Here is a 46457-nt window from a genome sequence, read left to right as displayed (position 1 = left end):
GCTTGATCGTCTAACAGTTCAGTTAGGGGAAACTTGATCATGTTTATGTCTGTTGTTGCGTCAAAACTTTTTTCCTATTTTACCATTTCACCTATTTACCCACATGAGCGAATTGATTATGTTGAAATCCCTCAAAATAGAAAATTTTCGCTGCTTCCCATCCTTTGAGATGAGACAACTAGGAAGGTTAAATCTCATTGTTGGTACTAATAACAGTGGTAAAACTTCCATTTTAGAAGCACTTTAATTACTTCTTGATGCACCTTTTACTTTTGACTTTGAAGTACTAGGAGAAATAATCACTGGTAGAAGTGAGTATGTTATGAATGAAGAATACCAAGACAAAAATTTGGTGATTCGTCATCTTTTTTATAACCATCAAATTCAAATTGATAGTAAATTTACAATCAGTGGTAAAAGTTTTAGTGATAATCAAACAGAATTAATTATTGATATCAAGAATAGAAAGGCACAACATACAGATCAAGAATTGATATTGCTATGTGTTAAACGTCTGATAGATTTTATGGAAATTGAAACCTCAGTCAAACTTTCCTCAGAAGGAATGCTATCTCTCAAGACATTGCAAGACACGGTTAATAGTCTAGTAAATCATAGCAAGTCAAATCTTCAGTTTGTAAACTCATCATCACTAACTACTGAACAAGCGCTTAATTTATTTGAAGATAAGGTACTTACGCCAGAAGAAGATCTTGTTATTCAGGCTTTACAGATTATTGAACCTCAAATAAAACGAATTGCGCCTCTTATTGGCAAGAATTCATATAAAGGTACACGCGGTAGTTTTATTGTCCAAACACCCGAAAATCAACGTATACCAATTGGTAGCATGGGCGATGGAATGTGGCGAATGCTAGGACTTGCTTTAGCGATCGTCAATGCAAAAGATGGAGTTTTGTTAGTTGATGAAATTGATACAGGACTGCATTTTACCGTGATGTCTGATATGTGGAAAATGCTCTGGGAAACAGCAAAGCGTCTTAATGTACAGATTTTTGCAACTACCCATAGCAATGATTGCTGGCAGAGTTTGGCGGATATTGCCAATGCAGAAAATCCTAGCGAAGATGGAATTACGATTCATCGAGTAGAAAAAGGAAAACCGCACAGCATTGTCTTTACTGAGCGACAAATTGCGATCGCGGCGGAACGTCATATTGAGGTTCGGTAAATCATGAACGATAAAGTATTGCTTGTTGAAGGTAAGGACGATAAGTTTGTAATTGCAGAACTGATGAAATCGCATGGGTTAAATTTCATTGTTGCAAAAGATATTGACTGGATTAAACCTTCAAATGGTTACGAAAATTTGGCAAAAGAAGAAGTAATTGCGACAGAATTATTAGCTTCTGGACTAACTACACTGGGTATCATTATTGATGCCGATGAACATCCTAATAATCGTTGGACGAGCATCAGAAATGTTTGCTTACCAAGCATTCCTGATTTGCCAAAAGATCTGCCAGAGAATGGATTAATTTGGAATGCACCTAATGATATTCAATTTGGGATTTGGATGATGCCTGACAACAAGATGCGTGGGATGTTAGAGACTTTTTTAGCTGACATTATTCCTGAAGAAAATCAAGTTTTATGGGAGTTTGCGAAAGAGTCGGTGCAGGAAGCAAAGATTAGAGGGGCAAAAGTTACACCAAATCACATTGACAAAGCAAATATTTACACTTGGTTAGCTTGGCAAGAACCATCAGGACTACAAATCTCAACAGCAGTCAAGAAGAGAACTATTTTTGATAGAACACATCCTAATGCTCAGAAATTTGTGACTTGGTTTAAGGAATTGTATGAGTTGTGAGTCAAAGTAACCGCAGGTTCTATTTTTGACCAACTTTGTCTGTAATAAGTAGATCAGCATATTAAATCCTAAAACCAGAGATTGTTCCGCCCGCGTAGCGGGCGGAACAATCTCTTCGGTTTTGAGTTTATTTATGCCTAGCTACTTACAATCTGCTCGATCTAATAGATGCTAAGCGGGTTGGGCTAGAAATGGATGCAAGACATTGGCAAACTGACCGTAAAGGTTGTGCCTTGACCAACCTTGCTATCGGCTTTGATTTTACCCTGATGGCTCTCGGCGATCGCTTGAGCAATGGCAAGACCCAACCCTGAGCCACTGGTAGCAGGATTAGCAGATTTCGATTTGGAACTTGGTTTGGAATTTTTTGATGATTGATAGCGATAGAAACGCTCAAAAATTTGCGATAGTTCTGTTTCAGGAATGCCAATGCCTGTATCATGCACTTGGATCTGGACTTGATTTTGACTGGTTAGGGGCTGTGTAGCGACTTGTACCTTGCCACCTGTGGGGGTATAGGCGATCGCATTGCTGACGAGATTAGTAAATAAACGACCGAGACGATCACGATCGCCCACTACCGATAAGTCTGATGAAGGGAGCATCAATTCCAAATCTATCTGTTTTTGTTGGGCGATCGCCGCCTGTTCTTCCATCACCTCACTCAGGATCTGCGATAGATTGCAAATGTCTTGGCGATGATTATTACTGCCGCCATCATGTCTTGCTAAAAATAATAAATCTTCAATCAATCTTCCCAAGCGGCGCGTAATCCGTTCAATGGTTTCCAATTGCGATCGCGGAATTGCTGGATCTGGATCGGCAAGGGCAACCTGCACATTAGTTTGAATTACGGCAATGGGATTGCGTAACTCGTGGGAAGCATCGGCGGTAAACTGCTTGAGCCGTTGATAGGATTCGCGTACAGGCTCCATCGCAATCCCTGCTAACCACCAACCACACAGCAGCACCACAAACACCATTAGCGTTGTGCCGATCGCCAAGTCCAAAAACAACTGCTTAATGGGCTTAGTGACCTCAAACCAAGGATGGCGAATGCGTAAATAGCCCAATAACTTGCCATTGATCACTATGGGTTCTGTCATCTGACGCAATGGTTCTATTTCTGCTAGATGCACTGTCCGATAAACGGGTTGCAAAATCCCCTTTTCCCTTGGTTGCAATGATTCCACATTACTATTGGTTGTCCAGAGAATTTCGCCACTAGGTGCAAACCAATCAATGTCAATGTGATCGGCATCAATTGCTTGGGCATTTGCGGAGAAATTATGGCTAAAGTCAGATTCTAAATCGATCAAATTAGAACGAATTAGCGATCGCTCGATTACTTCTGCCACATGGTCGATGGTGTCATCAATGCGATCGATTAAAGTGGTCTGCACATAAAGATAGAATCCTGTGGCAAACACGATCAACAAAATCGCTGTCACGATCGCATACCACAAAGCCAGACGGCGGCGCATGGATTGAAATACAGAATTAGCGGCAGTATTCATATAGGAAGGCTCAATCAATCGGCAAATTCTTCCAAAATTGTCAATAGGCGATGCTGGCAACTATTGGGAATCAAATCACTTAAGGAAATCTCACGCTTGCCGCCGCCAATGGCGATTTTAGTTTCTGTGAGAACTTTGCTAACATCCCTTTCCGTGATGCCATCGATGAGCATAGGATAAAACTTTTCCGCAAGGGGGCGGTGTAAATGGGCATCATTGAGATATAAATGCCATTTGGCAATATCTATATACACATCCTCAGCGATCGCGGCGGCTAATTGTTCAATATGTTCTGATGTACTCATCTCAGTCTCACCTAATCTCCAATCAACTTTTACTAACTTTATGGACATCATGGCACAAATAGAAACCCATTACCAATGGATGGATCGGGCGATCGCCTTGGCAAAGATGGCAGGTGAGGCGGGCGAAATTCCTGTTGGGGCGTTGATTGTCAAAAATGGTGAAGCGATCGCCACCGCCACAAACCGCAAAGAGAGCGATCGTGACCCCACTGCCCATGCCGAAATACTGGCGATCCGATGGGCAGCCCTTACTCTGCAAGATTGGCATCTCACAGGTTGCACGCTATATGTCACCCTAGAGCCTTGCCCGATGTGTGCAGGGGCGATTGTGCAGGCGCGTTTGAGTACCCTTGTCTATGGCGCTGACGATCCCAAAACAGGCTCCATTCGCACAGTGGCAAATCTGCCCGACAGCCCCGTTTCCTTTCACAAACTAGAGGCGATCGCAGGGATTAGAGAACAGGAATGTCAGGAATTATTACAAGCATGGTTCCAAAAAATACGCTAGAAGTGAGTGGCGGCGCTTTGCATCACCACTCGTTTCCTGGGGTTTACAGTCAGCACCAAGCGCTGTAACTATGGATAGAACGTGAGCCTAGGCAATGCCAAAGACTCTTGCCAACCCATCATGATATTCATACATTGCACCGCCTGTGATGCTTGCCCCTTCATCAAATTGTCGATCGCTGACACCACAATTACTCTGCCTGTCCGACTATCGACCTCCACCCCCAGATAGCAAAGATTTGTCCCCAAAGCCCATTTGGTCTGAGGGAATGTGTTTTTCGGTAATACCTGTACCCATTCAGAATTGCGATAAAAGGATTTATAAATAGTGAGGAGATCCTCTTTAACCAAGCCGGGATCGCGTAACTTGGCATAGACCGTTGAGAGAATGCCGCGAATCATCGGAATTAGGTGCGGCGTGAACTGGACTAAAACCTCCTGTCCTGCCAAGTCGCTGCAAATCTGCTCAATTTCAGGCGTGTGTCGATGGCTAGCAATGCCATAGGCTGCTAAGGAGCCATCGGCCTCCGCTAATAGCAAATTGGTTTTGGGTTGACGACCGCCGCCCGATGTGCCAGATTTGGCATCAATAATGATCGTGCTGGGTTCGATCAATCCTTGCTTGAGCAATGGTTGCAGTGCTAACAAACTGGCGGTGGGGTAACAGCCTGCACAGCCGACTAAATCCGCACCTGCAATGCGATCGCGATAAATTTCGGGTAGACCATATACTGCCTTGCTATTCACCTCGGCATCGGCACGGGATTCTTTGTACCAAGATTCGTAAGTTTGCAAATCAGTAAAGCGGTAGTCGGCAGATAGATCAAGAACTTTGCAGCCTTTGGCAAGTAGCTTTGGTGCGATTTTGCTGGCAAGTCCGTTGGGCAAGGAGAGAAATACAATCTTGGCGCGATCGGCGATCGCTTCGGGTTCAAGGTTTTCGATGGGAAGATTGACGGCATGGGCAACATGGGGATAGAGATCGGCAAAATTTTGTCCTACGGAACCACTGCCGCCCATATAGGTAATATTCACCATCGGATGCTCTAGCAATAGTCGGACTAGTTGGATGCCACCATAACCTGATGCTCCAACAATACCAACGGGGACGCGCTCCTGTGGACTCATAGACTTACTCCAGCAAAAAAATCGGGTTCTTGATACATCGCGTATTACGCAAACAAAAGGCGATGTTTGGCAAATAAACTTAGCATAAGCTGACCATTTAAAATCAACTGCAATAGTTTTAACAATATGTCCATGCCCGACCTCGAAGAATTAATAGCCACAGCTAGGTTAGAAACTAACAAGGGCAATTTGCCTAGCTATATTCCTTTGCTTGCTAATGTCGATCCGCAGGCGATCGCGATCGCCATTAGTTCTCCCAGTCACGCCATGCAAATAGCTGGAGCGCATCACCTCACCTTCCCGTTGATGAGCGCGGTTAAACCATTTTTATTGTTATATCTATTAGAACTATTAGGCAGCGATCGCCTATTGCAATTGGTTGACCGCCAAGCCTCACCCTTACCCTTTAATACAATTCCCATCGGCAAGCCCCCTAATCCGATGCTCAACTGTGGGGCGATCGCCCTTTGTTCGCTTTTAGATCGCGCTCAAGATCTGCAAGCTTGGCTCAATCAACAATCAGGGGCAAATTTGAGCATTGATCAAGCAATGCTGGATTCAGTGCGATCGGTATCCCATCGCCGCAATTTAGAAATTACGGCTCAATTACACAAATCTGGAATCATCGATCATCCCGATCATGCCCTTGCTGTCTATGAAGAAATTTGCTGTCTGCGCGGCGATGTCAAGGATTTAGCAAAAATTGGTAGTTTGCTGATTGCGTCTCAAGTTCCGAATATTGCTACAGTTCTAGAAATTATGATCGATTGCGGAATGTATGAAACTTCGGCAGCATTTGCTCAAGAAATGGGATTACCTGCCAAGTCTAGTATCAGTGGCGCAATATTAGCGATCGCGCCTCAACGCATGGCGATCGCCTGTTATAGTCCAGCCCTTGATCCTGTTGGTCATTCTGTGGCGGGAATGTATTTGTTGAGACAGGTTCTCAAGGTTTGAGGTTTGTTACTGCGGCAGGTGATATGGATAAAATGCTCAAAGGAATCTGATTTATTATGCTTGTTCTTCTAATTTGCCGCGATCGCCATTGCCCCGATCGCCATTGTCTGGTAGCCCTCAAAAGTCATAGAAAATCATAGCAAGCAAGTACGTTATAGCAAGTATGAGCAGAGCATAGCGCCACCCATACTTGCCTATTTAATTGCGTAAACGCAACCTTGGCACTTGTCTAGTGGCGAGATCACTTTCTTCGATGATCGTCTTTACCTTTGGATGTGCCAAAATCACTTTGACATCGTTAATCAATTGATCACCCCAAAGATTTTCTACTAGGTGAGGAATTTTGCCATAACGGGGATCGATCTTCATCGCCTCCACACCTAGTTGGATCGCTTTAGCCTGATCCCCTTTACGGTAAAAGGCGGTAGCAAGGGCAAGGGTTGGCTCGGCTGCCAGAAATTCAATTTTCTCGGCCTGTTTGAGCGATTCCTGCCACTTAGCGATCGCCTGCTCAATATTGCCACGCTCATACTCCACCAGTCCGATGTTATTGGTAGCAGCCCAAAACTTATTGTCTAGGGTCAGCACATCCTTATAAATGGTGACAGCCTCGTTGTAGCGCTTGGTCAGAAAATAGGCATTACCCAAATCAAACATCGCTGTCGCGGCTTTTGGTTCTAGTACCAATCCCTGCTTGAGCGTACTAATTGCTTCAGGATAGCTTTTGTTACGCAGATAGGCTGCCCCAAGACTAAACAAAATTGTTGGCTCATCTTTTTTGAGCTTGTGGGCTAGGCTTAATGAGGCGATCGCCTCACTGTACTGCTCCTTGCGAAGATAGATACTGCCAAGGATGCCCTGAGTTTGAAAAGCTTTAGGTGCTAGCTGCGCCGCTAGGCGAGCGCGGGGCAGTGCCAGATCGTATTGTTCAAATTGAGCTAGTTGGGCGGCTTCCCTTGCCAATCCAAGAGCTTGTTCTTCGAGATTGCCAAAGTTAATCTTGGTAGTTTGGTGCAGCAGGGCTTGGGCGTTTAGTGGAGATGCCCCAACGCCAACAGCAGCCAGAACAGTTAGCAACCAAACTCGATAACGCATTTGATAACGCACGGGTATAACTCTTACCAATCATTTTTATATTTCCAATCATAGCGTTATTTTTTGGCAATGCTCACTGTCCTAATCGGCTTTTCGCGAAAATCAGTTTTTTGCGTCTCAATGGTTGCTAAAATGTCTTTACAATTTTGTCTAACTCTTTTGATTCTTCAACCTCATTTAAGAAAACCACTATGGACTTTTTAACCAACACGCTCTCTGGCATCAACTTTCAGCTAATTTTCCAATTAACTTGCCTAGCATTGATCGTCATTTCTGGCCCTGTAATTATCTTTTTGCTATCTGCTAATAACGGCGATTTGTAGATTTAATAAAAAAGGGGTAGTGCAAAGTACTGCCCCTTTAAATTGACACATTTGTGTCAATTTTTAGTTTTCGCAGCTAGGACGTGCGATTAAACTTGCGTATGGGTCTAGGGCAAAGGGTTGATCGGCATGAGTCAGTAAATAGCGATCGCATAGATCAAATAATTCTTGCTTAGTTTGCACCAGCCGCATTGCTGCTAAAAATTTGCCTTCGGGATCAACACCAGTACCGATAAAATTTAAGAATTTCTTTAAACTCTGCACATGGGATTTTTCGCGAAAGTCATCGTGATCGGTCATGGTGAATAGGTGATGAATATAGCCATAGACATCACTCAGGGCGATCTCCTTAACGGGGTTGCCTGCAAAATGATCGCGGATCTGTTGAAAGATCCAAGGATTGCGAATTGCCGATCGCCCAATCATCACCCCTGCCGCCCCTGTCATTTGGATTACGCTTGCCGCCTTGACATAGGAAGTGACATTGCCATTAGCCAACACAGGGCATTTAACCGTCTGCACCGCTTGGCGAATCAGGTCATAATGCACATCGCCGCGATAGAGCTCTTTGACAGTGCGCCCATGCAGACTCAATAGATCGATTTGGTAATCATTAATCAGGTCTAATAATTTCTCAAAATTTGCCGTTGAGTCAAATCCCACCCGCATTTTCACCGTGAATAGTCCTGAAATTTGCGATCGCAATGCATCAAAAATACGCGCCACCGTCTCAGGTTCGCGCAATAGTCCGCCACCAACATTTTTACGATAGACGCGGGGCGCAGGACAACCAAGGTTAAGATCAATCCCAGCGATCGGATATTGACTAAGCTGGCTGGCAATTCGCAACAAATCGGGAATGCTCTCACCAATTAATTGAGCAAATACAGGTCTGTCCGTGGTGTTATGGGTGATCGATTTGAGAATCTGGCGATCAATATTGGAATTTGCATAAACTCGAAAATATTCCGTTACATAGTAATCTGGACAGCCATATTTACTCAGCATTTGCATAAATGCTAAATCAGTGACATCTTGCATGGGCGCTAGCGCCGTGAGGGGCTGCTCCAATAAAATGGGTGATGGTAAAGGTCTTAGCAATATATGAACTAATGATAAAAATGATAAAAAGGTTTAGATAGTAATCTGAAAGTAGTGAAAAGGCTCAAACAGTTGCAATACGGAAATTATAATCATGTATGAAGTACCAGATAGCGTCAATATGATTTTCTAAATTTTCAGAGAATGACAGACCTGTTTGACTGACAAATCTTAACCATAAACGAGCATCTTGCTCGTTCATAGAGATTATGCCTTTGGGGGGCAGACATCTTGTCTGACAAGGCTTGCAAACACTTTTGTCAGTCAATCTAGGTTAATTCAGAGCATTAGGGACTTGATGCAGCAATACAAGATATTGGAGTTTGGAAAAGACTGAATAAAAGAAGATAGAATTTTAGCAAAAGGGGATAATAAGAGATTACGATTTTAGCAAGCTCCAAATCCTGATAAAACCTTAGGAACTGTCATTAATAAAATTTTTAAATCATTCCAAATGCTCCATTGACGCAGATATTGTAAATCGCAGTCAGTGACAGCATCTAGATCCAGCATGGTTGATCGCGCACTTACTTGCCAAGCCCCAGTGACACCAGGCAAGCAATTTAAGCGGCGCTTACGATAGCCATTGATGCGTAATGCGTCATATAGCGCCCAAGGACGAGGACCAACCAAACTCATCTCGCCTCGTAAAACATTGAATAATTGCGGCAATTCATCGAGACTATATTTCCGCATCCAACGTCCAACAGAAGTGATTCGTGGGTCATGTTTGCACTTATGCAATCCGTTTTGACCTGTCATGACGAGGTGGTGCAGTTTGTCAGCATCAGTGATCATTGTGCGAAATTTAACAATCCGAAACAATCGACCACGCTCACCTACTCGCCACTGATAGAAGAATATGGAACCTTTGGAAGTGGATTTAATAATTGCCGCTAGCCCCAGCATGACAGGGCTTAAAACTAGCAAAATAGCTAAGGCTGCCAACCAGTCAAGCGCTCGCTTAATTTTCCAAGCTAAAAAATGATGCTTTTGAGGTGACTCGCAAATGCGTGGCAGTTGCAAGAGTATCTGTACGTCTTTGTCATGGCAAGTATCCGCCAGTTGCATCAGGCGAGATTCGCCTAGATCGGGTGAAACTTGAACGAGCTTGACGCGGCGATCGCCAATAAATTTATGGAACCAATTATCGGCTTTGGTGGATAAATCAGACAGCACATTAGCATAGCTTCTATGACTGCTGCCAAGTAAGTTACTGATAAAAAGCTTACCTTGCTTGAGGCGAAACTTAAGGTTGGATATTAGATTGGCGTTTAAGGTCGGATCAGCCTTGACCTGCCCTGAATGCTGTCTATCTACAATTATTCCTGTCATTGCTGTCTCTTCAATTGGTTGGCATTTCCATCAAGAACGATTTAGGAATGTTTTTAAATAATTAACTCGCAGCTAAAATTTGAGCTAGTCATCAACTTTTTATCACTTTCCTTATATCTTTATTTATGCCTTAATCTCTGAACTACCGCAAGCACTACAAGTTACTCAAAGGTAATAACAAAGTTATATGAAGTTATATAAAAGTTATATTTTGTCAGTTATACCTCTTGGCTAAATATATCTGGAATAATTGCAAACAAAAAAGACTTGCTACAGCCTATTAAGGCTTTGAGAGATATAGAGGCAATAGGGCAAGCTATTCTTCCTCTTCTTCGTCCTCATCTTCTTCAACGACAATTGACTTGTAGTTGTAGTTGTGAGGCAACTCCTTGACCGCGTTAGCAATGACCCCGATCAGGTTTAATTTCTGTAAGACTGAAATTGACTGCGAAAACTCACCGCGTGTAATGCGATCAATGCGGGCTACCGCCACAACCCCGTCAGCATAGGATGCTAGCTGAATTGTGTCGACTGTACCTAAGACAGGTGGCGAGTCAATAATCACAAGATCATAGTTCTGTTCAAATTTGGAGATGAGCGTCTGCATCCACTCAGAACTCAGCAAGGTTACTGAGTCACTAGGAATTGGACCTGCCGTCAAAATGTCGATTGTGGAGTTTGATGACTGGATCACCTCATCGCTAGTAATTGCTCCTTTACTCGTCAATAAGGTTGACAGACCGCGATCGTTGGGCAGGTTTAGATTTTTGTGCAGGCTCGGCGATCGCATATCACCATCAATGAGCAACACACGCTTATGTAGTCTGGCGGCACTGGTTGCTAGTCCAAGGGCGATCGTGGACTTGCCCTCATGGGGGAGGGCTGAGGTGACAACTAGCGATCGCACTTCAGTTTCGAGATCGTAACTATTAAGTTGAATATTTTTGTAAATGAGATCTAAGGACTCACGAAAAGGAGCCCACTGAATAATTTCTACAGCGAGAGGTTCAGATGACTGTCCCTTCAGAAATTGTGGCAAAAAGTTAGCGTTACTTTCATCGGCGAATAAATACTTAGGGGTCATCCCCAACAATGCAAGGGATGATATTTGCTGCTCTAACTCGTTGTATGTACGCACTGTATCATCCTGCATATCCCGCAGAAAAGCAGCCAACCCACCAATAAACAGACCCGCCACAACTCCCAATAACAGGTTGCGCTTTAGGGTATCCCCAGAATCATTAAACCCATTGCTTGGCTCTTCTACCACCTGCCAATCAAAGCCACCACGGGCAATTTCCAAGCTCAAATCTTGGCGATTTTTAAGTAAAATTTGCAATGTGTCTTGCTGGATCTTTAATTTTGGCAGCAAAGCCTCATATTCACTTAATATTTTAGGTAGTCGCTCAATTTCAGCACGTAAGCTAGTCTCCTGACTAACAATTGCCTCCAGACGAGTTTGCAACAAAGAAATCTGTGTTTGGGTTTCCACAATTTGTGTTGCTAGGTTGGTATCAACTCCACTTAACTGATCCCCATTCCATGCTGAAGACCTTGCCAAATCTGCATCACCGAGAATACTTCTTCTTTCTTCTTCTAAACTCGCTTGCTGTTGGCGAAATCTTAGTTCTAGGACCTCAACAATTGGAGAGTTCTTTTGGAATCTTGCCCTCTCACGATTGAGAGCCACTTCTATACCTTGCATTTCACTAATCAGAGCTTGATAGCGCTGCGACTGGTTGAGCCTTGTTAATAGCACTGCATTTTGGGGTGAAAGATTAAGCTTTTCCTGCAAGGTGGCTAACTTAGTAGTTGCTTGGTTGAGTTCCGACTGAGTGGCGATTTTTTGTTGAGCCACACTATTGAGTAAACTCGTAACATCTACAACCCGTTGATTGGCATCGAATAGGTTGTTTCTGCGGCGAAAATCTTCGATCGCTCCCGTTACTTCGGCAATACTTTTACGGACATTTATAATCTGTTCATCGATACCTGCTAGTCCTTGCTGTAAGCGTTTTTCCTGTTGTTCGCGGTTATAGTCAGTATAGACTTTTTGGAAAGCGCGTAAAACTTGACGGGTTTTAATGGGATCAAAGTCGGTGTACTGTACTTCTACAATTTTGGTGGGATTCTCTTTACCTCCCAACATCCCAATTTTGAGAGAGCGTAACTCGTTGCCTGTAATGCCTGGATATTGCTGAGCTAGTAAGGTTGCTGCTTGCTGATACATTGAAGAGCTTTGCAATAAACTTAGCTGTGTTGTGTAATCGATCTGTACTCCAGAATCAAGGAAGGAAGTGGAGCGAGATTTGTAAGTTGACTCCACCAACAACCGCATCGAACTAGTATATTTGGGCTTGGAGTTGATGTTCATAAAAACAGCTATGACTAGCCCTAGGGTTAGCCCACCAAACACCCAGAATTTTCTTCTTGAAAAGATCGCTAAGATTTTGCCGTAGCCCGGATCTTGCTCAGCCATTGGTGATGATGTCGGATTAACAGCACTTTTGTACATGGTTGTGTCCTTAAGTCATTAAGTTAAAACTTGGGCTTTGCAGCATAGATGGTTTGATAGTCCAATGGGCATCTATTTTACAGTACTTGACAAGTTGGCGAGCTATTGCAAGCCTTATAGCATAAAACCCATTGTGGGGCTTTGCCCTGCGACCCTTTTTGTAGCAGGTGTGATCGAGTATTGCTGTAATTTGGATTTGAGGGCTAAGTATTGTACTTGATGCCTTGAGATTGGCAAATGTGAGCAATCATTTGATCTACTTTTTGAAAGAAAACAGCCTCCGAGAAATTGGTAATGGCATGGTCACGAATTTTGGCATAGTCCCATGACATTGTTTGTGCTTTGATTATGGCACTTTCCAAAGATGATGCGGTTTGTTCTGCAAAAAATAACCCCGTAAATCCTGATATTTGTGTGTCCAATACGCCGCCTGCACCATAGGCGATTACGGGTGTGCCACTGGCGTTGGCTTCGATTGGTACGAGTCCATAGTCTTCTAGAGCCGCGACAATTACAAATTTTGCCTTTGCCATTAATTGGCAGCGATCGCGATCGCTAACATGACCCAAAAATTGAATATTCGGTTTAGCACGACTCTGTAAATTTGTGGTTTCAGGGCCTTCTCCTGTAATTAGCAATGGCAAGCCCAAGGCATTAAAAGCCTCAACGATCACATCAAGGCGTTTGTAGCTAAGATGGCGCGATGACACGAGGCAATAGTCCTCCTTTTGATCGCAAAATGTGAATCGGCGATCGTCAATGGGATAGTTGATGCTGATCGCGTCTTTGCGGTAAATATTCTCGATGCGCTTGGCAACGGTTGTGGAGTTAGCGATGTAATAGTCTGGACATTGGGCATAGCGTAAGTCCTGTTGCCGCATCCATTGAAAGACAATCTCGATTAGGGGTTTGAATAGGCTAAAGCTGCCATATTCTCGCAAATAAGTATCGGTGTCCCAGAGGAATCGGGTGATGTTGTGGCAAAAACAAATATGTATGGCATCATTACGTTTTTTGATCCCCTTGGCAAAGCTGGAACTGCTAGACAAAATCAGATCGTAATCTTGTAGGTTGAGGGTGCGAAAGGCTTGATAGTAGAAGGGGGCGAAGAGGCGAAAATTTTTGTGGACGGCTGGAATTTTCTGGAGAAAGGTGGTATTGATGGGGCGATCGCCTAGGTTGATTGTATTTGGGCGATCGTAAACAGAGGTGTAGATGTCAGCTTTAGGAAAATGATTGCACAATAGCTCAAACACCCTTTCGCCACCGCCGCGCTGGGTCAGGAAATCATGCACTAGGGCTACTTTCATGGGTTTTATATTAGTTGAGAGGGGCTTGCAGTTTTTATCGGAAAATTGGGCTTAAAAAACCATGCTTCCAGCAAGGCTCTATCTTATACCAAATAAAGAAATGGCGTAGCCATTTCCTTATTTAAAAACCCATTCCTACGGTAGCCATTTTGGTGATGTGCCGAACATGGGTAGCACATTGGGCTGAGGCAAATCGTTATTAGCTTGATTGATTGGTAAAATCACCAGTTTTGTTGGTGTTGCTGGGCTGCGAGGCAATCTGGAAGCTGTTGCTGTATCCGCAGGGTTACTATTGCTATCCATATTTTCACTGCTAGGCACTGCCGAATTTAGTAAAATCGCTTGACCATCGGGCGCAATATTAAACTGGACTTCTCTTTGGGGCGGTAATTCTAGAATTCTTTTGAGTTCCGCAGATTCTAGATTAATGACAGCTAGATAGGGCTTTTCTCGGAAAAGGTTGCGCGTATTATCCTGTTCCACATCGGTGAGCAAGCAGTAAAGGTTCTTTTCTTGGGGGTCAAATTGAGCGCCGAGAATGGAACCTTTAATTTTAGTGAGTTCTTTTTGCAAGCCTTGATTATTTACCAAATAGAGCGATCGCGTATAGTCTTGATTGAACTTAATTGTTGCTGCTTGAATGCCACTACGCCCGAAGCCTAAGACTGTACCAAACCTTGGCAAGAAGTCTAGGGGAGGTGACTGCGGCTCCAATGGCAAAATTGCTACGCCTTCACCCTGAGCGATCGCCACCGAAGCACTGTCGGGGGTAAACATAAAGTCGCCCCCTGGCTGATTGTCCAGCGATCGCGGTGTTTCGCCATCCTTGATTAGCCATAGCCCATAGCGTCCAACCTGCTGCCGATCTAGACGCTGCACCAAAATATTTTTGCCATCGGGCGAAAGATCAAATTTAAAATTCTGATATTGATCACTCCCTAATATTAATTTCACTTCGGGAGCTAATTCGCTATCCTTGAGGCGATCGCTTGCATCAATACCTGTGGCAACTTCGTAAATTTTTTGATCTAATAAACCCTCTCCCGCCGCGATCGCCCCGAAAATAATCTTTTGGCGATCGGGATAAACTCGAAAATCTGTCACTGCCAAGCTTTCGGGCGTGAGTATCCGTTTCTGCTTTTGTAAAACATCATATAATACAATTCTGCCCTGCTCCTCTGCCTGTGAGCCAATGTATGCAAAGCGAGGACTCGGTGTAGTGAAGTTGCCTGTAAAGGGTTCGATCGCTGTCTTTTGTTGCCGGGACTCATTGCCAAAGCGATCATAAGCATTTTCTAGGCTAAGGCTATAGTTCTGCCCATAGGTCGCAGGGGACAAGGGCGTATAGGACATTCGCCGTGAAGACCAACTGATTTTACCCTCAAGGGCTGGTTCAATCTTCAGATTTCGCTCCACGCTGTCGCGATCCATCGGACGATTAAAAGTCAGCACAAAGGAGATATTGGTGGCATCAATTTTACGATTTTGCCAACTAAAGTCTTTTACCTCTGGCAAGGTGCGATCGCCAATGCCAATCAGAATGGCGATCGCGATCATGAGGACAGTTGCTAACCCAATAGCATAGCGATCAATTGGTTGATTAAACCCTTTAAAGAGATTACTCGATTGCATACTAGGTTAAGAACTTCAAAATAACTGCTTTGGTTGGAAATTATACAGCGCTTTGCCCTGACTTACAGCAATTACCGAGCAAACGAATTACCGAGATTTTTTGAAATGTTGATTAGCAAAGCTTTCTAAGATTTTCTGGTGTGGGTTTGAGCTGTCAGTCAATCAGTTCGACCTCTGACAAGACGGATAGTTTTTGCTTTTTTTGATTTTTGATTTTTGATTTTTGATTTTTTGGTTTATAGGATTAGCGATCGCATTGTAAAATGGAAATATTATCAATAGACATCCAATGGACTGGCATCGGGGTTGCCTGTTTATTGGCAAAGGGCTTGGCAAAGGGCTTGGCAATAGCCTTAAAGACTTCTACGTTATTAAAACCCAAAATCAAAAGTTGTCCCGCCTGCGATTGCGGACAGGACAGCTTTCTAGGTTTTTGGTTTACTTGTGCTTACTTACTTCCCACTCAAAAAGCAGCTACTTGATATTTAAAACTGTATGTTCATTTAGTATGCTCATCCATCACATATAACTAATTATCGGTAATAAATCATGGTCGCAGTATCAGTAATTGTCCCAGTCTATAATGTTGAACGTTTTGTTCACGAAACCATTACATCAGTCTTAGCACAGACATTTCAGGATTTTGAGTTAATCATTGTTGACGATCAATCTCCCGATCGCAGTATTGAGATATGTGAGCAGTTTCATGATCCGCGCATACGGATTGTCCGTCAAAAAAATCGGGGTTTAGCAGGAGCAAGAAATACAGGAATTCGCCATGCCCAAGGTGAATATATTGCCCTATTAGACAGCGATGATCTCTGGATGCCTGAAAAACTGGAGAAGCATATCCGTCATTTAGAAACCCGTCCCAAGGTTGGCATTAGCTTCAGCCGTTCTGCGTTTATTGATGAAGATAGTAATTCCCTCGGCACATACCAAATGCCTAAACTGACAGATATTGACGCACCACATTTACTCTGTCGCAACCCCATAGGCAACGGCTCTGCCCCTGTAATTCGCCGTGAAGCCCTTGAAGGCATTAAGTTTCAACACAATCTCTATGGCGAAGTGGAAGACTTCTATTTTGATGATCAATTCCGTCAGTCAGAAGATATTGAATGTTGGATTAGAATCGCCATTCAAACCAATTGGCAAATTGAAGGTATTCCCGAACCGCTTACTCTGTATCGCGTTAATTCTGGCAGTCTTTCCGCCAATATGAACAAACAATTGGAATCATGGGAGAAAGTGATTGCCAAAACCCGCACCTATGCCCCTGCCCTCTTAGCAAAATGGGAGTCCCTCGCCCGTGCTTATCAGTTCCGTTATCTTGCCCGCCGCGCCATTCGCAACAAAGACGGTAAGGCATCTGTACAACTTGTAAATCGCGCCTTAGCAAGTAATTGGAAGATTTTAATTTATGAACCGATGCGATCGCTGCTGACAATTTTGGCTGCTTATTTAATGTGGCTACTACCGCGCAGTTGGTACAACAACATCGAAAATTTTGCCCTCAAGCTGACAGGTGACAGCCAACGCAAAGCGATCGCTAAGTCCTATAATAAATTGCGGGCTGAAAGCTAAAATCCGTTGAAACGGGTTAAAAATCAGGAATTAGTCAGTTTTAACTACTACGGCAATTTTTTAATCCCATATTCAAGGCATTTGTCACATCAATAATTGTAGGGGCAGAGCATTCCCGCCACAATTCATTAATTTACCGACAATCTTAATTTGGGAATGCTCTGCCCTAAACCTTCAACATTCACCCAAAAACCAAACCGCAGGGATAATTGGTTGGTGAATAGCAAAGAGGGTAGAGCATTTGTGGATAGAGATTGTGGTGATGCGTTTCGAGATGGGGGCGCAAATGCTCTACCCCTACATCAAGATTCGCTCTGTTCTATCAAATTCCATTCCTTTTCAATAAACTCTAGGTCTTTGATTGCGCCGAGTTGTTGATAGATGGTTTTGGCTTTGTTGTAGTATTGTTTGGCAAGGGTGAGATTGCCGCGTTGTTTTTCAAGTAACGCAAAATCAAAGTTCCCTTCAGCAATGAGATCTAAACCGCCTAATTCAGTACTCAATTGCAAAGATTGTCTGTAGAGAGATTCCGCCGCATCCCAGTTGCCGCGATTGCGCTCGATGTCTCCCAATACTCCCCAAATAAATGCAATTCTTTCTTTGTTATATGGTTCTTCTCTCAATTCATCTAGAGATTCTTTGTAAAGTGATTCAGCTTTATCCCAATAGCCAAGGAACTTATACATATAAGCCAAACTATTTAGCGAATGTATAAGATCAGATCTACGTTTATATGTTTTTTGTATATCAATAGCTCGCTTCAAATATGTTTCTGCTAAAACAGTTTCCCTTTCTCGATCATCCGTTTTACCGTCTAAAACCCTATCTGCATAAAGCTTACCCAATTGAGCATAAATTGGTTCAATATTGGCGCTATCCTCACCCCAAGTTGTTAAAGCTTCTGCAAGGGAATCTTCTAATTGTCTTACCGAAAGAACCGAACTCGATCTTTGAGAAGTATCGCTTTGGGCTAACATAAAATCTCTATTATAACTAATTTGCACCTTTGAGAAATCAAACTTCGCAAAGCCAAAGTTAAACACACCACCGCGCCAACTCCAAAAATCGGGCGCTCTTTTGACGATCTCCACTAATAATGCCGAAGGCAACCATAACACCATTGGCAAAGGATAACCCCGCAAAGCCTCCCGCGTCCATTGTAAATAACCCAAAAAACTATCTAACTTTTCGCGATTACTCGCACCTAAATTACTTAACTTCTCCGCCCCCAACGCCGTCGCGATCGCCTGTTGATTAAACTCAATCTTGCCATCGATCAAAGCCTGCAACAAACTCGGCTCCTCAAGGTTTAGTGCCAACCGATAGACCCGCACCCCCTGCGCCTCTAACTCCGCCTCATAGCGACTAATCACCTCTTTTTTTAATGCAGAGTTATCGCACACCGCGATCAAGATCTGTAACGTTCCTAATCCAGCCTCAAGGGATACGACAAGGCGATCGTATGTATTGGCATTTTCTTCATTGAGAACGATTAGGTTTGACATGATTTTTGCTACGTTTCAGAGTGTATATCCCCAGTCAAAAGTGGCTGTAACCGCAAGTTACGGGAAGCAGCCTGAAATTTTTCGATGCGATCGCTGGTCATAGCTTTTGGTCTCATGCACTCACAAAATTCTGATATTGCCTAAAGTTTAACCCTATATAGCAAATTTATCCTAGCAGCGATCGCCGTTTGCAAGTTGTCTATGAGATCGTAAAAACCGACATTGCGATTTATTGCAGGCAGTAACTACACAAAGCGACCTTACGTCAACGCATCTAGCCTCTATTCCCCACTCAATTCCCCACAAAGCCATGCAACCAGAAACTAACCTCCCCAAATCAACTGCGCCATTTCCCCAACTATTTAGCGGAATGCTTGCCCTATCGATCGCCCTTGTTGGTAGCGCCTATCTGGCGGGTAATGCCCTGCGATCGCTGAGATCAAATGATGTTTTGACCGTAATTGGTTCATCAACCCGACCCATCCGCGCTGATTTTGTGATTTGGCGTAGCTCCATTTCCAGCCAACAGACGACCCTACCCCTCGCCTACCAAGAACTCAAACGCTATAACGCAAGGGTGCGTACTTACCTCAAGAGCAAAAATATTCCCGATGACGCGATCACCGTCAGCGCGATCGAAACCCAGCCTATCCCTGAAACCAATAGTAACGGGATGCAAACGGGCAGAAACATCGCCTATCGCCTCGTGCAACGTTTTGAGATCCGTTCTAAGGATGTGGATGGCACTAGCGCGATCGCCCAATCAAGTACTGATTTGATTAATGAGGGCATCCCTTTCACCTCCGACCCTGCGGAATATCTCTATACACAGCTTAGCCAGTTGCGGGTGGAAATGATTTCCGAAGCGACTAAGGATGCAAAGGCTAGAGGTGAGGCGATCGTCAATGTTTCTGGTAGTCGTCTTGGCACAATTCGCAAGGCGGAAACCGATGTCTTTCAAATTACAGCGCGATATTCTACCGAAGTGAGCAACAGTGGCTCCTATAACACCTCTTCCATTGATAAAGATATTAGGGCAGTGGTTGCGATTACCTTTGCGGTGGAATAATTTCATTTCATAATCGATTCATTTTTTAAATTATCTATGCTATATTCATAAATAATGAATTGATTATGAAACGCGATCATGGGTTTGCCAAATAGTCAAAACCTTAATAGCCAAACTGCAACCACAATGATTGTTGCCTTCCTTTCAGGGGTATTGATCGCTGTGAGTGGCTGTGTTGCGCCCGATGCTCGCCAAAATTCAAATAATAATTCAAATAATGCAGATATCTCCAAAAACTCCACGATCAGCGATCGTCAAGGTAAAAAATTAATCCTCACTACCTTCACGGTCTTAGCGGACATGGCGCAAAATGTGGCAGGCGATCGGGCAGTTGTGGAATCAATTGTGAAAGCAGGCGCAGAGGTACATGGCTATGAACCGACTCCTAGCGATTTTCGGCGGGGGCAAGGAGCCGATTTGATTCTGGATAATGGTTTAAATTTGGAGCGTTGGGCAGAACGCTTTTATGGGAACTTTCCCAAGGTGACAAGGGTGACGATCAGTGAAGGCATCCAGCCCATTAGCATTGCTGAAGATGCCTATCAGGGCAAGCCTAACCCCCATGCTTGGATGTCTCCGCGCAATGCCTTGATCTATGTGGAAAATATTCGCAAGGCATTAGGAGCGATCGATCCTGCCAATGCCGCGATATATGACGCAAATGCGAAAGCATATAGCCAACAAATTCGGGAGATCGATCAAAAATTACGACAGGCGATCGCGGCTATTCCCCCTGAAAAACGCTACATCGTCAGTTGTGAAGGGGCTTTTAGCTATCTCGCTCAAGACTATGGACTCAAGGAAGCCTATATATGGGCGGTCAATGCCGAGCGTCAAGCCACCCCAAAGCAAGTTCAGAAAGTAATTGATGTGGTGAGGGCAAATAAAATTCCCACGGTATTTTGCGAAAGTACGGTCAGCAATGAGGCGCAAATGCAGGTGGTGCGGGAGACGGGCGCAAAGTTTGGTGGTGTGTTTTATGTGGATTCTTTATCACCTCCTGATGGTGCAACCCCGACCTATCTCAAGCTCTTGGAATACAACGTGAATAATTTGGTCAAGGGCTTATCGGATTCGAGTTAAGAAACTAAATGCCAAGATCTCTGACTTTTTCAATGATGTAGATCCCCCTCAATCCCCCTTGTAAAGGGGGAAGAAGAAGATTCTCCCCCCTTTACAAGTACCGTGTACACATAAGTTATCAGATATATCGAGAGTTACTAAAGATCCCCCTCAATCCCCCTTGTAAAGGGGGAAGAAGAAGATTCTCCCCCCTTGTAAAGGGGGAAGAAGAAGATTCTCCCCCCTTGTAAAGGGGGGCTGGGGGGGATCAAACCTTTTAAAACAACTTCTTAAAATATGTATTGAGATATGAATAACTCCATTAATAATATCAACCCAAATATCAGCCAAAATATTATTCCCAATATCAGCATTGACATTGAAAATGTCACCGTTGCCTATCATGGCAAGGTTGCCCTGCATAGCGCCACCTTGCAATTAAAATCTGGCTCCATTTGTGGCTTAGTGGGTATGAATGGCGCAGGTAAATCGACATTATTTAAAGCGGTAATGGGATTTGTCAAGCCTGACACTGGGCGCGTGCTAATTAATGGCTTACCGATGCGCCTCGTGCAGAAACAAAGTCTAGTTGCCTATGTACCGCAATCGGAAGAAGTGGATTGGAACTTCCCTGTGACTGTCCATGATGTGGTGATGATGGGGCGTTATGGTCACATGAACTTTTTGCGGATGCCGCGATCGCTGGATCGGCAAATAGTGCGTGAAAGTCTAGAACGGGTGGAAATGTGGGACTTGCGCGATCGCCAGATTGGTGAATTGTCGGGTGGTCAAAAGAAACGCGCTTTCTTTGCAAGAGCCTTGGCACAGCAGGGGCAGGTTTTGCTATTGGATGAGCCCTTTACGGGGGTTGATGTTAAGACCGAAAAGATGATGATCAATTTATTAATGGATTTGCGCGATGCGGGTTACACGATTTTGATCTCAACCCATGACCTCGACTCGATTACCACTTTCTGCGATCAGGTTGTATTGATTAATCGCACAATTCTTGCCTATGGCGAGACTTCGGAGGTATTTACCGAAGAGAATTTGAGCCGCACTTTTGGTGGTTATGTTGCACACAGAGGTTAAGATCCCCGACTTTTTCTCAGCAATTATTGATTGCTTCTGCTAAGCACACAAAAAGTCGGGGATCTGTTCATTTACCTTTAATTTATAGAAAAATCATGGATTTAATGAATTGGTTGATTGCGCCTTTGCAATATGGGTTTATGGTAAAAGCCCTTTGGGTAAGCGCCTTAGTGGGGCTAGTCTGTGCCGCTCTATCCTGTTTTATGATCCTGAAGGGATGGGCGCTAATGGGTGATGCGGTATCCCATGCGGTGCTGCCAGGAGTGGTACTTGCCTATGTGATGAATATTCCCTTAGCGATCGGTGCTTTTGTGTTTGGGGTTGGCTCAGTCGTGGCGATCGGCTTCATTCAGTCCCATACCCGCGTTAAGGAAGATACGGTGATCGGTTTAGTATTTACTGGTCTATTTGCCTTGGGCATTGTCTTAGTTTCTAAGGTCAAAAGCAGCGTTGATTTAGGACATATTTTATTTGGCAATGTTTTGGGAATTGCCGATGGCGATATTATCCAGACCGTAATCATTGCAGCAATTACTTTAGTGACTTTAGCCCTTTTACGCAAAGACTTAATTCTGTTTTGCTTTGACCCCACCCATGCCCGCTCCATCGGTTTGCATACTAATTTTTTATATTATGTATTGCTATCTTTGTTGTCCTTAACCGCAGTCGCAGGTTTGCAAACCGTTGGCATTATTTTAGTGGTGGCAATGTTGATTACCCCAGGGGCAACTGCCTATTTGTTATGCGATCGCTTTGATCGGATGGCGCTAGTTGCCATGACTTCGGGGGTAGTTTCAAGCCTGTTAGGAACTTATATTAGCTATCACCTCGACGCTTCGACAGGCGGTTGTATTGTCGTAGTCCAAACTTTAGTTTTCCTAATCGCGATGATATTTGCGCCTAAGCATGGAATTTTATCGCGCACCTGATTGACGATATTTGCCTAGATTAGCCCCAAGGCTGCTAACTGCGCCTGCGCTTTTTGCATCGACTCGCGCCACTCGCGATCGCTGACACTATCAGCGACAATGCCCGCGCCCACCTGACCCCAAATGTGATCCCCTGTTTTTAATAAAGTGCGAATCAAAATATTGAGATCCATATTGCCTCGTCGATCGATATAGCCACAGGAGCCATAGAACAGACTACGGCGTTGCGGCTCTAGCCGTTCCACAATTTCCATACAGCGCACCTTGGGGCAGCCCGTAATTGTACCACCTGGAAAAGTGGCACGAATCAGATCGACTAAGTTGCGATCGCGGCGTAAGGTTCCCACCACATTACTCACGAGGTGCATCACATGGCTATACCGCTCAATGGTCAATAATTCATCAACCTTGACCGTACCCCATTCACATACCCGCCCCAAATCATTACGCTCTAGATCCACCAGCATGATATGTTCCGCTTGCTCCTTATGGCAGGCAAGCAATTCTTGCTCTAGTTGTTGATCTTGCTCAGGATTTTTGCCCCTTGGGCGCGTGCCAGCGATCGGGCGCGTCTCGGCATGGCGATCGCGCAAACTCACTAAGCGCTCAGGGGACACACTAATCACCTCGCCCCAAGTTGTGCGCCAATAGCTGGCAAAAGGTGACGGGTTAATATTTTGCAACTGCTTGTATAACAACCAACCATCAAAATCTCCTGCACAACCATAGCGCAGTGATAAATTAGCCTGAAAAATGTCCCCCTCATAGATATGTTTTTGGGCTTGTTTGACGATTGTTTCGTAGCCTTGTTGGATTGGGGAATAGGTGATTGGGGATTGGTGATTGGTAATTGGTAATTCGTAATTGGTAATTCGTAATTCGTAATTCGTAATTGGTAATTGCTTTTCTTTTTGTAGGCGATCGATTTTGGTGTTGAGTATTACTAATTCTTCTGGCTTGGTGGCAGCTAGCCAAAGTTGATGGCTATGGTGGTCGAGAATGGCAAAGCTGGTGGGTTCATACCAGAAGGCAACGGGGAAGGGCAGATTGTCGGGCTTGGTGTAGGGCAGGCGCTCGATCTCCCAAGCAAGGTCATAGCCTAACCATCCCAAATAGCCGCCTGTAAAGGGGAGATGATCGGGCAAATCTGTGAATTGGGAATGGGTTTGCATCAGCGATCGCAGTTGTTCTAGGCATGGCAGGATCTCGCCCACCGCAGGAGTCCAAATCTGGCGAGGCTTGCCTGCGGCAATCGAGTACCGCGCTAGTTTGGATGGGACTGTGGCAGGGCTTTCTAATAGGACGGCGATCGGCTCATCAATATATAGGGCTTCCCAAAGATCGGCTCCAGAAATATTGTCCAGCGTTGATAAATTTTGAGGATCTTCCGAAGCTAGCGATCGCTGCAACCATAGCCAATCTTTCATAGTTTAGTGATTTTAGATTGAGTAGAATTGCAGTACTTCATGCTGCGATTCTATGTAAGTTCTGTTGACTACAAGTATTGTATAAAAATAACTAGGACTTACGCAAAGGGATCTGAAACCCTCTTTACATTGTAATAGCGATTCATGAATTGCCTCGACAATGCCTACCTTGGCATAAATCCTAATAATCTCAGTTAAATTATTTGCTTTTCTCTGGTGTCAAGCACCGCTCAAAAATTATGAATCGTAATCTATATATTGCCATTCTCGCGATCATTGGCTTGATGGTGTTGGCTAGTTCTTTGCCTAATAAGTTTTATGGAGCCAGCGATCGCAAATTTATTATCATCACGATCGCCACTTGCATTGTCTCAGCGATCGGTCTAGCGATATTTTTTGCAGTGCCTTACTTTGCCCAGTGAGCTAATTGCCGCAGTTGATTACAGCACAATAACAAATGATTAAGCCGAGCTTTTTAATATTTTGCCATTGTGGGATCAACTAAATGGGCGTAGGCATCGATGCCGCCAATAATATTTTTGACGTTGGTAAATCCTTGATTTTCTAACCATTGGCACATTTGCATCGATCGCATTCCGTGATGACATAAAACTAGAGTCTCGCGCTGTGGATCAAACCTCTCGCCAAAAGTAGCTGCCCACTCCGAATATTCACTGAGAGGCAGTACTTGAAAAGCTGCGATCGCCGCGATCTCAACCTCATCCCATTCCCGCACATCGATCAGTTGTAAATCTTGTAACTTTTGGGGATCGCCCGATAGCAGTTGTGCCAATTCGTGTACATTAATTTGGGTGATAGACATAGGTATAATATTTTGCAAAGCTTTGTATAAATTATGAGCCAGCCCATCGAAGAATTGTTAAGAGATCTCAAGAGTGAGGACGAAGAAATTCGTGATCGTGCCACCCAAGGGCTGTGGGAGATGTGGTTTATGCAGAAGGGGATGCAGGGTTTACAGGTTTTGCGCCAGAGTCAAATGATGGCGGACAGTGGCAATATCCGTCAAGCAGAATTAATGTTGACGCAATTAATCCATGCTCAGCCTGATTTTGTCGAAGCATGGAACCGCAGGGCAGTTTTATTTTATATGCAAGGAGATTATCGGCGCTCAATTAAGGACTGCCAAAAGGCGATCGCCCTAAATCCTTATCACTTTGGCGCGGTGCATGGGTTAGGGCTATCCCATGCCGCCCTTGGCAATTACCATGAAGCGATCGCTGCTTTTCGCCGCGCCTTAGAAATTCAACCCTATTCCCTTACCAATCAAAAACTAATTCTTGAATGTACCGCTATGTTGAATTAGTTCTAACCTGTCAATAAGCTTATAAAGATTTATAGCTGAATAAAAATCAAAAAACTTTCGTTGTTTATCACAAATTAAGTTGTCCGACCAACATAATTCCTGATAGAGCTAGTTTACGTTCTTGAACGCTTCCTTTCAAGATCTGGGTTCTGCCCGAAGCAATCCAATAAAATCGCTTGTTTTCTTTATTTAACTCAGATGCTTCTGCGACTAAAAAATCCTTTAACCAGACAAACTTTTTTAAAACTGGTGTAACTTGAGATGTCTCTGCGCTATGAATTTCAATAAAATATGTCTTTCCGTCATATCCGATCGCATAATCCCATCGCGATTCTTCGGGATAGACAGCCTTAACCGCAACATCAATATCGACACTACCTTCACACTTTTTGGTGTCAGTTGGTTTAACTTTAACGCTATAACTTCCTAATGCTTGTAGCCCTTCTTTGTAAGCATTTTTTAGTAAAGGAGTAGCGGCGATCGCAGCTTTGAAACCCATTTTTAAACTCATAATGTATCTTGAACCGCATGAGAAACAACTTCAGAAGCTTTACTACTAAAACTAGTCAATCCGCCCCAATCAGCCGTTGACAAGTCTTCATCAAAGGGATCTAATGATGAAATATCCCGCACCTCAACACCATCTTCCTCTTGATCGAAGTAATAGGTAGAAAATTTCTTGTTTTTGAGGATATTTTCAAAAAGTTCGGTAATAGGTGGTGATGGTTTTAAATCAAAAAGTTGATAGAGATACTTAACATCAGAATTGTTATTTTGCAAGTTACGAATTGCCCAAACTGCTTCTAAAAGAACAGGTGAATGGGTGGAAATAATTAGACGGTAGCCTCTGTGTAAGAGTTCTAAACACACTAAAATAAATGACAGAATTGCACGGGGATGTAAACCCATTTCTGGCTCTTCAATTACTACAACATCGATATCTGCTTTCTTTGAATCTTCTGACACAGGCATTAGCCAATAAAGTCCTAAAAGTAAAGGCATAAATTCTCTTTGCCCAGCCGACCAAGCCATAAATGGCAACAAATTACCATTAACATTAATTTGAATGCGTTTACGCATCCCAACTGTATTTAATTCAACTTTAGCATTATGAAAAATACTTGCATTAATGGCATCACTTATATCTTGTCGGAGTCGTCCTGTTTGAGGAAAAACAGTGTTATCTTTGTTGCTAAACCCTTGTTGCATTAGTAGGCGAAGATGTTCACTAAAATTACGGACAACATAGGGATCTCCAATTTCAAAACTAGTAAATGAACGCGGCCATCCATTCTCAAGAGTTAGTACACGTTGGGCAGGCACAAAAAAAATTTGTTCAGACTCATTGGGTAATTCATCTACTAATAGCTCCTGAAGATCTATTTCTTCATCGTAAAGAATTACTTTTGTACTTTCACCCCATAGATTATGCATCCCCTCGCCGAAGTAAAGCTCATTAAAGTTGGATATATCTGCTTCCCATTGATATCCATATTTCATGAGAGTATCTCTAATATTCTCGAAATCAAATAGCAACTTTATGAGTTGTAATAAAATGCTCTTCCCTGTGGCTTGAGAACCAACAAACAGAGTTAGATCGCCAAAATCTATATTTGCACTCTTAATTTGACCAAGATTCTTAATATTAAGCTGTGTCATAGGAATTAGCTCATAAGTCAATTAGAAAATACTAAAGAGTCGATAGAAAATCGATTAGAGCCTGATTTTGCTCGTCAGTACCAACAGTGATGCGGAGCTTGTCAGACAATCCTGCTTGATTGAAATAGCGCACTAAAATCCCAGATTCTTTGAGTTTTAAATAGATTTCTTCAGCATTGCCTTTTGGTGGCGTGGTAAGTACAAAATTACCGTGGGATTCCAGCACCGTGTAATCAAGATTCTTGAGATCTGAAGTAAGCTTAGTCCGCGAGGTTTTTACCTTTGCAGCACAAGCATTTTTATAGTCTTGATCGCGCATGGCAGCCGTACCAACCGCGATCGCCACCGTGTCAATGTTGTAACTGTCTTTGACCTTAAATAAACCTGACAATAGTTTAGGATTGGCAATCCCAAACCCTAAACGTAAACCTGCCAAAGAGTAACCCTTTGATAGGGTGCGTAACACAATCACATTCTCAAATTCTTGCACGAGGGGCAAAGCTGAATATTCGGCAAAATCTACATATGCCTCATCGATCGCCAAAATACCAGTCACCTGTCGCGCCAACTCCCGCAAATCAGCCAGAGGTACTATATGACCCGAAGGACTATTGGGCGAAGCAATAAAAGTAACTGCCCCATTTGCTGCCACCAGTTCAGCGATCGGCAACCGAAAATCATCGCCATAGGGGATTTCGGCAACCTGTGCGGGTTGCATGGCGGCAAGTGTACGATATAGCACATAGGTGGGCATCGGATAAACCACTTGGCGATCGCTGCCTTCCGCTACTGCCCTAATCAAAATATTCAAAACATCATCGCTACCATTGCCCACAATCACCCAATCCTTGGGAATACCCAACGACTCACTCACCGCCAGACAAAACTCATAGGCGAAGGGATCAGGGTAACGCCGCAGCGTATCAGGATCGATACTTGCTAAAGCCGCGATCGCTTTCGGTGATGGCAGATAGGGATTTTCGTTCGTGTTGAGTTTAATAACTTTGATGCCAGACTTAGGTTGTTCGCCTGGAACGTAACCAGTCATTGCATCAATGGCAGGGCGGAAGTAGCTCATGGGGGCAAGGTAAAAGTAAAAAGGTAAAAGTAAAAAGTAGAAATCGCGGTTCAGTCTATGATTGTAACAGCCTTACAGTCATCTGATTTATTTGCGAATTGTCATAATTCCTTCAATATCGCATTAACTGAGTTTTTCATTCATAAATTCGATCAATGTGGAAAGAGGAGAAATAAAGTTGGTAGCTTGAGGATCAATCGGTTTACCAATAAATGCACGATCAAAAAATTTAAACATTCCCCTATGTTGAGGATTATTAATCTCGTTGTAAAAGTTAACTGTCACAAAGCACACTAAAGGCACTGTTGGCGGATCATAGGAAATTTCATATTTATCGCGTACCTCACAATCTGACATGGCAATTTCCATCAAAAGCTTCCATTTATATGCTTTTTTGAATTGATTACCATCAGATTGTAAAGGAAAAAAAGCAATGCACTTGTTTAAATCCAAATTTTCTCCGAGAGAATAAATCACCAAATTTGTATTTAGCTTTTCAGGCTGTTCTCCAACGTTTATGGTGAATACTTTTTCAAAATTAGGAATCACAGATTTATTATTAATAAAAATTCCTTCGGAAATATTACCAACAAGCTTATTTTGAATAAAAATATAGATAATTATATTTCCCAACAAATTGCCAAAAATACTGCGGATGGCTTGTTTTTTGTCGGAAATTTCGCCAGAAGATAATCTAATATCTAAAATTTCGTCAAGATCATTTTGAAAGGAATTTAAAATTTCATCAAGATGATCTAAAACTGTTTTCCATCCATATTGAGGATTTCCTGATTTTTCAACCCAGCAATCTATTCTTTTTTGAATAGTCTCCATATATTGATTGCTCAATACTTTTCCTAAGAAACTGGATTCGTCTTTACTAAGAGTTTGTTGTGACATAAAAGATATTTAACACCCTAAATTGACAGCTTATTTAATATACTAATACTTTGTTCATGATAATCTTATAACCTTAATATGTCTGAACGCAAGCGATGGTCGCGAGAAGAACTTGTAATCGCAATGAATTTATATTGTAAACTTTCCTTTGGGCAGATTCATTATCGTACACCCATAATTATTGAGGTTTCAGAAAAATTAGGTAGAACGCCAAGTAGTTTAGCAATGAAGCTTGCTAACTTTGCATCACTTGATCCTGAATTGCAAGCAAGAGGTATCAAAGCACTTCAGGGGGCAAGTCGGGCAGATAGAGAAATATGGCGAGAATTTTATGAAAACTGGGATGATCTTGGATGCGAAAGCGAAGAAAAATTACAACTGTTATTTGATGATTCTCCGATAGAAATACAGTCTACGCGGTCTAAATCATCTTCGGTAACAAAAAAGCCCAAACATCCACCAGCCACAACTGAGTCTGAGGCTAATGTGAAAGTTCGCATCGGTCAAAGCTTCTTTCGAGAAACTGTTTTAGGTAATTATTATGGACGCTGCTGCATTACAGGCAACCCAATTCCTGAACTTTTGGTAGCAAGTCATATTTTGCCTTGGAGTAAATATCCAGAGCATAGATTAGATCCCCGTAATGGACTTTGCCTCAGTAAGACACAAGATGCTGCATTTGATAGGGGATTAATCACAATTAGCTCAGACTATAAAATCATCTTGAGTTCTTACATCAGAGACTTTTTGCCTGAAAGAACATTAGATGAAAACTTTGGTTTTTACAGTAATCAACAAATAAATCTCCCAGAAAAATTCATGCCGCATCCTGACTTTCTTGCTTACCATATGGAGGAGATATTTATTGGTTAATGTATTGGTTAGTGCCTCGTCACAATCGATAAGACACTAATTAGCTCAAGGTGCTTTATCGCGAAAGGCTGGTAATACTTCATTGCAAAAAGCCTCGGTTGCCTTAGAGCGATAGCGATTGGGGTTGCGAATTTGTAATAACATTCGTTTAATAATCACGCCATCGATGCGTACCTGCTGTAATGCCCCCATCTGTAATTCTTTTTTGATCGCCGTCACTGACAGAAAAGCCGCCCCCAATCCCGCTTGTACCGCATTTTTGATCGCCTCGATCGAATTTAGCTCCATGGCGATCGCCAACTGCCGCGCATCCACCCCGCTATCTAACAACACCCGATCAATTGCCTTACGAATCGTGGACTGTGAGTCAAGGGTAATAAACTGCAATTTATAAAGATCCTCAATCGACAAGCTTGTCCCCTGAGAAATTTCATGGGAAGTTGGTAGAATTAGCGCTAGTTCATCCTCTGCATATGGGGTAATCTCAAGGGACTCTAGCAAATCCGTAGGAACTTCGCCGCCAATAATTGCTAAATCTAACTGCCCATTGGCAACACTCCAAGCCGTTCGCCTTGTAGAATGGACATGGAGCTGTACCGAGACTTCTGGATATTTCTGACGAAATAAGCCAATCATTTGAGGCATTAGATAGGTTCCAGTCGTTTGGCTTGCACCTATAATTAAAGTCCCACCATTTAGGTTTTGTAAATCATCAATGGCGCGGCAAGTCTCTTGGCAAAGGCTCAAAATGCGATCGCCATAGGAAAGTAGCAACTGTCCTGCCTCCGTTAACTGCGCCCTTCTACCACCGCGATCAAACAAAGGCACATCTAGCTGTCGCTCTAGATGCTGAACTTGCAAGCTAACGGCGGGTTGGGATACATACAGACTATCGGCAGCACGTTTAAAGCTACCTTCAGCCGCGATCGCTTTGAGAATGCGTAATTGGTCTAGGGTGAACGGTATATCGATCATAGAAGCAGCGTGAGAAAAAATGAGTCGGGAGGTTATTCAAGATTTTTTGAATTTAGCAGGAGTTGTGGGGATAGCCCTCACAAACCGTCGCATGCGTCCTTATTTCTATGGGCTGGACTCCATATTAGACAGGACAAAGCAGGCATTAGGTCAAGGCGTACTACAGGTTGTCGAAAACATACCAGAGGGTTTCGAGTCATTTGAGTTTCACTTTGTTGGGCATACTGTTTTTATTTACAAACTGACCCACGGTCTAGTGCTGCTAGTACTCACCGATCGCGAACTTGATCTCAACAACTACGCACATGGCATTACTAAGATCAAGTTTTTAATCGAAACAGATACATACAACACAGTCGCATACTTTAAGCTCCTATTGGGATCAGTTACACAGCATTCTTTGCCTAGTAACAAATGGAGTACCCCAAGTGCTGCCATCAAAGACATAGAACCCAAAATTGCCACATCGCAACAGTCATATGCTGCACCCAATGCAGCAGGTAACAGCAGAATTTCTGCTAGTACAGCCAGTGTAAGCACAAACAATGTCAATGTGACAGCCCCTACAATTGCGGCAAATACATCTAGTCGCAATTCATCGGTCGGCGCTAAAGCCTCTCCTGTGAGTTCAGACAAGCCGCCTCTTAGCAGTCAATCTCCCAACCAGACTAACATTCAAGCCAGTAATCAGATTGACAGTCAGACGGGCAGTCAGAAATCTGTCAGTCGCGGCGATCATGACAATAATGTTGCAACTGCCACGACACCTAATAAGCAAGTATCATCGAAAACCGTTGCAAGTGAGTACAAATTAGATGAACTCTTAACCGCGCTTAATAAACTTAGTATTTTTACTACTCAATATCTAGGTAAAGTCGTAGTTACCAATTATTGGAAATCAACACGCCCAGAGTCATCATGGCTGTCGGAGTTTGAAATTGATCGCAGTGGGAATATCTCTCACCCCAAGCAATCTGCCATTGTCTGCACAACTGAGCAGCACGCTCAAATTAAATTGTGGGTATCTGTCTATATCAAGCGCTGTAAACAAGTCATCCGCAATTTTGATCAAATGCTCGACCAAGACTGTCTTGATGCGCGTCAAAAAAGTCTATTGACGTAAATCACAGTAAATTCCAGTCTATTGAGGCTATCTGATTGACTGACAAATCTCCCCAAAAAAGCGGGCAGGATGCCCCAAAAAGCTTTGAGGCGTTGTAAAGCATCGCTTTTAAGCTTTTTTTTAGCTTGAGGTTTGATTGCAAAGCATTGTAAATGTTAAGAGCTTCATGGGGAATCGGGTATTACTTACCAGAACATCGATAATTTCCTATAATTTAGTTCTATGAAATCAACTGCATTTATTCCTATCGCTGTATTTATACTTACCCTCGCGTTGCTTGCTTGGGGATATCTCCGTTCCCGCAAGTTTGGCAAGCTAGGATTACTTTCATGGCTGCAATTTGTGGCGCTAATGTCACCTTGGCTGATTTATTTTGGGTTATTTGTATCAGGACTATTTATTAATTTCACAACTTTACTCTTTTTGTTGCTAGGTTCAACCATCGCTTATGTGGCGATCGGCAATCAATTACGCAAGGTTAGTGTTGCTGAACGCGCCAAAATTGAAGCCAAAATTAAAGAAGGGCTTGGCAATTTGAGCGAAAGACTCAATAGCCCAGATGCCAATACAAATGCCAATATAGATATCAATGCTGACAACTTAAAGAAAACACCGATCGCTTTGGCAATGTCTCAAGGCAAATTGCAACAGGCTAAACAATTTTCGAGTTTGCCATTAGAAGACCTCAAGCTAATCCAAGGGATTTTTGGCATTGAGACTTACTACGTGACAGAAACAATTCCCTACCAAGAGGGTGTGATTTTTAAGGGGAATTTGCGTGGTGAGCCTGATGTTGCCCATGAGCGACTGTCTAAAGAAATGCAAAGTCGTGTTGGCGATAAATACAATCTATTTTTAGTGGAAGGTCAGGATCGCCGCCCTGTGGTGATTGTGCTGCCTAGTCGAATCAGCAATTTTGATAATGGCACTATCCCTCAACAAATCCTGATCGCAGTATTAGTTCTTGCAAACACCTATACAGCGCTAAATTTAGGGGCTTTGGTGTCTGGTATCCCTGTGGTGCAGTCTTGGCAGGACTATCGCCAAGGTCTCCCCTTTGCGTTGGGAATCATGGCAATTTTGCTGCTACGTGAGCTGGTGATGCGAAGAGTTGCCAATAAATTTAAGATAAAAATGAGTTTGCCATTTCTATTGCCATCATCGCAATTAGGCTCCTTTGGGGCATTTAGCCGTATCTACTCACCATTACCCAATCGGTCAGCACTATTTGACATTGCAATTGCCCCTGCTATCACCAGTGGTATTTTTTCCCTTGTCATCCTGATTATTGGCTTGCGTCTATCCGCGATTGGCATGGGAACGATTGATATTCCTAGCCAAATTTTCCAAGCTTCAGTATTGGCAGGAACCCTCGCTAAATTATTCTTGGGCAAGGCGATCGCTGCTAGTTTTGTGTCAATTCATCCCCTCGTGATTTTAGGTTGGCTCGGCTCAGTGATCACCGCCTTGAACTTGATGCCTGCGGGACAATTAGATGGCGGTCGCATCGTGCAGGCGATCTATGGCAGACGTACTGCGGGTTGGACAACGGTACTAACATTAATCTTCTTGGTAATTGCCACTGTAATTAACCCCCTTGCCCTCTATTGGGCGGGGATTATCCTAATTTTATTGCGTGACTTAGAGCGCCCCATGCTCAATGAGTTGTCAGACCTAGACGGCGATCGCGAAGCCTTAGGAGTTGTGGCATTATTCTGGATGTTGATCGTGCTGCTGCCCCTCACATCAGGCGTAGCCGAACGCATGGGCATTGGGGTGGGTGGACTATTGCCGTAAGGAAGTAGTCCATTTTCGCTTAGTAAATGTTTGATTAGTTGGCGGCGCTTTGCGTCGTCAATTCATGGCTGCTAGTTCTTACTAGGATCGGTATTGTCAATACTATTAGGTGGTTTGCTTTGTATTTCAGGAAAATTATTGAAAATAGGGGGCATATTTCCTGCTGCACCAAAAGGCTGTGTGAAATTGCTGTTGCTGCCATTAAATGAGTCTGACATGGATAAGAGGGACTGAATCGCCGCAGGAATAGATTTGGGGTCCATAAATAAAACTTTACTGCTGGGGCTTTGCCCGATCGCCTGCCCCATTTCCAGATATTTCTGCGCTAACAGGTAATGCACTGCATCCATACCATGAGGATTGTCAGCGATCGCTTTGGCTATGCGCTCAATGGATAGGGCGATCGCCTCGGTCTGTTGCAATTTCACCTCCCGTTCTGAATTAGCGATCATTTTCTTAGAAGAAGCCTCAGCCTCGGCCTTGGTAATTTCCGAAGTTTTTTCCCCTTCAGACAGGGAAATCATGGCTTTTTTCTCAATTTCCGCCGCTTTTTGCTTTTCCATCGATTGCAATACCGAAGGCGGGATCGTAATTTCCCCAAGCCTTACCCGCAATACATCAATGCCCCAAGCCTTAGTATCACTCTGAATCCCTTCAACAATATCCTTATTAATGCTCTCTTGACCACCGATAATATAGTCCAGCTTATAGCGCCCAATTTGGGTTTGAATTTGGGTTGACAGGGATACCTGCAAAGATTGGTCAACATCTTCAATTTTGTAACGGGCATCTTTGAGGTTGCTAATTTGCCAGTACATCGCCGCGCTGACATTGACGCTGACATTATCTGAGGTCATGCAGGGTAAGGGCTTCATTTCTAAGACTTGCTCCCGCGAACTTTTAATCAATGCCACGCGATCAATTAGCGGCAAGACAATGTTTATGCCTGGTTTCATGGTTTTTTGGTATTTACCAAACCTCTCCACTAGCGCGATCTGTCCTTCATCGATAATTTGAAATGATCGATAGATGTAAGTGCCACTTAATAGCGCAAATACAATGCTGAGGATAGTTGCTTCCATAGAGCCACCGATACAAGTAAACGGAAACCCAAATATTTTTAAAACAATTCACAAAGGCGCGTTTCACACCTTAGCGTTTCACACCTTTGTGAATCGTCATTACCTATGCCAAGGTTTGCAATTCGTGATCACCAAGGTGAGTCACAAATTTAGGCGTAAATCTGACCTCATAGGGATAGTTGGGACTAATAGCCCGACCATTCCATTCTGTATGTATCCGCACGATTTCTCCTTCCAATCCTTCAATATCGAAGGCTTTACCTTTATGTTCAGGATGGTGAAAAACCTTGAGGGATGTTTTGACTCTAACGCGATCGCCAACCTTCATAAAATCTATAATTTCCAAATGTAAAAAAGCTTTATCAATTATCCCTTGGATCGGCAGTGTATTCAACCAAACCTAAAAAAACATTGCAGGCAAGGCTTGCAATGTTTTTCTTGGTTTCGGTTTGATAGCGCAGTGTTGTAGATCCTACACTTGAGGAATCACAACCTCTAACTTGGGGGCATGACCCCAAAATGCTTCTAGTCCGTAATATTCGCGTTCTTTGTCCATCATTGCATGGACAATGACATCGCCATAATCGAGCAGAACCCATGTGCTGTCTTGTAATCCTGCAATGTTGCGGGGCTTACGTCCCATTTTTTCTGCAACTGCATCCTCAACGGCATTGGCGATCGCCCTTACCTGTGTTTTCGACAGTCCCGATACAATCACAAAATAGTCTGCCAAGCTGGACACATCGCCGATCGCTAGTAATACAATATTCTCCGCCTTGCGATCGTCTGCCGCCATGATCGCCGCCTGAGCAATTTGATAGCTTTCTTCATGGGCGCGATCGCTGAGCGACTGGGTTTCTAGTGCATTGGTGGGGATATCTTTGGCGATGGTCATAGAGGGTGGAGGTACTCCTGATAATTTTTTGTAATATATTTTGAGATATATTTTGAGAATATACTAATTACTATAGCTCATAGCGCTTATATGGGGTTTGGGCAGAGAATAAAAGCGCAACTGGCTGTATAAACCATAAAAAATACAGGCAAATAGTTAAATGACTGAATCATTAGAGATTGTTTGAAAAGTCTGGACACGCGCTAAAAATACTGATTGATCCCCCCTAGCCCCCCTTACTTACGAAAGGGGGGAAAAGATTAAAAAAGTCCCCCTTTCGTAAGGGGGATTTAGGGGGATCAAAACTTTTCAAACAGGCTCTTAGAGCCAAGGTTAGCCAATATCGAGACTTTGATTGCATATATGGCATAGACACAGCGCATGAGTGATGTGACAAGATTGTAACTGTTACACAGATAGGATTCGGGCTACTATTAGCTGCATTTACTTACCATGAACCCAGAAGATCAGATTAAAATAATTAAAAATTGATTAAATACCACAGATGACTTATGGATGCCTACATATCTAAGCAAAATTTATTTATGGTAATTGGAATTTATGTAGTCTACCTGTTAATTTTTGGGAGAAAGCCTAGATATTACTGGGCATCGGCTTGGAAAGCATTTGCATTATCAATACCTACCTTCATGGGGACAATAGTAGGTTTGCTAGAGGTGTACAGATTTTTAATTATTTATATTCTTGCTAAATTTTTGCAAATTGAAGAGAGCGAAATATTTCTGTTCGGTATAATTTTATTTTTTCTGTTTGCCTTAATAATTCATGTTGTTTATGTATGTATTGGAGCGACAATTATTAGACTATTCAAGTCAAACCCTCCCCACTGGCTAGTTCCTAGTAGATGGTCTACAGTATTTTCTAGTTTTTTAGTTACTACTTTTGCTACGTCTATCCCCTCATTAATATTTGTTCCTTTATTTATAAGCTACAGAAGACCGATTTCAGAGATATTGATTTATACGGGATCTCGTAGTAGTGAGTTTTTAGGAATAACTTATATTTTTTGGCTTTTCTCTGCTTTATGGATTTATCATGCTTTAGCCATTTTGAAAGACTACCTTCGTAAACACATTAAAAAAGCTAATAAATCCAAACCTGAAACACCCAAAAGCCAAGTAGATCCTCTAGATCGTGACCTAACGAATCTCAAGCATAGGACTGGCATACATTTCAAGAAGCCACCTAAGTAATAGCAAACTGTTCACAAACTTAAAAATCGCTATAACTTTTTCTTTAATAAAAACTGACGGGGGCGACCGAGCAAATAATGGGGCATGGTTCCCTCTTGGCTATGTAGATGATAGCCGAGGCGATCGTAGAGGCTTCGTGCTGCATGGTTATCTTCGAGGACATGGATATACAAGCGGCTAAAACCCCATTGCTTGGCGGTCTGCTCTGCGGCTAGGAGCAGTTGCTTAGCAACACCGCGCCGCCGCCATTGAGGATGCACGGCTAGATTAAAGATATAGGGCGATTCGTGGGTGTCTTGCCACCGCCACAGATCCTGCCAAAAGCCTTGACGGGGCTTGATCGGTACGGAGCGCATACAAATTTCAAGGGAGGCGATCGCCTGAGATTTGTTGGCAGGATGGGTCGCCACTAGGCAAATATAACAGGGAGACTGCTCATTAAAGCGGCTATTGAGATCGATGGTGATGCCATAGCGCAGGAGTGGGTAAACCCAGTTAGTGAGTTGACGCACCAGCAAATTGATGAGACTAGGGGCATCAGCAATATTGCGATAAAAGCTTTCAGTCAGGATGTCAGATAAATTGCTGACATCCTTGGGATTAGCGGGACGAATAGTAAACAATTGCTGTAAGCCTCTAAAGCGCTGTAGCATCAGATAGCGTTATTAGTCTAGTGACTGTCTCTCATTCTTTGCAAGTTCTTTGCAAGTTCTTTGCAAATTAACAACCCAACCAGCGATCGCCCATGTTCAAATCAGAATCTCTTAAAATCCGTCCTCGCAAACAGTTTGGACAGCATTGGCTCAAAAGTGAGGCGGTACTCAATAAAATTGTGGCGGCGGGGCATTTGCAACAGGGCGATCGCATTTTAGAAATAGGTCCTGGTACGGGCAACCTCACCCGCTTGCTATTGCCATTGGTGGAGTCGCTCACGGCGGTGGAAATTGATCGCGATCTCTGTGCCAAGTTACGGGTGACGATGCCTGTCACGAAATATCCTCACTTCCATTTAATTGAAGGCAGCATTCTTGATCTGCCTCTACCTGAAGCCACGAATAAGGTAATTGCCAATATTCCTTACAATATTACGGGTGAGATCCTTAAAAAACTATTGGGAACCTTAGCGGAGCCTGTGTCACAATTTGGGCGGATTGTGCTGTTGGTGCAGAAAGAGATCGGCGATCGCCTAGCCGCAAAGCCTAGCCACAAGGCATATAACTCCCTCAGTGTGAGGATGCAATATCTCGCTGATTGCCATTTTATTTGTGATGTCCCTGCCTCTGCTTTCTATCCACCACCCAAGGTTAATTCGGCGATCGTGTGCCTTGTGCCGCGCCCCCCCATAACTGTCGCCAGTGATCCTAAATTCTTAGATCGGTTGCTGACTCTAGGCTTTGCCACAAAGCGGAAGATGTTACGCAATAATTTAATGACGGTGATTGATCGCGATCGCCTAGTTGCGATTCTGGAATCGATGGCGATTAACCCTCAAGTCCGTGCCGAAGATCTGAGTGTTGCTCAATGGGTGGCATTGAGCGATCGGGTCAAAGCCCTACAGAATAGTGACAATTCCTAATTCTTCTTGGGTGGTAAAGGAACAGATGATTAATTGCTAAGGAAATTGCCAAAGGCAGCGATCGCTGTTAATTTTTGATTGGGTAATTCGGTGGTATAGATACTGAATAGTAAGAAATTTTGTTGGCGAGTACTATTTTCGAGAAAGGCGCGGATTAAGGGTTTGCCCTGTGATGCTAATAGCGCCACCGCAAATTTACATTGTTGCTGAGCATCACCCACGCCCGTACAGAGTGAAGATCTACCAGTTTCCGAAAATCGATCAACGGTATATTCAATGTAACGCTCTTTGTTAGGATTACTCACCGCCATCACGACAGCAAGAATGGCAACGCCAATTAAGATTGTTTTGATTTTCATGATTCTTGCAAATTTCCTTTGGTAGACTGGGACTGGAGGTGACTATTGCCGACTGTCATAATTCTAAATTATGGCAAGACAATACGCTAAGATCCTAATGAGTAAATATTCCTTGAGCGTATAATTACGAAATTGACAATTCCTAGTAAATATAGATCACCTGCAAGATCCAGCCAGATCTAGAAGACATGACCAGTACTATCGTCAATCAAACGCCAAAAACAATCCCCACCAACGCGCAAACTGATACTTGGGTAAAAGTCTCTTGGCTAGAATTTAGGGAACTTACCGAAGATCCAAATTTTGCCGATGCTAAGTTCTATTTTGACCATGATTTAATGAGGATAGAAATGACTCCCATTAGTCCAAGCCATGCCCATGAGGATGCGATCGTCTCGAAGTCGATTGGCGTAATGACGGGGCTGAGTCGCATTCCTATTTACGAATATTCTAACTGTAGTTATCGAAAAGAAGGTATTGCCGAATTCCAGCCTGACCTTAGCTTTTACATTGGTTCTCATGGGAAATTACCACCACGCAATGATACTGCTGTGGATCTCGATCAGTTCGATCTGCCCACCTTAGTAATTGAAATTGCGGCAACATCCATTCAAGATGACCTTGGTTATAAAAGATTGCTTTACGAAAAAATCGGTATCCCTGAATATTGGGTGGTTAATGCGCGTACTTCTGAAATATTTGCCTTTGCGATCGCCAATGGACATAGCGGCAGAATCAGGCAATCACAGGTGCTTGCTGGCTTAGACTTGGCAATTATTGAAACCGCTTTACAGCGTAGTAGGTTAGAGGATGATGCCGCAATTTTTCGCTGGCTTTTAGAAGTGTTTGCTAAGTCGTGATGAATACCCAAAACAAAAATAGTATGGCAGTGAATATTTGTGATGATTGCTGATTCTTTAACACAGGCGCTAAAGCAATATTTTGGTTATGATTCCTTTCGGGCAGGACAGCGCGAGATTATTGAGGCATTTTTAGGGGGACGTGATACTCTGGCGATCATGCCCACGGGTGGCGGTAAGTCCATTTGTTTTCAATTGCCAGCATTGTTAAAAACGGGTGTAACCATTGTGGTATCGCCATTGATCGCGCTGATGCAGGATCAGGTGACGGCGCTCAAAGAGAATGGCATCGGCGCAACTTTTTTGAATAGTACTTTGTCGGGGCGAGAAAGTAATCAGCGATCGCAGGCAATTCTCAATGGTGCAGTTAAATTAATCTATGTGGCTCCTGAACGCCTATTTAATGAGCAGTTTTTAGAATTTCTCAATATTGTCAAGAATCAGGTGGGCATCGCAGGATTTGCGATCGATGAGGCACACTGCGTATCGGAATGGGGGCATGATTTTCGTCCAGAATATCGGCAATTGAGTCGCATTCGGAATTCCTTCGCTGATGTGCCAATGATTGGCTTGACTGCCACTGCCACCGAGCGCGTCCGAGAGGATATCAGTCAACAATTGGCACTGCGAGATCCTTACATTCATGTTGCCAGTTTCGATCGCGCTAATCTCTATTACGAAGTCATTCCCAAACAAGGCGCTGACCAATCCTATATCCATCTATACCAGCAGATTAAAAAAACTCAGGGTGCTGGCATAGTCTATTGTCTCAGTCGCAAGAGGGTCGATGAAATTGCGGAGCGATTAAGAATCGATGGCATTGAAGCCATTCCCTACCATGCGGGATTAACCCCAAGGGAAAGGGAGGAGAATCAAACACGCTGGATTCGTGATGATGTGCAGGTGATGGTTGCCACGATCGCCTTTGGGATGGGCATCAATAAGCCCGATGTGCGCTTTGTAATCCATTACGATCTGTCCAAAAATATTGAAGGTTACTATCAAGAATCAGGGCGAGCGGGGCGTGATGGTGAAGATTCTCGTTGTACGCTCTTTTTGGGATATCAAGATTTAGAAACCATCAAATATCTCATCGCCCAAAAGGTTGATCCCCACACCAATGCACCTTTGGAAGCAGAGCAACGGATCGCCCATCAGCAACTGCGCCAAGTGGTGGATTATGCTGAAGGAATTACCTGTCGCCGTGCGATTCTGTTGCGCTATTTTGGCGAAAATTTTCATGACAATTGCCGCAATTGTGACAACTGCCTCACCCCTAAGCCAATGGAAGATTGGACAGTGGAAGCACAAAAGTTTCTATCCTGTGTGGCAAGAACAAAGGAACGTTTTGGCGCGGCACATCTGATCGATGTATTGCGGGGTTCGCGTAAAGAGAAGGTATTACAACATCATCACGATCAACTCTCCACCTATGGCATTGGCAAGGATCGTAGCCTCGATGAATGGCGACAATTATCGCGATCGCTAGTGCATCAGGGCTATCTCACGCCCACCACCGATGGCTATGCCATTTTGAAATTGAACGATCGCAGTTGGGAAGTGATGCGTGGTCAGCGTCAAGTGTTACTGCCCATCGAGCGCGATGCTGAGCCTGTGGTTGCCGATAGTCGAGATCGCGGCGATCGCCCCGTTGATGTGGAAATTCTCTTTGAAAAATTGCGTCTCCTTCGCAAAAATCTTGCCGATGAGCAAGCAGTACCGCCCTATGTGATTTTTAGCAATGCCACGCTCAACCAAATGGCAGAGCATCAACCCACTACACGCCGCGACTTTGCCAAGCTATCAGGTGTGGGACAAAAGAAATTAGAACAATATGCCGATGACTTTATCGGTATTATTCTAGAGCATCATCAACAATATCCACCGCCATCCCCTGGCGAGTTTAGAGATTCACCAAAAGCTAAAATGGAAGCAATTACTTCCAAACCGAAGTCCTCCAAGTTAGCCACTAATCAGGCTACCTTAGAAATGTATGAGCATGGTTTGGATGTCGATGATATCGCCCGCGATCGCGGCTTAAAACCTGCGACAATTTGGACGCATTTGGTGCAGCTAGTGGAAGCGGGCTATGCGATTAACATCGATCGCCTTGTACCGCCTGATCGCCAAACCATAATTTATGAAGCCTTAGAAGCGATCGGCGGCGACTCTTTGCGAAATCTGTTTGACCATCTGCGCGAAGCGTATACCTACGATGAAATCAAAATCGTGAGAGCAATTTGGCAGAATGAAAAGGAACCGTTATAAGCATAATATTTTTATGTTACCATAAACCTCATCAAAGTTTCAGGCTATGCAACTGTTAGCCAAAAACTCTACAATAGATGCAATGCGATCGCCAAAATTTAGATCTTAACAAGTAAAGCTATGTCATCTTCTCCATCACAACCTGCAACTGATTTGCGCGAGGCTTATCGTGTATGTGAGCCAAAGCCTCTGAGTGGGGAGGATTTTGACAAATATTATGTGCCTTTATTAGATGAGGATGATTTTGATGCGGTAAAAGCGATCGGTGCTTCTCTATTTGTGCAGGAATTGGGAGAACATAAGACTTTTTTTCTAGCTGGGCATCGTGGTTGTGGTAAGACTACACAATTAAATTTGCTGATTAAGAATTGGTGTAGTGACTATCATGTAATTTATATTGAGGCTGACAAGATATCAAACATAGATAACTTTGATTATATTGATATCTATTTACTCTCTGCACTGTATTTGGTTCGACATATAAGTCAACATAATATAGAAATTGATTCCAACATTATTGAAGATTTTAGATTTTTACTTGTCAGAATTATTGAGGAAGCTTTTGAACTTGATTCCAATTATGGATACTTATCTCTTGAAGACAAAATTCTGTCGATTAAGTACACAGTAGGTAAAATTTACAATAAATCCAATGAAGACATAAACTTATCAACTGATATTTCGGTACTTTTGTCTGGCATCATTCTTAAAATTAAAGATGAAACAGCCAGATTCTATTCGCATCCTCTTGATTCTTCAGGGATAGAACAAGTTTCATCTTATCGCGGGGCTTTAGATATATATCAGAGAGAGTTTAGAAGATTAATCTGCTTATTGGTTAAGTCCATAAATCAGATCTTTCAAGAAAGCAAAAAAGATTATAAAGGCATTGCTTTTATCTTTGATAACTTAGATCGCTGCAATATAGATTCGGCGAAAAAATTATTTGGTACTGAAGTTAGAGAGCTATTAAATTTCGATTTTAATATAATATATACATCACCTATTTTTATTGATTACGTTCTCCCCAGAATTAATTTAGACAAGCAAAAGTTTTTAATTATAGCATTAGTAAATGTTTATAGACTTATTGATGTTTCAGCTATTCCGAAAATTGAAGATTTATCGATTCTAAAATTAATTTTACTCTTAAAAAAAAGAATAGACGTTGATGCTTTATTTGATTCACATGAGTTAGTAACTAAGATAGCCTCTTATAGTGGAGGCAACTTAACGTATTTAATGATGTTAATTCGTCATGCTTGCCTATCAGCTATTGGAAGAGGTCGCAAAAAAATTATTGATATCGATGTAAGTTATGCAACAGATCAATTAAAAAATCACTTTGAAAACCTTAACTTAAGTTTTAAAGATGACAATACATCAGATACATTTTACCAAAATCTTGTATTCTCTATTTACACAAAAAAACTACCAGATGGTGATTTGGGCTTATTAGCTTTGCATTTGGGAATGCTCTTAAGATACTCTAATGATCATGCAGCTTGGTTCTTCCCTCAACTAGCTGTTACAAAAATAGATAAATTTAAAGAAACTTATGAAAGAATAGCACAGGAGTATTCACAAAGCATAACTAGTTTAGATACTAAGCAAACCGATTATTCTTGGCGAAACTTGGTGATTTCCGAAGTTGAACTTAAAAATATTCGATGCTTTGAGAGTTTGAAAGTAAGCTTTACTGAAGGTGATAAACCCTCCGATTGGTTCATGGTTTTGGGTGAAAATGCCGCAGGAAAAACTACTTTACTCAGAAGTATTGCTCTCGGACTGTGCGATCAAAGTGATGCTGCCGCTTTAAAGTCATTTCTGTCTGGAGACTTGGTACGAGATGGTGCAGATGAAGGCTATATCAAGATTGTTTTGTCTAACAAAGATGCATCACAAATTCCACTTGTGCGATCACAACAATTACACCGAGCATTACTAAGCGCTTTCCCAACTATCTCTAAACTTAAAGACCTCAAAAATGCTTTACCAGAAGAATTAGGGCAACCTTCACCATATACTAGTCTTTCTGAACAGATCGTTGAAATGATTGGGCGAGCAAACACAGATGAAAAACTTAATGAGTTAATAGCGATCGCCCGTCAACAAAGTCCAGATAATCGATCTTTGCAAAATCTAGACGGAAATAACCAAACAAACACTTATACGATTACAACTACCATTACCAAAAAATCAGAAAAAAGTGAAACGCTTACCCAAAAAATTGAGCCAGAAGCTGATTTTCTGTGGTCCGATATTTTTGTATGTGGTTACGGAGCAAATCGTACTACCCAATCTCACAACAATTATGAAGGCTACCGTACCCTTGATGCTGTGCAATCCTTGTTTACATCCCAAGTCTCTTTCCAAGATCCAGAAGTAGTTTTACGGCGGCGCAGTGACGAAGTTCGCAAGCAAATCGAGCAACAATTGCTCAAAGTACTAATGCTTGATGACCATGCAGAATATCAGTTTCATTACAGCGATCGCGGTATCGAAGTTGAAGGACCTTGGGGCAGACAGCCCCTTGCCGCCCTCAGTGATGGTTATCGCAGTACTAGCCAATGGTTGCTAGATTTTATTGGTTGGGCTGTCCATGCCAATCGACTAACAGAGAATGGGAATATTGGCGGAATTCTACTCATTGATGAAATTGAACAACATTTACATCCTCTCTGGCAGCGTCATTTTGTGCAACGTCTTCATGAAATGTTCCCTAACACTCAAATTATTGCCTCCACCCATACCCCTTTAGCTGCTTCAGGAGTTGTGGATATCGAGAGTGGTCTTCTAGTGAAGCTAGATCGTAGCCATGACAATGGTGTTCAAGCTAAGCTAATCAATAAAGAAGAACTATATGGTAAACGTGCCGATCAAGTACTCACCTCAGAAGCTTTTGGTTTAGTTACCAGTCGTAATTTAGGTAGCATGACAGATATTGATCGCTACTCTGAACTCCTTGGTCGTACAAGGCGCACTGAAGATGAAGAAAATGAATTACAGGAATTACGCGGCAAAGTAAGAGAAGGTTTACAAGATGGCGAAAATCCCACGGAAAGGTTAATTAGGAGTGAAGTAGAATCAGCGATTGAAAAAGTAGCGAATGATATTACGCCCGAACTTCTAGAACTCGAACTAACTAGACATCTTCAACAGCTTTCTAATCAGGAGGTTTAGAGGTGAGGAAAATATTCATTCAAGAGCCAGATAGTGAAATCTGGGAAAAATGGATTCGAGATTGTCAAGAAGAAACAAAAAAGTTAATAGAGATTATTGCTGAAGGTAAAAAGCCAATTATCAGCAATCTTTACAAAAGAAAAGAAATTAAGCAAATTTATTTTGCCAGCAAAGATGCCCCATTTTATGGTCGCTGCGCCTATTGTGAAACTCCTATTGCAGATACTCAAAGCATTGACATTGAACACTTTCGACCTAAAGCAGGTATCAAAGATGAGAATGGCAATGTCGTAAATCTCAAAGATTCACAAGGATTTGAAACTAATATTCCCCATCATGGTTACTATTGGTTAGCCTACGACTGGCGCAATCTGCTACCATCTTGCGAAAAATGTAATCGTCCTAAAAGCACCATTTTCCCAGTAATTGGGAACTATGCTCAATCAGTTGGCGAAGAAGTAAATGAAAGACCCTTACTAATCAATCCAATCAGTAATCTAGATGAGGACAACCCAGAAAATCATTTGGCTGTAGATTCTCAAGGAGTAATGTATTCTTTGAATGGGAGTGCTAGAGGTGAGATGTGTCTCAAGATTTTCAAACTTAACGAGCGCGATCAATTAGCCCAAGAGAGAAGAACACAACAGAGAAGCACTCAACTCCTGATCATAGAATTACAGAACGCTTTTAAAGACCTTGGCAATCCAAAAAATTCAGAAAAACAAGCCTATAAAACGCTCATTAACTGCTGTCAAAAGTTAACTGACATTTTTGAAGGTAAGCATTCTTACACGATGGCTTCTGTGTGTGTGCTAAGAGAAAATGGGTTTTCAATTGAATGGTTCCAGAAAAAATGTGAAATATTTCAAAATCTTCTTTCTAAACTTGATGGCTAAAAGCGATCGCCTTGTACCGCCTGATCGCCAAACCGTAATTTATGAAGCCTTAGAAGCGATCGGGGGCGACTCTTTGCGAAATCTGTTTGACCATCTGCGCGAAGCGTATACCTACGATGAAATCAAAATCGTGAGAGCAATTTGGCAGAATGAAAAGGAACCGTT

44 protein-coding genes and 2 pseudogenes are annotated in these 46457 nt (G+C 42.9%); 22 read left to right on the top strand and 24 right to left on the bottom strand.

Features of this window, described 5'->3' with window-relative positions:
- Positions 1-118: 118 nt before the first annotated feature.
- Together H6F44_RS11785 and H6F44_RS11780 are read left to right on the top strand one after the other, a co-directional pair.
- Positions 119-1192 (top strand): annotated as a pseudogene (locus H6F44_RS11785) (AAA family ATPase).
- A 3-nt stretch (positions 1193-1195) separates the two neighbouring features.
- On the top strand, positions 1196-1834 hold the full coding sequence (locus H6F44_RS11780; protein ID WP_190351155.1) for a DUF3226 domain-containing protein: 639 nt from the start codon (positions 1196-1198) through the stop codon (positions 1832-1834).
- Between the two features lie 185 nt (positions 1835-2019).
- Here the strand turns inward: H6F44_RS11780 and H6F44_RS11775 are convergent, their stop codons facing one another.
- A complete protein-coding gene (locus H6F44_RS11775; protein WP_190351154.1) occupies positions 2020-3351 on the bottom strand; it encodes a sensor histidine kinase in 1332 nt (443 codons plus the stop codon).
- Positions 3352-3365: 14 nt separating this feature from the next.
- Positions 3366-3656 carry a DUF3181 family protein gene (locus H6F44_RS11770; RefSeq protein ID WP_190351153.1) on the bottom strand — a complete coding sequence of 97 codons (291 nt, stop codon included), beginning with the start codon at positions 3654-3656 and terminating at the stop codon, positions 3366-3368.
- Positions 3657-3696: 40 nt separating this feature from the next.
- On the opposite strand from H6F44_RS11770, the gene tadA reads away from it, so the two are divergent.
- A complete protein-coding gene (gene tadA, locus H6F44_RS11765) occupies positions 3697-4164 on the top strand; it encodes a tRNA adenosine(34) deaminase TadA (protein WP_199302097.1) in 468 nt (155 codons plus the stop codon).
- A 68-nt stretch (positions 4165-4232) separates the two neighbouring features.
- Here the strand turns inward: tadA and argC are convergent, their stop codons facing one another.
- Positions 4233-5291, bottom strand: a complete 1059-nt coding sequence (gene argC / locus H6F44_RS11760) for an N-acetyl-gamma-glutamyl-phosphate reductase (RefSeq protein WP_190351151.1) — start codon at positions 5289-5291, stop codon at positions 4233-4235.
- Between the two features lie 132 nt (positions 5292-5423).
- Here argC and H6F44_RS11755 point away from each other — a divergent pair, with 132 nt between their 5' ends.
- Positions 5424-6248: a glutaminase gene (locus tag H6F44_RS11755; RefSeq protein ID WP_206754457.1), complete on the top strand. Its 825-nt coding sequence runs from the start codon at positions 5424-5426 to the stop codon at positions 6246-6248.
- 198 nt (positions 6249-6446) lie between these two features.
- Here the strand turns inward: H6F44_RS11755 and H6F44_RS11750 are convergent, their stop codons facing one another.
- Complete coding sequence (locus H6F44_RS11750) at positions 6447-7355, bottom strand: tetratricopeptide repeat protein (protein ID WP_322096211.1); 909 nt, start codon at positions 7353-7355, stop codon at positions 6447-6449.
- Positions 7356-7534: 179 nt separating this feature from the next.
- On the opposite strand from H6F44_RS11750, the gene psb30 reads away from it, so the two are divergent.
- Positions 7535-7666 carry a photosystem II reaction center protein Ycf12/Psb30 gene (gene psb30, locus H6F44_RS11745; protein ID WP_190351149.1) on the top strand — a complete coding sequence of 44 codons (132 nt, stop codon included), beginning with the start codon at positions 7535-7537 and terminating at the stop codon, positions 7664-7666.
- A 63-nt stretch (positions 7667-7729) separates the two neighbouring features.
- Here psb30 and H6F44_RS11740 read toward each other — a convergent pair whose 3' ends face one another.
- The 7 genes and pseudogenes from H6F44_RS11740 to H6F44_RS11710 form a co-directional block, all read right to left on the bottom strand.
- A complete protein-coding gene (locus H6F44_RS11740) occupies positions 7730-8707 on the bottom strand; it encodes a tRNA dihydrouridine synthase (RefSeq protein WP_190351158.1) in 978 nt (325 codons plus the stop codon).
- Between the two features lie 124 nt (positions 8708-8831).
- Positions 8832-8939 (bottom strand): annotated as a pseudogene (locus H6F44_RS11735) (IS1 family transposase); the annotation flags it as partial.
- A 215-nt stretch (positions 8940-9154) separates the two neighbouring features.
- The gene (hepC, locus tag H6F44_RS11730; protein ID WP_190351147.1) at positions 9155-10102 is read right to left on the bottom strand and encodes a heterocyst development glycosyltransferase HepC; all 948 of its coding nucleotides are present in this window, start codon (positions 10100-10102) and stop codon (positions 9155-9157) included.
- Positions 10103-10418: 316 nt separating this feature from the next.
- Positions 10419-12617 (bottom strand): GumC family protein, encoded by a 2199-nt coding sequence (locus H6F44_RS11725; protein ID WP_190351146.1) that lies wholly within the window; start codon positions 12615-12617, stop codon positions 10419-10421.
- Between the two features lie 203 nt (positions 12618-12820).
- Positions 12821-13927, bottom strand: coding sequence for a glycosyltransferase (locus H6F44_RS11720; protein ID WP_190351145.1), 1107 nt, complete (start codon positions 13925-13927; stop codon positions 12821-12823).
- Positions 13928-14062: 135 nt separating this feature from the next.
- Positions 14063-15559: an Ig-like domain-containing protein gene (locus H6F44_RS11715; RefSeq protein ID WP_190351144.1), complete on the bottom strand. Its 1497-nt coding sequence runs from the start codon at positions 15557-15559 to the stop codon at positions 14063-14065.
- A 244-nt stretch (positions 15560-15803) separates the two neighbouring features.
- The gene (locus H6F44_RS11710; protein WP_190351143.1) at positions 15804-15941 is read right to left on the bottom strand and encodes a hypothetical protein; all 138 of its coding nucleotides are present in this window, start codon (positions 15939-15941) and stop codon (positions 15804-15806) included.
- A 167-nt stretch (positions 15942-16108) separates the two neighbouring features.
- Here H6F44_RS11710 and H6F44_RS11705 point away from each other — a divergent pair, with 167 nt between their 5' ends.
- The gene (locus tag H6F44_RS11705; RefSeq protein WP_190351142.1) at positions 16109-17146 is read left to right on the top strand and encodes a glycosyltransferase family 2 protein; all 1038 of its coding nucleotides are present in this window, start codon (positions 16109-16111) and stop codon (positions 17144-17146) included.
- 302 nt (positions 17147-17448) lie between these two features.
- Here H6F44_RS11705 and H6F44_RS11700 read toward each other — a convergent pair whose 3' ends face one another.
- Positions 17449-18651, bottom strand: a complete 1203-nt coding sequence (locus tag H6F44_RS11700; protein WP_190351141.1) for a tetratricopeptide repeat protein — start codon at positions 18649-18651, stop codon at positions 17449-17451.
- Positions 18652-18961: 310 nt separating this feature from the next.
- On the opposite strand from H6F44_RS11700, the gene H6F44_RS11695 reads away from it, so the two are divergent.
- From H6F44_RS11695 to H6F44_RS11680, 4 genes are all read left to right on the top strand, one after another.
- A complete protein-coding gene (locus H6F44_RS11695; RefSeq protein WP_190351140.1) occupies positions 18962-19720 on the top strand; it encodes an SIMPL domain-containing protein in 759 nt (252 codons plus the stop codon).
- 78 nt (positions 19721-19798) lie between these two features.
- Complete coding sequence (locus tag H6F44_RS11690) at positions 19799-20803, top strand: metal ABC transporter substrate-binding protein (protein ID WP_242016542.1); 1005 nt, start codon at positions 19799-19801, stop codon at positions 20801-20803.
- A 288-nt stretch (positions 20804-21091) separates the two neighbouring features.
- Positions 21092-21874 carry a metal ABC transporter ATP-binding protein gene (locus H6F44_RS11685; protein ID WP_190351139.1) on the top strand — a complete coding sequence of 261 codons (783 nt, stop codon included), beginning with the start codon at positions 21092-21094 and terminating at the stop codon, positions 21872-21874.
- A 95-nt stretch (positions 21875-21969) separates the two neighbouring features.
- Positions 21970-22803: a metal ABC transporter permease gene (locus tag H6F44_RS11680; protein WP_190351138.1), complete on the top strand. Its 834-nt coding sequence runs from the start codon at positions 21970-21972 to the stop codon at positions 22801-22803.
- A 14-nt stretch (positions 22804-22817) separates the two neighbouring features.
- Here the strand turns inward: H6F44_RS11680 and H6F44_RS11675 are convergent, their stop codons facing one another.
- Positions 22818-24230 carry an anthranilate synthase component I gene (locus H6F44_RS11675; RefSeq protein ID WP_190351137.1) on the bottom strand — a complete coding sequence of 471 codons (1413 nt, stop codon included), beginning with the start codon at positions 24228-24230 and terminating at the stop codon, positions 22818-22820.
- Positions 24231-24469: 239 nt separating this feature from the next.
- Between H6F44_RS11675 and H6F44_RS11670 the strand changes: the two genes are divergently transcribed.
- Positions 24470-24652, top strand: coding sequence for a hypothetical protein (locus H6F44_RS11670; RefSeq protein WP_190351136.1), 183 nt, complete (start codon positions 24470-24472; stop codon positions 24650-24652).
- 53 nt (positions 24653-24705) lie between these two features.
- Here H6F44_RS11670 and H6F44_RS11665 read toward each other — a convergent pair whose 3' ends face one another.
- Complete coding sequence (locus H6F44_RS11665) at positions 24706-25053, bottom strand: rhodanese-like domain-containing protein (RefSeq protein WP_190351135.1); 348 nt, start codon at positions 25051-25053, stop codon at positions 24706-24708.
- Positions 25054-25086: 33 nt separating this feature from the next.
- Between H6F44_RS11665 and H6F44_RS11660 the strand changes: the two genes are divergently transcribed.
- A complete protein-coding gene (locus H6F44_RS11660; RefSeq protein ID WP_190351134.1) occupies positions 25087-25554 on the top strand; it encodes a tetratricopeptide repeat protein in 468 nt (155 codons plus the stop codon).
- Between the two features lie 67 nt (positions 25555-25621).
- Here H6F44_RS11660 and H6F44_RS11655 read toward each other — a convergent pair whose 3' ends face one another.
- The 4 genes from H6F44_RS11655 to H6F44_RS11640 form a co-directional block, all read right to left on the bottom strand.
- Complete coding sequence (locus H6F44_RS11655) at positions 25622-26065, bottom strand: hypothetical protein (protein WP_190351133.1); 444 nt, start codon at positions 26063-26065, stop codon at positions 25622-25624.
- On the bottom strand, positions 26062-27213 hold the full coding sequence (locus H6F44_RS11650) for an AAA family ATPase (RefSeq protein WP_190351132.1): 1152 nt from the start codon (positions 27211-27213) through the stop codon (positions 26062-26064). Before H6F44_RS11650 ends, H6F44_RS11655 begins: the two co-directional genes overlap by 4 nt.
- A 31-nt stretch (positions 27214-27244) precedes the next feature.
- The gene (hisC, locus tag H6F44_RS11645) at positions 27245-28291 is read right to left on the bottom strand and encodes a histidinol-phosphate transaminase (RefSeq protein ID WP_190351131.1); all 1047 of its coding nucleotides are present in this window, start codon (positions 28289-28291) and stop codon (positions 27245-27247) included.
- A 123-nt stretch (positions 28292-28414) separates the two neighbouring features.
- The gene (locus tag H6F44_RS11640) at positions 28415-29191 is read right to left on the bottom strand and encodes a hypothetical protein (RefSeq protein WP_190351130.1); all 777 of its coding nucleotides are present in this window, start codon (positions 29189-29191) and stop codon (positions 28415-28417) included.
- A gap of 78 nt (positions 29192-29269) precedes the next feature.
- Between H6F44_RS11640 and H6F44_RS11635 the strand changes: the two genes are divergently transcribed.
- Entirely contained in the window at positions 29270-30064 is a 795-nt protein-coding gene (locus H6F44_RS11635; RefSeq protein WP_190351129.1) for an HNH endonuclease, read from the top strand.
- A 45-nt stretch (positions 30065-30109) separates the two neighbouring features.
- Here the strand turns inward: H6F44_RS11635 and H6F44_RS11630 are convergent, their stop codons facing one another.
- Entirely contained in the window at positions 30110-31039 is a 930-nt protein-coding gene (locus H6F44_RS11630) for a LysR family transcriptional regulator (RefSeq protein ID WP_190351128.1), read from the bottom strand.
- A gap of 19 nt (positions 31040-31058) precedes the next feature.
- Between H6F44_RS11630 and H6F44_RS11625 the strand changes: the two genes are divergently transcribed.
- The gene (locus tag H6F44_RS11625) at positions 31059-32162 is read left to right on the top strand and encodes a hypothetical protein (RefSeq protein ID WP_190351127.1); all 1104 of its coding nucleotides are present in this window, start codon (positions 31059-31061) and stop codon (positions 32160-32162) included.
- A gap of 222 nt (positions 32163-32384) precedes the next feature.
- Positions 32385-33959 carry a site-2 protease family protein gene (locus tag H6F44_RS11620; RefSeq protein ID WP_190351126.1) on the top strand — a complete coding sequence of 525 codons (1575 nt, stop codon included), beginning with the start codon at positions 32385-32387 and terminating at the stop codon, positions 33957-33959.
- Positions 33960-34030: 71 nt separating this feature from the next.
- Here the strand turns inward: H6F44_RS11620 and H6F44_RS11615 are convergent, their stop codons facing one another.
- From H6F44_RS11615 to rsfS, 3 genes are all read right to left on the bottom strand, one after another.
- Positions 34031-35041 carry an SPFH domain-containing protein gene (locus tag H6F44_RS11615; RefSeq protein ID WP_190351125.1) on the bottom strand — a complete coding sequence of 337 codons (1011 nt, stop codon included), beginning with the start codon at positions 35039-35041 and terminating at the stop codon, positions 34031-34033.
- 103 nt (positions 35042-35144) lie between these two features.
- The gene (locus tag H6F44_RS11610; RefSeq protein ID WP_322096210.1) at positions 35145-35435 is read right to left on the bottom strand and encodes a ferredoxin-thioredoxin reductase variable chain; all 291 of its coding nucleotides are present in this window, start codon (positions 35433-35435) and stop codon (positions 35145-35147) included.
- A 78-nt stretch (positions 35436-35513) separates the two neighbouring features.
- Positions 35514-35936, bottom strand: a complete 423-nt coding sequence (gene rsfS / locus H6F44_RS11605; RefSeq protein ID WP_190351124.1) for a ribosome silencing factor — start codon at positions 35934-35936, stop codon at positions 35514-35516.
- 512 nt (positions 35937-36448) lie between these two features.
- Here rsfS and H6F44_RS11600 point away from each other — a divergent pair.
- A complete protein-coding gene (locus H6F44_RS11600; RefSeq protein WP_190351123.1) occupies positions 36449-37150 on the top strand; it encodes a hypothetical protein in 702 nt (233 codons plus the stop codon).
- Positions 37151-37179: 29 nt separating this feature from the next.
- Here the strand turns inward: H6F44_RS11600 and H6F44_RS11595 are convergent, their stop codons facing one another.
- Positions 37180-37773 carry a GNAT family N-acetyltransferase gene (locus H6F44_RS11595; protein ID WP_206754456.1) on the bottom strand — a complete coding sequence of 198 codons (594 nt, stop codon included), beginning with the start codon at positions 37771-37773 and terminating at the stop codon, positions 37180-37182.
- A 122-nt stretch (positions 37774-37895) separates the two neighbouring features.
- Here H6F44_RS11595 and rsmA point away from each other — a divergent pair, with 122 nt between their 5' ends.
- On the top strand, positions 37896-38726 hold the full coding sequence (gene rsmA, locus H6F44_RS11590; protein WP_190351121.1) for a 16S rRNA (adenine(1518)-N(6)/adenine(1519)-N(6))-dimethyltransferase RsmA: 831 nt from the start codon (positions 37896-37898) through the stop codon (positions 38724-38726).
- A gap of 29 nt (positions 38727-38755) precedes the next feature.
- On the opposite strand, the gene H6F44_RS11585 is transcribed toward rsmA, so the two are convergent.
- Positions 38756-39085: a DUF4359 domain-containing protein gene (locus H6F44_RS11585; RefSeq protein WP_190351120.1), complete on the bottom strand. Its 330-nt coding sequence runs from the start codon at positions 39083-39085 to the stop codon at positions 38756-38758.
- A 188-nt stretch (positions 39086-39273) separates the two neighbouring features.
- Between H6F44_RS11585 and H6F44_RS11580 the strand changes: the two genes are divergently transcribed.
- From H6F44_RS11580 to H6F44_RS24025, 5 genes are all read left to right on the top strand, one after another.
- Complete coding sequence (locus tag H6F44_RS11580) at positions 39274-39945, top strand: Uma2 family endonuclease (protein WP_190351119.1); 672 nt, start codon at positions 39274-39276, stop codon at positions 39943-39945.
- A 42-nt stretch (positions 39946-39987) separates the two neighbouring features.
- Entirely contained in the window at positions 39988-42213 is a 2226-nt protein-coding gene (gene recQ / locus H6F44_RS11575) for a DNA helicase RecQ (protein WP_190351118.1), read from the top strand.
- 120 nt (positions 42214-42333) lie between these two features.
- Positions 42334-45396, top strand: a complete 3063-nt coding sequence (locus tag H6F44_RS11570) for an AAA family ATPase (RefSeq protein ID WP_190351117.1) — start codon at positions 42334-42336, stop codon at positions 45394-45396.
- Positions 45397-45398: 2 nt separating this feature from the next.
- Complete coding sequence (locus tag H6F44_RS11565) at positions 45399-46292, top strand: HNH endonuclease family protein (protein ID WP_190351116.1); 894 nt, start codon at positions 45399-45401, stop codon at positions 46290-46292.
- Positions 46219-46457, top strand: a 239-nt coding sequence (locus tag H6F44_RS24025; protein WP_206754458.1) for a helix-turn-helix domain-containing protein, incomplete at its 3' end; no start/stop codon positions are given. The genes H6F44_RS11565 and H6F44_RS24025, both read left to right, overlap by 74 nt.

The sequence above is a fragment of the Pseudanabaena cinerea FACHB-1277 genome, from assembly GCF_014696345.1.
Taxonomy (GTDB): domain Bacteria; phylum Cyanobacteriota; class Cyanobacteriia; order Pseudanabaenales; family Pseudanabaenaceae; genus Pseudanabaena; species Pseudanabaena cinerea.
The sequence above is the reverse complement of the archived record's forward strand: the minus strand, read 5'-3'. Positions and strand labels throughout refer to the sequence as shown.

Bases quoted from the DNA above. Each gene is read 5' to 3' on its own strand.
- H6F44_RS11780 (WP_190351155.1), top strand. From the start codon at position 1,196: ATGAACGATAAAGTATTGCTTGTTGAAGGTAAGGACGATAAGTTTGTA.
- H6F44_RS11775 (WP_190351154.1), bottom strand. From the start codon at position 3,351: ATGAATACTGCCGCTAATTCTGTATTTCAATCCATGCGCCGCCGTCTG.
- H6F44_RS11770 (WP_190351153.1), bottom strand. From the start codon at position 3,656: ATGAGTACATCAGAACATATTGAACAATTAGCCGCCGCGATCGCTGAG.
- tadA (WP_199302097.1), top strand. From the start codon at position 3,697: ATGGACATCATGGCACAAATAGAAACCCATTACCAATGGATGGATCGG.
- argC (WP_190351151.1), bottom strand. From the start codon at position 5,291: ATGAGTCCACAGGAGCGCGTCCCCGTTGGTATTGTTGGAGCATCAGGT.
- H6F44_RS11755 (WP_206754457.1), top strand. From the start codon at position 5,424: ATGCCCGACCTCGAAGAATTAATAGCCACAGCTAGGTTAGAAACTAAC.
- psb30 (WP_190351149.1), top strand. From the start codon at position 7,535: ATGGACTTTTTAACCAACACGCTCTCTGGCATCAACTTTCAGCTAATT.
- H6F44_RS11740 (WP_190351158.1), bottom strand. From the start codon at position 8,707: ATGCAAGATGTCACTGATTTAGCATTTATGCAAATGCTGAGTAAATAT.
- hepC (WP_190351147.1), bottom strand. From the start codon at position 10,102: ATGACAGGAATAATTGTAGATAGACAGCATTCAGGGCAGGTCAAGGCT.
- H6F44_RS11725 (WP_190351146.1), bottom strand. From the start codon at position 12,617: ATGTACAAAAGTGCTGTTAATCCGACATCATCACCAATGGCTGAGCAA.
- H6F44_RS11720 (WP_190351145.1), bottom strand. From the start codon at position 13,927: ATGAAAGTAGCCCTAGTGCATGATTTCCTGACCCAGCGCGGCGGTGGC.
- H6F44_RS11715 (WP_190351144.1), bottom strand. From the start codon at position 15,559: ATGCAATCGAGTAATCTCTTTAAAGGGTTTAATCAACCAATTGATCGC.
- H6F44_RS11705 (WP_190351142.1), top strand. From the start codon at position 16,109: ATGGTCGCAGTATCAGTAATTGTCCCAGTCTATAATGTTGAACGTTTT.
- H6F44_RS11700 (WP_190351141.1), bottom strand. From the start codon at position 18,651: ATGTCAAACCTAATCGTTCTCAATGAAGAAAATGCCAATACATACGAT.
- H6F44_RS11695 (WP_190351140.1), top strand. From the start codon at position 18,962: ATGCAACCAGAAACTAACCTCCCCAAATCAACTGCGCCATTTCCCCAA.
- H6F44_RS11690 (WP_242016542.1), top strand. From the start codon at position 19,799: ATGGGTTTGCCAAATAGTCAAAACCTTAATAGCCAAACTGCAACCACA.
- H6F44_RS11685 (WP_190351139.1), top strand. From the start codon at position 21,092: ATGAATAACTCCATTAATAATATCAACCCAAATATCAGCCAAAATATT.
- H6F44_RS11680 (WP_190351138.1), top strand. From the start codon at position 21,970: ATGGATTTAATGAATTGGTTGATTGCGCCTTTGCAATATGGGTTTATG.
- H6F44_RS11675 (WP_190351137.1), bottom strand. From the start codon at position 24,230: ATGAAAGATTGGCTATGGTTGCAGCGATCGCTAGCTTCGGAAGATCCT.
- H6F44_RS11670 (WP_190351136.1), top strand. From the start codon at position 24,470: ATGAATCGTAATCTATATATTGCCATTCTCGCGATCATTGGCTTGATG.
- H6F44_RS11665 (WP_190351135.1), bottom strand. From the start codon at position 25,053: ATGTCTATCACCCAAATTAATGTACACGAATTGGCACAACTGCTATCG.
- H6F44_RS11660 (WP_190351134.1), top strand. From the start codon at position 25,087: ATGAGCCAGCCCATCGAAGAATTGTTAAGAGATCTCAAGAGTGAGGAC.
- H6F44_RS11655 (WP_190351133.1), bottom strand. From the start codon at position 26,065: ATGAGTTTAAAAATGGGTTTCAAAGCTGCGATCGCCGCTACTCCTTTA.
- H6F44_RS11650 (WP_190351132.1), bottom strand. From the start codon at position 27,213: ATGACACAGCTTAATATTAAGAATCTTGGTCAAATTAAGAGTGCAAAT.
- hisC (WP_190351131.1), bottom strand. From the start codon at position 28,291: ATGAGCTACTTCCGCCCTGCCATTGATGCAATGACTGGTTACGTTCCA.
- H6F44_RS11640 (WP_190351130.1), bottom strand. From the start codon at position 29,191: ATGTCACAACAAACTCTTAGTAAAGACGAATCCAGTTTCTTAGGAAAA.
- H6F44_RS11635 (WP_190351129.1), top strand. From the start codon at position 29,270: ATGTCTGAACGCAAGCGATGGTCGCGAGAAGAACTTGTAATCGCAATG.
- H6F44_RS11630 (WP_190351128.1), bottom strand. From the start codon at position 31,039: ATGATCGATATACCGTTCACCCTAGACCAATTACGCATTCTCAAAGCG.
- H6F44_RS11625 (WP_190351127.1), top strand. From the start codon at position 31,059: ATGAGTCGGGAGGTTATTCAAGATTTTTTGAATTTAGCAGGAGTTGTG.
- H6F44_RS11620 (WP_190351126.1), top strand. From the start codon at position 32,385: ATGAAATCAACTGCATTTATTCCTATCGCTGTATTTATACTTACCCTC.
- H6F44_RS11615 (WP_190351125.1), bottom strand. From the start codon at position 35,041: ATGGAAGCAACTATCCTCAGCATTGTATTTGCGCTATTAAGTGGCACT.
- rsfS (WP_190351124.1), bottom strand. From the start codon at position 35,936: ATGACCATCGCCAAAGATATCCCCACCAATGCACTAGAAACCCAGTCG.
- H6F44_RS11600 (WP_190351123.1), top strand. From the start codon at position 36,449: ATGGATGCCTACATATCTAAGCAAAATTTATTTATGGTAATTGGAATT.
- rsmA (WP_190351121.1), top strand. From the start codon at position 37,896: ATGTTCAAATCAGAATCTCTTAAAATCCGTCCTCGCAAACAGTTTGGA.
- H6F44_RS11585 (WP_190351120.1), bottom strand. From the start codon at position 39,085: ATGAAAATCAAAACAATCTTAATTGGCGTTGCCATTCTTGCTGTCGTG.
- H6F44_RS11580 (WP_190351119.1), top strand. From the start codon at position 39,274: ATGACCAGTACTATCGTCAATCAAACGCCAAAAACAATCCCCACCAAC.
- recQ (WP_190351118.1), top strand. From the start codon at position 39,988: ATGATTGCTGATTCTTTAACACAGGCGCTAAAGCAATATTTTGGTTAT.
- H6F44_RS11570 (WP_190351117.1), top strand. From the start codon at position 42,334: ATGTCATCTTCTCCATCACAACCTGCAACTGATTTGCGCGAGGCTTAT.